The 57,504-nt window shown below is 60.9% G+C and carries 50 protein-coding genes and 1 tRNA gene (2 of these 51 only partly in view); 19 read left to right on the top strand and 32 right to left on the bottom strand.

Annotation, left to right across the window (positions count from 1 at the left end; translation table 11 throughout):
• The 4 genes from BLR69_RS18860 to BLR69_RS18845 all read right to left on the bottom strand — a co-directional run.
• Positions 1–857, bottom strand: the 5' portion of a protein-coding gene (locus BLR69_RS18860; protein ID WP_071494354.1) for a serine/threonine protein kinase. Its footprint begins 118 nt before the window's first position; 857 of the gene's 975 nt are visible here — the first part of the coding sequence; its start codon is at positions 855–857; the stop codon falls past the left edge of the window.
• Positions 858–1,025: 168 nt separating this feature from the next.
• Positions 1,026–2,924 (bottom strand): PhoX family protein, encoded by a 1,899-nt coding sequence (locus tag BLR69_RS18855; protein WP_071494353.1) that lies wholly within the window; start codon positions 2,922–2,924, stop codon positions 1,026–1,028.
• Positions 2,925–3,003: 79 nt separating this feature from the next.
• A complete protein-coding gene (locus BLR69_RS18850; protein ID WP_071494352.1) occupies positions 3,004–3,768 on the bottom strand; it encodes a TOBE domain-containing protein in 765 nt (254 codons plus the stop codon).
• 58 nt (positions 3,769–3,826) lie between these two features.
• Complete coding sequence (locus BLR69_RS18845) at positions 3,827–4,564, bottom strand: ComF family protein (RefSeq protein WP_071494351.1); 738 nt, start codon at positions 4,562–4,564, stop codon at positions 3,827–3,829.
• Positions 4,565–4,656: 92 nt separating this feature from the next.
• Between BLR69_RS18845 and bioB the strand changes: the two genes are divergently transcribed.
• The 10 genes from bioB (at position 4,657) to BLR69_RS18795 (ending at position 17,245) form a co-directional block, all read left to right on the top strand.
• On the top strand, positions 4,657–5,712 hold the full coding sequence (gene bioB / locus BLR69_RS18840) for a biotin synthase BioB (protein ID WP_071494350.1): 1,056 nt from the start codon (positions 4,657–4,659) through the stop codon (positions 5,710–5,712).
• A 156-nt stretch (positions 5,713–5,868) separates the two neighbouring features.
• A complete protein-coding gene (bioF, locus tag BLR69_RS18835; protein WP_071494349.1) occupies positions 5,869–7,050 on the top strand; it encodes an 8-amino-7-oxononanoate synthase in 1,182 nt (393 codons plus the stop codon).
• Positions 7,043–7,774: an alpha/beta fold hydrolase gene (locus BLR69_RS18830; protein ID WP_071494348.1), complete on the top strand. Its 732-nt coding sequence runs from the start codon at positions 7,043–7,045 to the stop codon at positions 7,772–7,774. The genes bioF and BLR69_RS18830 overlap by 8 nt, the downstream gene beginning before the upstream one ends.
• Positions 7,767–8,579 carry a malonyl-ACP O-methyltransferase BioC gene (gene bioC / locus BLR69_RS18825; RefSeq protein ID WP_071494347.1) on the top strand — a complete coding sequence of 271 codons (813 nt, stop codon included), beginning with the start codon at positions 7,767–7,769 and terminating at the stop codon, positions 8,577–8,579. Before BLR69_RS18830 ends, bioC begins: the two co-directional genes overlap by 8 nt.
• On the top strand, positions 8,576–9,256 hold the full coding sequence (gene bioD / locus BLR69_RS18820) for a dethiobiotin synthase (protein ID WP_071494346.1): 681 nt from the start codon (positions 8,576–8,578) through the stop codon (positions 9,254–9,256). Before bioC ends, bioD begins: the two co-directional genes overlap by 4 nt.
• A 106-nt stretch (positions 9,257–9,362) precedes the next feature.
• On the top strand, positions 9,363–9,644 hold the full coding sequence (locus BLR69_RS18815) for a pyrroloquinoline quinone biosynthesis protein PqqE (protein ID WP_071494345.1): 282 nt from the start codon (positions 9,363–9,365) through the stop codon (positions 9,642–9,644).
• A 328-nt stretch (positions 9,645–9,972) separates the two neighbouring features.
• Positions 9,973–11,778: a phenylacyl-CoA dehydrogenase gene (locus tag BLR69_RS18810; RefSeq protein ID WP_071494344.1), complete on the top strand. Its 1,806-nt coding sequence runs from the start codon at positions 9,973–9,975 to the stop codon at positions 11,776–11,778.
• Positions 11,779–12,086: 308 nt separating this feature from the next.
• Positions 12,087–13,376, top strand: coding sequence for a GGDEF domain-containing protein (locus tag BLR69_RS18805; protein WP_071494343.1), 1,290 nt, complete (start codon positions 12,087–12,089; stop codon positions 13,374–13,376).
• Positions 13,377–13,466: 90 nt separating this feature from the next.
• Positions 13,467–15,236 (top strand): acyl-CoA dehydrogenase C-terminal domain-containing protein, encoded by a 1,770-nt coding sequence (locus BLR69_RS18800; protein WP_071494342.1) that lies wholly within the window; start codon positions 13,467–13,469, stop codon positions 15,234–15,236.
• Positions 15,237–15,466: 230 nt separating this feature from the next.
• Positions 15,467–17,245, top strand: coding sequence for an acyl-CoA dehydrogenase C-terminal domain-containing protein (locus BLR69_RS18795; RefSeq protein WP_071494341.1), 1,779 nt, complete (start codon positions 15,467–15,469; stop codon positions 17,243–17,245).
• 226 nt (positions 17,246–17,471) lie between these two features.
• Here BLR69_RS18795 and BLR69_RS18790 read toward each other — a convergent pair whose 3' ends face one another.
• Complete coding sequence (locus BLR69_RS18790) at positions 17,472–18,371, bottom strand: LysR family transcriptional regulator (RefSeq protein ID WP_071494340.1); 900 nt, start codon at positions 18,369–18,371, stop codon at positions 17,472–17,474.
• A gap of 209 nt (positions 18,372–18,580) precedes the next feature.
• Here BLR69_RS18790 and BLR69_RS18785 point away from each other — a divergent pair, with 209 nt between their 5' ends.
• The 4 genes from BLR69_RS18785 (at position 18,581) to BLR69_RS18770 (ending at position 20,993) form a co-directional block, all read left to right on the top strand.
• A complete protein-coding gene (locus BLR69_RS18785) occupies positions 18,581–19,843 on the top strand; it encodes an aspartate aminotransferase family protein (RefSeq protein WP_071494339.1) in 1,263 nt (420 codons plus the stop codon).
• Between the two features lie 226 nt (positions 19,844–20,069).
• Positions 20,070–20,435: a type II toxin-antitoxin system RelE/ParE family toxin gene (locus BLR69_RS18780; protein ID WP_071494338.1), complete on the top strand. Its 366-nt coding sequence runs from the start codon at positions 20,070–20,072 to the stop codon at positions 20,433–20,435.
• Positions 20,419–20,739 (top strand): helix-turn-helix domain-containing protein, encoded by a 321-nt coding sequence (locus BLR69_RS18775; RefSeq protein ID WP_071494337.1) that lies wholly within the window; start codon positions 20,419–20,421, stop codon positions 20,737–20,739. Before BLR69_RS18780 ends, BLR69_RS18775 begins: the two co-directional genes overlap by 17 nt.
• 95 nt (positions 20,740–20,834) lie before the next feature.
• On the top strand, positions 20,835–20,993 hold the full coding sequence (locus tag BLR69_RS18770) for a YqaE/Pmp3 family membrane protein (RefSeq protein WP_003228885.1): 159 nt from the start codon (positions 20,835–20,837) through the stop codon (positions 20,991–20,993).
• Between the two features lie 5 nt (positions 20,994–20,998).
• On the opposite strand, the gene pqqE is transcribed toward BLR69_RS18770, so the two are convergent.
• From pqqE to BLR69_RS18720, 10 genes are all read right to left on the bottom strand, one after another.
• Entirely contained in the window at positions 20,999–22,129 is a 1,131-nt protein-coding gene (gene pqqE, locus BLR69_RS18765; protein WP_071494336.1) for a pyrroloquinoline quinone biosynthesis protein PqqE, read from the bottom strand.
• Entirely contained in the window at positions 22,122–22,397 is a 276-nt protein-coding gene (gene pqqD / locus BLR69_RS18760) for a pyrroloquinoline quinone biosynthesis peptide chaperone PqqD (protein ID WP_071494335.1), read from the bottom strand. Before pqqD ends, pqqE begins: the two co-directional genes overlap by 8 nt.
• A complete protein-coding gene (gene pqqC / locus BLR69_RS18755) occupies positions 22,394–23,146 on the bottom strand; it encodes a pyrroloquinoline-quinone synthase PqqC (protein ID WP_071494334.1) in 753 nt (250 codons plus the stop codon). Before pqqC ends, pqqD begins: the two co-directional genes overlap by 4 nt.
• Positions 23,147–23,157: 11 nt before the next feature.
• Positions 23,158–24,069, bottom strand: a complete 912-nt coding sequence (gene pqqB, locus BLR69_RS18750; RefSeq protein ID WP_071494333.1) for a pyrroloquinoline quinone biosynthesis protein PqqB — start codon at positions 24,067–24,069, stop codon at positions 23,158–23,160.
• 66 nt (positions 24,070–24,135) lie between these two features.
• A complete protein-coding gene (gene pqqA / locus BLR69_RS18745; RefSeq protein WP_003194766.1) occupies positions 24,136–24,210 on the bottom strand; it encodes a pyrroloquinoline quinone precursor peptide PqqA in 75 nt (24 codons plus the stop codon).
• 159 nt (positions 24,211–24,369) lie between these two features.
• A complete protein-coding gene (gene pqqF, locus BLR69_RS18740) occupies positions 24,370–26,718 on the bottom strand; it encodes a pyrroloquinoline quinone biosynthesis protein PqqF (protein WP_071494332.1) in 2,349 nt (782 codons plus the stop codon).
• A 48-nt stretch (positions 26,719–26,766) separates the two neighbouring features.
• Positions 26,767–27,561, bottom strand: a complete 795-nt coding sequence (locus tag BLR69_RS18735; protein ID WP_071494331.1) for a carbon-nitrogen hydrolase family protein — start codon at positions 27,559–27,561, stop codon at positions 26,767–26,769.
• A gap of 10 nt (positions 27,562–27,571) precedes the next feature.
• Entirely contained in the window at positions 27,572–29,263 is a 1,692-nt protein-coding gene (locus tag BLR69_RS18730) for a flavin monoamine oxidase family protein (protein ID WP_071494330.1), read from the bottom strand.
• Between the two features lie 146 nt (positions 29,264–29,409).
• Positions 29,410–29,856 carry an Lrp/AsnC family transcriptional regulator gene (locus tag BLR69_RS18725; RefSeq protein ID WP_010206997.1) on the bottom strand — a complete coding sequence of 149 codons (447 nt, stop codon included), beginning with the start codon at positions 29,854–29,856 and terminating at the stop codon, positions 29,410–29,412.
• A gap of 37 nt (positions 29,857–29,893) precedes the next feature.
• Positions 29,894–30,763 (bottom strand): LysR family transcriptional regulator, encoded by an 870-nt coding sequence (locus tag BLR69_RS18720; RefSeq protein WP_071494329.1) that lies wholly within the window; start codon positions 30,761–30,763, stop codon positions 29,894–29,896.
• 112 nt (positions 30,764–30,875) lie between these two features.
• On the opposite strand from BLR69_RS18720, the gene BLR69_RS18715 reads away from it, so the two are divergent.
• On the top strand, positions 30,876–31,301 hold the full coding sequence (locus BLR69_RS18715; protein ID WP_071494328.1) for a VOC family protein: 426 nt from the start codon (positions 30,876–30,878) through the stop codon (positions 31,299–31,301).
• A gap of 45 nt (positions 31,302–31,346) precedes the next feature.
• Here the strand turns inward: BLR69_RS18715 and BLR69_RS18710 are convergent.
• The 5 genes from BLR69_RS18710 to rpsU form a co-directional block, all read right to left on the bottom strand.
• Positions 31,347–31,423, bottom strand: a tRNA-Ile gene (locus BLR69_RS18710).
• Positions 31,424–31,439: 16 nt separating this feature from the next.
• Positions 31,440–35,183, bottom strand: a complete 3,744-nt coding sequence (locus BLR69_RS18705; RefSeq protein ID WP_071494327.1) for an EAL domain-containing protein — start codon at positions 35,181–35,183, stop codon at positions 31,440–31,442.
• 121 nt (positions 35,184–35,304) lie between these two features.
• A complete protein-coding gene (gene rpoD, locus BLR69_RS18700) occupies positions 35,305–37,155 on the bottom strand; it encodes an RNA polymerase sigma factor RpoD (RefSeq protein ID WP_071494326.1) in 1,851 nt (616 codons plus the stop codon).
• 67 nt (positions 37,156–37,222) lie between these two features.
• Complete coding sequence (gene dnaG, locus BLR69_RS18695) at positions 37,223–39,196, bottom strand: DNA primase (RefSeq protein ID WP_071494325.1); 1,974 nt, start codon at positions 39,194–39,196, stop codon at positions 37,223–37,225.
• Positions 39,197–39,641: 445 nt separating this feature from the next.
• Entirely contained in the window at positions 39,642–39,857 is a 216-nt protein-coding gene (rpsU, locus tag BLR69_RS18690; protein ID WP_002551877.1) for a 30S ribosomal protein S21, read from the bottom strand.
• Between the two features lie 202 nt (positions 39,858–40,059).
• Here rpsU and tsaD point away from each other — a divergent pair, with 202 nt between their 5' ends.
• Positions 40,060–41,085 (top strand): tRNA (adenosine(37)-N6)-threonylcarbamoyltransferase complex transferase subunit TsaD, encoded by a 1,026-nt coding sequence (gene tsaD, locus BLR69_RS18685; RefSeq protein WP_071494323.1) that lies wholly within the window; start codon positions 40,060–40,062, stop codon positions 41,083–41,085.
• A 24-nt stretch (positions 41,086–41,109) separates the two neighbouring features.
• On the opposite strand, the gene plsY is transcribed toward tsaD, so the two are convergent.
• Positions 41,110–41,679, bottom strand: coding sequence for a glycerol-3-phosphate 1-O-acyltransferase PlsY (plsY, locus tag BLR69_RS18680; RefSeq protein ID WP_038843023.1), 570 nt, complete (start codon positions 41,677–41,679; stop codon positions 41,110–41,112).
• Positions 41,680–41,753: 74 nt separating this feature from the next.
• Between plsY and folB the strand changes: the two genes are divergently transcribed.
• Both folB and folK read left to right on the top strand, forming a co-directional pair.
• Positions 41,754–42,107, top strand: coding sequence for a dihydroneopterin aldolase (folB, locus tag BLR69_RS18675; RefSeq protein ID WP_071494322.1), 354 nt, complete (start codon positions 41,754–41,756; stop codon positions 42,105–42,107).
• Positions 42,098–42,616, top strand: coding sequence for a 2-amino-4-hydroxy-6-hydroxymethyldihydropteridine diphosphokinase (folK, locus tag BLR69_RS18670; RefSeq protein WP_071494321.1), 519 nt, complete (start codon positions 42,098–42,100; stop codon positions 42,614–42,616). The genes folB and folK overlap by 10 nt, the downstream gene beginning before the upstream one ends.
• A gap of 71 nt (positions 42,617–42,687) precedes the next feature.
• On the opposite strand, the gene BLR69_RS18665 is transcribed toward folK, so the two are convergent.
• The 11 genes from BLR69_RS18665 to BLR69_RS18615 form a co-directional block, all read right to left on the bottom strand.
• Positions 42,688–43,920, bottom strand: a complete 1,233-nt coding sequence (locus BLR69_RS18665; RefSeq protein ID WP_071494320.1) for a multifunctional CCA addition/repair protein — start codon at positions 43,918–43,920, stop codon at positions 42,688–42,690.
• Positions 43,921–43,983: 63 nt separating this feature from the next.
• On the bottom strand, positions 43,984–45,549 hold the full coding sequence (locus BLR69_RS18660) for a SpoVR family protein (RefSeq protein ID WP_058424761.1): 1,566 nt from the start codon (positions 45,547–45,549) through the stop codon (positions 43,984–43,986).
• Entirely contained in the window at positions 45,546–46,817 is a 1,272-nt protein-coding gene (locus BLR69_RS18655) for a YeaH/YhbH family protein (RefSeq protein ID WP_016977872.1), read from the bottom strand. Before BLR69_RS18655 ends, BLR69_RS18660 begins: the two co-directional genes overlap by 4 nt.
• 113 nt (positions 46,818–46,930) lie before the next feature.
• Complete coding sequence (locus BLR69_RS18650) at positions 46,931–48,853, bottom strand: PrkA family serine protein kinase (protein ID WP_071494319.1); 1,923 nt, start codon at positions 48,851–48,853, stop codon at positions 46,931–46,933.
• A 285-nt stretch (positions 48,854–49,138) separates the two neighbouring features.
• Positions 49,139–49,468: a thiosulfate sulfurtransferase GlpE gene (gene glpE / locus BLR69_RS18645; RefSeq protein WP_071494318.1), complete on the bottom strand. Its 330-nt coding sequence runs from the start codon at positions 49,466–49,468 to the stop codon at positions 49,139–49,141.
• Between the two features lie 9 nt (positions 49,469–49,477).
• Positions 49,478–50,329 (bottom strand): symmetrical bis(5'-nucleosyl)-tetraphosphatase, encoded by an 852-nt coding sequence (locus BLR69_RS18640; protein ID WP_071494317.1) that lies wholly within the window; start codon positions 50,327–50,329, stop codon positions 49,478–49,480.
• Positions 50,329–50,709, bottom strand: coding sequence for a Co2+/Mg2+ efflux protein ApaG (gene apaG / locus BLR69_RS18635; RefSeq protein WP_010206973.1), 381 nt, complete (start codon positions 50,707–50,709; stop codon positions 50,329–50,331). Before apaG ends, BLR69_RS18640 begins: the two co-directional genes overlap by 1 nt.
• A gap of 100 nt (positions 50,710–50,809) precedes the next feature.
• On the bottom strand, positions 50,810–51,622 hold the full coding sequence (gene rsmA / locus BLR69_RS18630) for a 16S rRNA (adenine(1518)-N(6)/adenine(1519)-N(6))-dimethyltransferase RsmA (RefSeq protein ID WP_071490236.1): 813 nt from the start codon (positions 51,620–51,622) through the stop codon (positions 50,810–50,812).
• Positions 51,619–52,608 carry a 4-hydroxythreonine-4-phosphate dehydrogenase PdxA gene (gene pdxA / locus BLR69_RS18625; RefSeq protein WP_071494316.1) on the bottom strand — a complete coding sequence of 330 codons (990 nt, stop codon included), beginning with the start codon at positions 52,606–52,608 and terminating at the stop codon, positions 51,619–51,621. The genes rsmA and pdxA overlap by 4 nt, the downstream gene beginning before the upstream one ends.
• On the bottom strand, positions 52,605–53,942 hold the full coding sequence (locus tag BLR69_RS18620; RefSeq protein ID WP_071494315.1) for a peptidylprolyl isomerase: 1,338 nt from the start codon (positions 53,940–53,942) through the stop codon (positions 52,605–52,607). Before BLR69_RS18620 ends, pdxA begins: the two co-directional genes overlap by 4 nt.
• On the bottom strand, positions 53,917–56,727 hold the full coding sequence (locus BLR69_RS18615; RefSeq protein ID WP_071494314.1) for an LPS-assembly protein LptD: 2,811 nt from the start codon (positions 56,725–56,727) through the stop codon (positions 53,917–53,919). Before BLR69_RS18615 ends, BLR69_RS18620 begins: the two co-directional genes overlap by 26 nt.
• Positions 56,728–56,857: 130 nt before the next feature.
• Between BLR69_RS18615 and BLR69_RS18610 the strand changes: the two genes are divergently transcribed.
• Positions 56,858–57,504, top strand: the 5' portion of a protein-coding gene (locus BLR69_RS18610; protein WP_071494313.1) for an aminoglycoside phosphotransferase family protein. Its footprint extends 379 nt past the window's final position; the window shows 647 of its 1,026 coding nt (coding positions 1–647); the start codon lies at positions 56,858–56,860; its stop codon lies off the right edge, out of view.

The following is a 57,504-nucleotide window of genomic DNA, read 5'->3' as shown; positions in this document are numbered from 1 at the left end:
TCATCCCAGCGCCGTGCCAGCCAGGCGCTGTAATGCATCAGGCGCAAGGCGCGCAGGGGTTCGATCAGCGCCAGTTCGCGCGGGTCGAAGTCGTGGAACTCTTGATAGCCGTCCATCAATTCCGACAGCTGCCCCAGGCATTCCTGGCGGTCGCCGGCGAGCATCATCCACAGGTCCTGCACCGCCGGGCCCATGCGGCAGTCATCCAGGTCAACGATGTGGAACATCTCGTCGCGGCACATCATGTTGCCGGGGTGGCAATCGCCGTGCATGCGGATGTTTTTGTGCGGCGTGGTCTTGTACACCTCTTCCACGCGCTTGAGCAGGTCGCGGGCCACGGACTCGTAGGCCGGCAGCAGGCTTTTGGGGATGAAATTGCCTTCCAACAAGGTGGTGAGGGAATCGTGACCGAAGTTCTTCACGCCCAGTGCTTCACGGTGTTCGAACGGGCGGGTCGAGCCCACCGCATGCAAACGGCCGAGCAGTTGCCCGAGGCGATAGAGTTGATCGAGATTGCCTGGCTCTGGCGCACGGCCGCCACGGCGCGGGAACAGGGTGAAGCGGAAACCGGCATGTTCGAACAGGCTTTCGCCGTTGTGGATCAGTGGCGCGACCACCGGCACTTCGCATTCGGCCAGTTCGAAGGTGAAGCGGTGTTCTTCGAGGATCGCCTCGTTGGTCCAGCGCTGTGGGCGATAGAACTTGGCGATCAGCGGCTCGGAGTCTTCGATGCCCACTTGGTAGACGCGGTTTTCGTAGCTGTTGAGCGCCAATACGCGCGCATCGCTGAGGAAACCGATGCTTTCGACAGCGTCGAGGACCAGGTCGGGGGTGAGTGTTTCAAACGGGTGGGCCATGCGAACTCCTGCGCGCAGCAGGGCGCCGCGTCCGGCCGGGTATGGTAACAGTGATAGGTGGTGACTGTGCGGACGCCTTCGCGAGCAAGCCCGCTCTCACATTCGACCGCATTCTCATGCTGGAACTCGGTCAAGTGTGGGAGCGGGCTTGCTCGCGAAGAGGGCTCATCAGGCGCCGACTATCCCACCATCATCCCTACGAATTGCCATCACTGACGAGCGCGGCTTGCCATTTGGCAGATGTTCCGGCCAGGTCGAACCGCCGGTTTCGCCTGGGTGCTGAATCCCCACAAACAGCGTCTTCTGATCCGGCGAGAAGCTGATGCCTGTCACTTCGCACGCTACCGGTCCGACCATGAAACGGCGGATTTCCCCGGTGGACGGGTCGGCGCAGAGCATCTGGTTATTGCCCATCCCGGCGAAGTCACCCGCGTTGCTGTAGTCGCCATCGGTGAGAATCCACAAGCGCCCGGCCTTGTCGAAACCCAGGCCATCGGGGCTGTTGAACATGTTCTGCGGGTTGATGTTCGACGAGCCGCCCTTCGGCGTGCCGGCATGCACGCCCGGGTTGCCGGCCACCACGAACAGGTCCCAGCTGAATTCGGTGGAACCGTGGTTATCCGCGTCGGCCTTCCAGCGCAGGATCTGGCCGTAGACGTTTTTCTCACGCGGGTTGGGGCCGCCCACCGGCTGGCCGTCTTCACCGCGCTTGGCATTGTTGGTGAGGGTGCAATAGACCTGGCCATCGGTGGGGCTGACCACGATCCATTCCGGGCGGTCCATGCGCGTGGCTTTCACCACACTGGCGGCCAGGCGCGCGTGGATCAGCACTTCGGCCTGGCTGGCGAAACCGCTGCTGGCGTCGATGCCGTTCTTGCCGTGGGTGAGCTCGACCCATTGGCCCTTGCCCTTGGGATGGTCGGCGTTGCCGTCGCCCGCATCGAAGATCGCCACGTACAAGGTGCCGTGGTCGAGCAGGTCTTTGTTGGCCTTGGGGTTGTGGTGGTTGATCGGGTCGCGGCTGACGAACTTGTAGATGAACTCGCCGCGTTCGTCGTCGCCCATGTACACCACGGCGCGGCCGTCACGGGTTTCAGCCAGGGCGGCGTTTTCGTGCTTGAAGCGGCCCAGGGCGGTGCGCTTGACCGGCGTGGACTTGGGGTCGAACGGGTCGATTTCAACCACCCAACCGTGGCGGTTGAGCTCGTTGGGGTTCTTGGCGATGTCGAAGCGCGGGTCGTGCGGGTGCCAGTTGATGTCTTTGCTGGCGGCTACCACCCCGTAGCGTTTCTGCCCGGCGTCGAAGGTTTGTTGTGGGTTGCTGCTGCCAAAACAGTCGGTGAAGTTCTCTTCGCAGGTCAGATAGGTGCCCCACGGTGTCTTGCCGTTGGCGCAGTTCTGGAAAGTGCCGAGGGCCTTCTTGCCGGTTTTGTCGGCGCTGGTTTTCAGCCAGGCGTGGCCGGCGGCGGGGCCGCTGAGGTTGATCGGCGAGTTGCCGTGGATGCGCCGGTTGTAGCGTGAGTCCTGCACGAACTGCCAGGTGTCGCCCTTGCGCCGCACTTCGATCACCGACACGCCTTCGCTGGCCTGGGCCTTGCGCACGTCTTCGGCCGATTGCGGCGCGCCGCCGTGGGCAAAAAGGTAGCGGTAGTTGGTGTATTCGTTGTTGATCGCCATCAGCGCGCGGTTGTCGTCGCCCGGGAAGGCGAACAGGCTCATGCCGTCGTTGTTGTCACCGAACTGCTGTTCCTGGGCCTTGGCCGTGCCGTTGCCGGAAGGGTCGAAGGCCGGTGCGTTCTTGCTCAGCGGTTGGCCCCAACTGATCAGCACCGAGGCGCTGTAGCCCGGCGGCAAGGTGATGGCGTCGCTGGTGGCGGCGGCGATGCTGGTAAAGCCCAGCAGCGGGCTGGCGCTGGCGGCGTTGACGGCCAGGGCGCTGCGGGTCAGCAGGTTGCCGCCGAGGAACATCGCGGCACCGCACAAGGCGCCGGCGCCGATGAAGCGGCGGCGGGTGAGGCCGACCATCTGTTCCAGGTCGGTGGCTTGGTTTTCTTCTAATAGGCTCATCTCAGGCTCCCTGCGGTTTTTGCAGACACCATAAGGAGCGGGCGTGACGAAATTGTTGCAGTTTGAAGGCGGGCTGCGTCTACACCGGCGTACCGAGCAGCACATTGCTGGGCGCGAATTGCACGGTGATGGTTTTACCTTCGGCGGCGCCCACGTCCTTGAGTGCCTCGGGCCGCGCCAGGGCGCACAAAACCTGGCCATTGGGCAGGGCGATGCGCACTTCGCTGGGGCCGTCGTCGGCGTCGAGAATGACGTCGACGCTGCCGCTCATGCAATTGTGTCCAGGTGTTGCAGCTTGCTCGGATGCGAGCACTTCCAGCCAGCCGGCCTTGATCAGCGCCACCACTTCCACGCCGGTTTCCAGTTCCAGGCGTTGCGTGCTGTCGTGGGTGATCTGCGCGTCCAGGCTCAGGCCACCGGCCAGTTGCAGGCGGATCAGGTCGTTACGGCCCTGCTGCTCGATGGCAATGACCTGGCCATGCAGCTGGTTGCGCGCGCTGGTGCGCAGCATCAAGCGGCCGAGCAGGTTGAAGTCGCTGGCGGCTTCATCGGAACCCAGCACTTCGGCTTGCAGCACTTGCAGGCGCTGGTAAAGACGCAGCACTCGCTCACCTTCGGCCGTCAGCTTCGCGCCACCACCGCCTTTGCCGCCCACGCTGCGTTCGACCAACGGCTTTTGTGCCAGGTTGTTCAGCTCGTCGATGGCATCCCACGCCGCCTTGTAACTCAAGCCTGCGCTTTTGGCCGCACGGGTGATGGAGCCCTGCTCGGCGATATGTGCCAGCAAGGCAATGCGCTGGGGGCGGCGGATGATGTGTTGGCTGAGGGAGGTTGGCAGAGACATGTGGATACGCTTCGATGGGATGAGCCGAACGTTGCGGGCAAGGTGGGCTGGAGTCAAGTCAACTGCCCGGTTTGGGCGTGCGGGCCAGGCAATACACATCGACCTGCTTCGCACCGGCATTCATCAATAACCGCGCCAGGCTGTGGGCCGTGGCGCCGGTCGTCAGCACGTCGTCGACCAGGGCGAAGTGACGGCCCTGCACCTGGGCGTCGGGCGCCAGGGCAAAGGCGCCGAGCAGGTTGCGTTTACGGGTCCTGGCGTCGAGTGCCTGCTGGGCCACGGTTTCATGGGGGCGTAACAACAGCTGTTCATCGTGGGGAATGTTCAAGTCGCTGCTGAGCCAGCGTGCCAACATCAATGCCTGGTTGTAGCCACGTTCGCGCAGGCGCTTGCGCGCCATGGGTACCGCTAGCACGCAGTCGGGGCGGGTGAGTCCGGTGTTATCGAAGCGATGGTGCAGGTGTTGCGCCAATAGCCACGCCAGCATCTGCCCGAGGGGCCAGCGTGCCTGATGCTTGAAGCGGCTGATCAGGCTGTCGATGGGAAAGCTGTAGGACCAGGGGACGATGACCTGTTTAAACGCAGGGGGATTTTTTTGGCATTGCCCGCAAATCAAACCCTCCATCGGCAAGGGCAGCGCACACACATCGCAGTGCTCCATGAGCCAGGGCAGCTCGGTTTCGCAGACGTTGCACACACAATGGGTGGATTGTGTCGCTTCATCACAGATTAAACAGGGCTGTATGTTATTTAACCAGATGTAAACCTGGTGTTTGTATCTCGGTTGACAGTGCATGAATCTTCCTTAAATATGCCGAGCATCCGTGTCGTGCCTGTGGGTATTGCCCTTCCCGCAGCGCTTGCCAAAGCATAATCAAGGAATCGCCCATGAGCGCCAGCACCACCGCCACCTTGCGTCACGATTGGTCCCTCGCCGAAGTCAAAGCGCTGTTCGTGCAGCCGTTCAATGACCTGCTGTTCCAGGCGCAGACCGTGCACCGCGCGCATTTCGACGCCAACCGTGTGCAAGTGTCGACGCTGCTCTCGATCAAGACCGGCGCCTGCCCGGAAGATTGCAAATATTGTCCGCAGTCGGGCCACTACAACACCGGCCTGGAAAAAGAGAAGCTGATGGAAGTGCAGAAGGTCCTCGAAGAGGCTGCCCGCGCCAAAGCCATCGGCTCGACGCGCTTCTGCATGGGCGCTGCCTGGAAACACCCGTCGGCCAAAGACATGCCCTACGTGTTGCAGATGGTCAAAGGCGTGAAGGCCATGGGCCTGGAAACCTGCATGACCCTCGGTCGCCTCGACCAGGACCAGACCGAAGCCCTGGCCCAGGCCGGCCTGGACTATTACAACCACAACCTCGACACCTCGCCGGAGTTCTACGGCAGCATCATCACCACCCGCACCTACAGCGAGCGCCTGCAAACCCTGGCCTATGTACGTGATTCGGGGATGAAGATCTGCTCCGGCGGCATCCTCGGCATGGGCGAGTCCCTCGACGACCGCGCCAATTTGCTGATCCAATTGGCCAACCTGCCAGAGCATCCGGAGTCGGTGCCGATCAACATGCTGGTGAAAGTGGCGGGTACGCCGCTGGAAAACGCCGAAGACATCGACCCGTTCGACTTCATCCGCATGCTCGCGGTGGCGCGCATCCTGATGCCGAAGTCCCATGTGCGCCTGTCGGCCGGCCGTGAAGCGATGAACGAGCAGATGCAGGCGTTGGCGTTCTTTGCCGGTGCCAACTCGATCTTCTACGGCGACAAGTTGCTGACCACCGCCAACCCGCAGGCTGACAAGGACATGCAACTGTTTGCACGCCTGGGCATCCTGCCGGAAGCCCGCGAAGAGCACGCCGATGAAGTGCACCAGGCGGCCATCGAGCAGGCGTTGGTGGAGCAGAAGAGCAGCGAGCAGTTCTATAGCGCTGTTGGTTGACCCCAGTCTCACTTTGGAATGCGATCCAACTGTGGGAGCGGGCTTGCTCGCGAAAGCGGTCTTCCAGCTGATGCATATGCTGACTGACAGACTGCATTCGCGAGCAAGCCCGCTCCCACATTTTTGACCGAGTTCACCTGATCTACCGAGGCCAGCATGTCTTTCGATCTCGCCGCGCGCCTCGCTGCCCGCCGTGCCGAACACCTTTATCGTCAACGCCCGCTACTCGACAGCCCCCAAGGCCCGGAAGTGGTGGTGGACGGCCAGCCGCTGCTGGCGTTCTGCAATAACGATTACCTGGGCCTGGCCAATCACCCGCAAGTGATCGAGGCTTGGCGCGCCGGTGCCTCGCGTTGGGGTGTGGGCGGCGGCGCTTCGCACCTGGTGGTCGGGCATGCCACGCCGCACCATGAACTGGAAGAAGCCCTGGCCGACCTTACCGGTCGTCCGCGTGCGCTGCTGTTTACCACCGGCTACATGGCCAACCTCGGTGCGGTCACGGCGTTGGTGGGGCAGGGCGATACGGTGCTGGAAGACCGTCTCAACCATGCTTCGCTGCTGGATGCGGGCTTGCTCTCGGGTGCGCGTTTCAATCGTTACCTGCATAACGATGCGGATAGCCTGGCCAAGCGCCTTGAGAAAGCCAGCGGCAATACCCTGGTGGTCACTGATGGGGTGTTCAGCATGGACGGCGACCTGGCCGACCTGCCCGCGCTGGCCCGCGAAACCAAGGCCAAAGGCGCCTGGTTGATGGTAGATGACGCCCATGGCTTTGGCCCTCTGGGCGCCAACGGCGGCGGGATCGTCGAGCATTTCGGCCTGAGCCAGGAGGACGTGCCGGTGCTGGTCGGCACCCTCGGCAAGGCGTTCGGCACGGCCGGGGCGTTTGTGGCCGGCAGTGAAGAGCTGATCGAAAGCCTGATCCAGTTCGCCCGCCCGTACATCTACACCACCAGCCAACCGCCCGCCCTGGCCTGCGCCACCTTGAAAAGCCTGGAACTGTTGCGCACTGAGCATTGGCGGCGCGAGCACCTCAACCGTCTGATCCGCCAGTTCCGTCAGGGCGCCGAGCAGCTTGGGCTGGAGCTGATGGACAGCTTTACGCCGATCCAACCCATTCTGATCGGCGACAGCGCCAAGGCCGTGCGCCTGTCGCAGATGCTGCGTGAGCGCGGCCTGATGGTGACGGCGATCCGCCCACCCACCGTGCCCGCTGGCAGCGCACGTTTGCGCGTGACTTTGACGGCAGCCCACAGCGTGGCGCAGGTGCAGCTATTGTTAAACGCATTGGAAGCGTGTTTCCGCGTGTTAAGCAGTTCGGAGCAAGGCCATGCGTGATCGACTGATATTGCTGCCCGGCTGGGGCCTCGGCGTATCGCCGCTGGAACCATTGGCCGCTGCATTACAAGGCTTGGACGAGCACCTGCAGGTGCAGATCGAACCGTTGCCCGCCCTGGATTCCAGCGACCTGAACGAGTGGCTCGACGAACTCGACGCCACGCTGCCGGACAACGCCTGGCTGGGCGGCTGGTCCCTGGGCGGCATGCTGGCTTCGGAGCTGGCGGCGCGGCGCGGCGAACGTTGCTGTGGCCTGCTGACCCTGGCGAGTAACCCGTGTTTCGTCGCCCACGCTGGCTGGCCGTGCGCGATGCCCGCCGAGACCTTCGATGCATTCCTCGCCGGCTGCCATGCCGACTCCCAAGTTACCCTCAAGCGCTTCGGCCTGTTGTGCGCCAAAGGTGCCGAAGACCCGCGCGGGCTGTCGCGCCTGCTGGTCAGTGGCGCGCCGAATGCGCCTTCCAATGTGTTGATGCCCGGCCTTGAGCTGCTCGCCCAGTTGGATACCCGTGAAGCCTTGCTGGCCTATCGCGGCCCGCAACTGCACCTGTTCGCCGGCCTGGACGGGTTGGTGCCTGCCGAAGCCGCCAGCGACCTGCTGGCGTTGCTGCCGGATGTTGAAATCGGCCTGATTGAACAGGCCGGCCACGCTTTTCTTCTGGAAGATCCCCACGGTGTCGCGGGGGCCATCCAGGCTTTTTTGCATGAGTGCGTCGATGACTGATTTATCCCACGCCCCGCTGCCGGGCGCGTTGCCGGACAAGCGCCAGGTGGCGGCGTCCTTTTCTCGTGCTGCCGCCAGTTACGACAGCGTCGCCGAGTTGCAGCGGGCGGTGGGCAGCCAATTGCTGGCGCGCTTACCAGCCGATACCGCGCCGCAACGTTGGTTGGACATGGGCTGCGGCACCGGTTATTTCAGCCGTGTGCTGGGGGAGCGCTGGCCCGCCAGCCAAGGCATTGCGTTGGACATCGCCGAAGGCATGCTCAACCACGCACGCCCCTTGGGTGGCGCCGAGCATTTCATCGCCGGCGACGCCGAACGCTTGCCGCTTAAAGCTGACAGCGTGCAGCTGATCTTCTCCTCCCTCGCCGTGCAGTGGTGTGCGAATTTCGAAGCGGTACTCAGCGAGGCCTATCGGGTGTTGCAACCGGGCGGTGTGCTGGCCTTCGCCAGTCTCTGCGTGGGCACCCTGGAAGAACTGCGCGAAAGCTGGCGTGCGGCGGATGGCCTGGTGCACGTCAATCGCTTCCGCACCTTCGAGGCGTATCAACAATTGTGTGCGGCCAGTGGCCTGCGGGTGGTGAGCCTGGAGCGCCGTCCCCATGTATTGCATTACCCGGATGTACGCAGCCTGACCCACGAATTGAAGGCTCTGGGCGCGCATAACCTCAACCCCGGTCGCCCCGGTGGGTTGACGGGGCGCGCGCGGATTGTTGCACTGGTGCACGCGTATGAGCGGTTCCGCCAGGCCCAAGGCCTGCCGGCGACTTACCAAGTGGTGTATGCCGTACTGGAGAAACCTCTATGAGCGCCGCCTACTTCATCACCGGCACCGACACCGATGTCGGCAAGACCACCATCGCCGCCGGCCTGTTGCACGCGGCGCGGCAAGCCGGCAGAAGCACCGCGGCTGGCAAGCCGGTGGCCTCCGGTTGCCAGGTCACGCCCAAGGGCTTGCGCAACGCCGATGCGTTGGCGTTGCTGGCCGAATGCTCGTTGCCGTTGAGTTATGCCGAGGTCAACCCGGTGGCATTCGAACCGGCCATCGCGCCGCATCTGGCGGCGCGGGAGGCGGGCGTGTCGCTGACCGTGCAATCCCTGCTGAAGCCGATGCAGCAGATTCTGGCGCGGCAAGCGGATTTCACCCTGATCGAAGGCGCGGGCGGCTGGCGCGTGCCGTTGGCTGACCAGGCGAATCTGTCGGACCTGGCCATGGCGCTGAAGTTGCCGGTGATCCTGGTGGTGGGCGTGCGCCTGGGCTGCATCAGCCATGCCTTGCTGACCGCCGAGGCGATTGCCAGGGACGGTCTGCAGTTGGCCGGGTGGGTGGCGAATATCATCGAGCCCAAGACCTCCCGACTGGAAGAAAACCTCGCCACCCTGGCCGAGCGCCTGCCTGCGCCATGCCTGGGGCGGGTGCCGAAACTCAAGCACGCTGGGGCCGAAGCGGTTTCCGAGTACTTGCAACTGGACCTGCTTGACTGATTTTGGCTATCGACAAGGCATTATGCCATTAGTGTTTTTGACGGGTGTTTTGCCAGCATCTTTGCTTCAATCACCGTTCATGATTCTCTAAAGGCAGGCTTACGCCATGGAAATCTCTGGAAGCAGCGCGTTTTACTCGGGCCTGAGCAGCATTCAGTCCGGGCAGAACCGTGTCGATCAGGCCGCGGGCAGAATTGCCAGCGCCGCGACTACCCAGCCATCGGACGCGCAAAGCGACCGTCTGCAAGCCAACGACCGTGCCCAGCCGTCCAACTCGGCCAGCAATATGGTTGAAATGGCCCAAGGCAAGGTCCAGGTCGAGCTCGGCGCGAAAGTTGCCAAGGCTTCCGATGAAATGCTCGGCACCCTGATCGATACCTACGTCTGATCTGCTGACGCTAAAAAATGTGGGAGGGGGCTTGCCCCCGATAGTGATGGATCAGCCAATGTGTATATGGCTGACACGGCGCTATCGGGGGCAAGCCCCCTCCCACATTTTTACTGTGCCGTCCTTCTGAACTTCTACACTCCCGCAATCATGTGGCGTCTTGCCGCAAGCGTTGCCGTGCGCGCCGTTGATCCGCGTCATGACAAACGGCCTCTGGACGGCGCTTGACATACCCAGATGGTAAACGTATGTTTCAAACACCTGTTTGACCGCCCCAACACTTCCACGCGGTTGTTCATTCCAGATACATCAGCAGAGGTTTATCGCTATGCCTGACTACAAGGCCCCCTTGCGTGATATTCGCTTCGTTCGTGACGAACTGCTTGGCTATGAAGCGCACTATCAGAGCCTGCCGGCTTGCCAGGACGCTACCCCGGACATGGTTGACGCCATCCTTGAAGAAGGCGCCAAGTTTTGTGAGCAAGTGCTGGCACCGCTGAACCGCGTGGGCGACATCGAAGGCTGCACCTGGAGTGAGTCGGGCGTTAAAACCCCTACCGGTTTCAAAGAAGCCTACAAACAATTCGTCGAGGGTGGCTGGCCAAGCCTGGCCCACGACATGGAGCACGGCGGCCAAGGCCTGCCGGAATCCCTGGGCCTGGCCGTGAGCGAAATGGTCGGCGCCGCCAACTGGTCGTGGGGCATGTACCCAGGCCTGTCCCACGGTGCGATGAACACCATCTCCGAGCACGGCACCCCCGAACAGCAAGAGGCCTACCTGACCAAACTGGTGTCGGGCGAATGGACCGGCACCATGTGCCTGACCGAGCCACACTGCGGCACCGACCTGGGCATGCTGCGCACCAAGGCCGAGCCTCAGGCTGATGGCTCCTACAAAGTCTCCGGCACCAAGATCTTCATCTCGGCCGGTGAACACGACATGGCCGACAACATCGTCCACATCGTACTGGCCCGCCTGCCGGACGCACCGGCCGGCACCAAAGGGATCTCGCTGTTTATCGTGCCGAAGTTCCTGCCGAACGCCGATGGCTCGATTGGCGCGCGCAACGCCGTGAGCTGTGGCTCGCTGGAACACAAGATGGGCATCCACGGCAACGCCACCTGCGTAATGAACTTCGACGCGGCCACCGGTTTCCTGATTGGCCCGGCGAACAAAGGCCTGAACTGCATGTTCACCTTTATGAACACCGCTCGCCTGGGTACCGCACTGCAAGGCCTGTCCCACGCCGAAATCGGCTTCCAGGGCGGCCTGAAATATGCCCGCGATCGCCTGCAAATGCGCTCCCTGACCGGCCCGAAAGCCCCGGACAAAGCCGCCGACCCGATCATCGTGCACCCCGATGTGCGCCGCATGCTGCTGACCATGAAAGCCTTCGCCGAAGGCAACCGTGCGATGGTGTACTTCACCGCCAAGCAAGTGGACATCGTCAAGTACGGCACCGACGACGAAGCCAAGAAACAGGCTGACGGCCTGCTGGCCTTCATGACCCCGATCGCCAAGGCGTTCATGACCGAAGTCGGCTTTGAATCGGCCAACCACGGCGTGCAGATCTACGGCGGCCACGGCTTCATCGCCGAGTGGGGCATGGAGCAGAACGTTCGCGACAGCCGCATTTCGATGCTGTACGAAGGCACTACCGGTATCCAGGCCCTCGACCTGCTGGGCCGTAAAGTGCTGATGACCCAAGGCGAAGCGCTCAAGGGCTTCACCAAGATCGTGCACAAGTTCTGCCAGGCCAACGAAGGCAACGAAGCGGTCAAAGAGTTCGTTGCACCGCTGGCTGCGCTGAACAAAGAGTGGGGCGAGTTGACCATGAAGGTCGGCATGGCCGCGATGAAAGACCGCGAAGAAGTGGGTGCCGCCTCGGTGGACTACCTGATGTACTCCGGTTACGCCTGCCTGGCTTACTTCTGGGCCGACATGGCGCGTCTGGCGGCCGAGAAACTGGCTGCCGGCACCACCGAAGAAGCGTTCTACACCGCCAAGCTGCAGACCGCGCGCTTCTACTTCCAGCGCATCCTGCCGCGTACCCTGGCCCACAAAGCCACCATGCTGTCGGGTGCCAACAACCTGATGGACATGAAAGAAGAAGACTTCGGCCTGGCTTACTAAGCCTTACCGGGTTCACTTCAAGAGCCGCCGCTCCTTTACGGGAGCGGCGGCTTTTTCGTTTCTTTGTAGGAGCGAGCTTGCTCGCGAAGAAACCACAGGCACCGCGTTTATTCAGGCGACCCCCGTCATCGTTGACGACCTTCGCGGGCAAGCCCGCTCCTACAGAAAGCGTTGCAACAAAAAACTCAGGGATTACCGCTGGCTGCCGTTACAGTGATGGCAATGTGATACATGCGTGCCAGGTTGTGCTTAACTGTCCGCATCAAGGCACAGTGCCATCATTTTTTTTGCGGGTCGGAGTTCTACCCTTGTCACGCGTGTCCGCTGTACGTTTCAGTCACTTTCTTCCTTCGTTGCTGCTCTTGCTGGCCGGGCTCTCGGCTGCGTACGTCAAGGACCTCAACGTCTTCTTCACCTCGCTGTTCAATGTGTTGCCGACCCTGGTGCTGTTGCTCGGTGGTTCGTACTGCGCGGTGTACCGCCGCCAGCGTGAACTGTTCCTGATGATCACGGTGTACATCGCCTACTTCCTGCTCGATACCCAGACCGACTTCTACCGCGACAATGGCCGCGTGCGAGAAGACGCTGCCGTGGTGTTCCACCTGTGCTGCCTGCTACTGCCGTTGTTGTTCAGCATCTACGCGCTGTGGCAGGAGAAGACCCACCTGTTCCGTGACTTCGTCGCCCGTGGCGCGGTGTTGCTGGCAGTGGGCAGCGTGGCCCTGGCGCTGGAGCAGAGTTATCCCCAGGCGGTGCTGAACTGGCTGGCGGAGATTCGCTGGCCGGCGCTGCATGGCAGCTGGATGAGCCTGATCCAGCTGTCGTACCCGATGTTTCTGATCGGCTTCCTGACCCTGGCGGCGCAATACTGGTATCAGCCGCGCCCGCTGCATGCGGCGCAACTGGTGGGGTTGCTGGGCCTGTTCTGGATGTTGCCGCAGACGTTCATCCTGCCCTTCACCCTGAATATCATGTGCAGCCAGGTGATGCTGATGATCGCCGCCGGTGTGGCCCACGAGGCTTATCAAATGGCCTTCCGCGATGAGCTGACCGGCTTGCCGGGGCGTCGTGCGCTGAACGAGCGCATGCAACGGCTGGGGCGCAACTATGTGCTGGCGATGAGCGACGTCGACCACTTCAAGCGCTTCAACGACACCCATGGTCATGACGTGGGCGACCAGGTATTGCGGCTGGTGGCGAGCAAGCTGTCCAAGGTCAACGGCGGCGGGCGCGCCTATCGCTACGGCGGTGAAGAGTTCGCCGTGGTGTTCGCCGGCAAGACCCTGGATGAATGCATGCCGCACCTGGAGGAGATCCGCGAGATCATCGCCGACTACGACATCAAGCTGCGTAATTCGGACCGCCCCCAGGACGATCAACAGGGTCGCCAGCGCCGTTCAGGCAGCGGCGCATCCAGTGTCTCGGTGACCATCAGCATCGGCGTGGCCGAACGCCAGGCCGAGCAGCGCTCCCCCGAAGAAGTGCTCAAGTCCGCCGACCAGGCGCTGTACGCCGCCAAGGGCGCCGGGCGTAACTGCGTGGTGGCATCCGGGCAGACCCGGCGTGGCGCGGTGCGCATGGAGAGCGCTGCCGGTTGAGTGATGGCGGTGTATTCAGCGGTTCTACAGTGATTGTTCCGGGCGTTGGCCGGCAGTAGGTTGAAACCATCTGCTGACGGAGACATTGCCATGCCTGAGTACAAAGCTCCCCTTCGCGACATGCGCTTTCTGATCGACAACGTATTTGATTTCCACGGCCACTACGCCGCGTTGGGTGCCACCGACGCCAGCCCGGACATGGTCGGTGCGATCCTCGAAGAAGGCGCGAAATTCTGCGAGAACGTGCTGGCGCCGCTCAACCGCAGCGGCGACGAAGAAGGCTGCCATTTCGACAATGGCGTGGTCACCACGCCCAAGGGTTTCAAGGACGCCTTCGCCCAGTACGTGGAGGGCGGCTGGCACGGCGTGGCGGCGGACCCGGCCTACGGTGGCCAGGGCTTGCCGCAGTCGCTCGGCCTGGTGCTGAGCGAGATGATCGGCTCCAGCAACACCTCCTGGGGCATGTACCCCGGGCTGACCCACGGCGCGATGTCGGCGATTCACGCCCACGGCACTGCCGAGCAAAAAGACACCTATCTGACCAAACTCACGGCGGGCGAATGGACCGGCACCATGTGCCTCACCGAAGCCCATTGCGGCACTGACCTGGGCCTGATCAAGACCCGCGCCGTGCCCCAGGCGGACGGCAGCTATGCGGTCACCGGCAGCAAGATCTTCATCTCCGCCGGCGAACACGACATGAGCGCCAATATCATCCACCTGGTGCTGGCCAAGCTGCCGGATGCGCCAGCAGGCACCAAGGGCATCTCGCTGTTTATCGTGCCCAAGTTCCATGCCGACACCCGCGAGCGCAATGCAGTGCACTGCGGTTCCATCGAACACAAGATGGGCATCAAGGCGTCCGCTACCTGTGTGCTGAACTTCGATGGCGCCAGGGGCTTCCTGATCGGCGAGCCGAACAAGGGCCTCAACTGCATGTTCACCATGATGAACCACGCGCGCCTAGGCACCGGCATGCAGGGCCTGTGCAATGGCGAAGCGAGTTTCCAGGGCGCGATCAAATACGCCAATGACCGCCTGCAAATGCGCGCGCTGACCGGCGCCAAGGCCCCGGACAAAGCGGCCGACCCGATCATCGTGCACCCTGATGTGCGCCGCATGCTGCTGACCATGAAGGCCTTCAACGAAGGCAACCGCGCGCTGACCTACTTCACCGCACAGTTGCTCGACACCGCGCACCTGAGCAGCGACGCCGCTCAGCGCCAGGATGCCGAAGACCTGCTGGCGTTCCTCACGCCCATCTGCAAAGCCTTTATGACTGACACCGGCCTTGAGGTGACCAACCACGGCATGCAGATCTTCGGCGGCCACGGTTACATCCGTGAATGGGGCATGGAGCAGTTGGCGCGCGATGCGCGGATTGCGCCGATCTATGAAGGCACCAACGGCATCCAGGCCCTCGACCTGCTCGGGCGCAAGGTGCTGGGCAGCCAGGGCAAGTTGCTGCGTGGGTTTACCAAAATCGTGCATAAGTTCTGTGCCGCGAATGCCGAGCATCCGCAACTCAAAGGCTATGTGGCGCAACTCAATCAACTGAACGGGGAATGGGGTGAGCTGACCACGCAGGTCGGCATGGCCGCGATGAAGAACCCCGATGAAGTGGGCGCGGCGGCGGTGGATTACTTGATGTACAGCGGTTATGTGGTGCTCGCGTACCTGTGGCTGCGCATGGCGATCGCTGCTCTTGAACAGCCAGAGGGCGATTTTGCCAAGGCCAAGCTGGCCACGTGCGAGTTCTACTTCAAGCGTCTACTGCCGCGTACGGCTACCCATCGCGCTGCCGTGGAAGCGGGCAGCGAATGCCTGATGAGTCTTTCGGCCGAAAGCTTTTCACTGTAGGAGCGAGCTTGCTCGCGAAGAACGTCAACGATGACGTGTGATGCCTGGTTTAACGCGGTGTTCATGCGTTTTTCGCGAGCAAGCTCGCTCCTACAGCTCAGCTTATGTGACTTTAAAATACCTTATGGTCATAACTGGACCCTATGTGTCTGAAAAGTTGTTCGGGTACACTCTGAGCCTGTAAAACCGACTCTTACCGAATTACTTTTCACGTTCTCACGAGGTTTGCCATGGCTGATTACAAAGCGCCGCTGCGTGATATGCGCTTCGTCCTCAACGAAGTCTTTGAGGTCGCCACCACTTGGGCCCAGTTGCCGGCATTGGCAGACACCGTTGACGCCGAAACCGTAGAGGCCATCCTCGAAGAAGCCGGCAAGGTCACCGCCAAATCCATCGCCCCGCTCAGCCGTGGTGGCGATGAACAAGGTTGCCGTTGGGACAACACCGCCGTGTTTACCCCGGACGGTTTCCCACAGGCCTACAAAACCTACGCTGAAGGCGGTTGGGTGGGTGTAGGCGGTGATCCAGCGTTCGGCGGCATGGGCATGCCCAAGGCCGTGTCGGCCCAGGTCGAAGAGATGATCAACTCGTCGAGCCTGGCCTTTGGCCTGTACCCGATGCTGACGTCCGGCGCGTGCGTGTCGATCAACACCCACGCCAGCGAAGCGCTCAAGGCCACTTACCTGCCGAAGATGTATTCCGGTGAGTGGGCCGGTTCCATGTGCCTGACCGAGGCCCACGCCGGGACCGACCTGGGGATGATCCGCACCAAGGCCGAGCCACAGGCGGACGGTTCCTATAAAGTCAGCGGGACCAAGATCTTTATCACCGGTGGTGAACACGACCTCACCGAAAACATCATCCACCTGGTCCTGGCCAAGCTGCCGGATGCACCGGCGGGTCCCAAGGGGATTTCGCTGTTCCTGGTACCGAAGTTCATGGTGAACACCGACGGCAGCCTGGGCACACGCAATGCCGTGAGCTGTGGCTCCATCGAGCACAAGATGGGGATCCAGGCCTCGGCCACCTGCGTGATGAACTTCGACGAGGCCGTGGGTTACCTGGTGGGCGAGCCAAACCGTGGTCTGGCGGCGATGTTCACCATGATGAACTACGAGCGTCTCGGGGTGGGTATCCAGGGCCTGGCGTCCGGCGAGCGTTCCTACCAGAACGCCATCGAGTACGCCCGCGACCGCCTGCAAAGCCGTGCACCGACCGGCGCCCAGGCCAAAGACAAAATGGCCGACCCGATCATCGTGCACCCGGACGTGCGGCGCATGCTGCTCACCATGAAGGCCGCCAACGAAGGTGGCCGGGCGTTCTCCACCTACGTGGCGACGCAACTGGACATCGCCAAGTTCAGCGACGACGCCGCCGCCCGTGAGCGTGCGGATAACCTGGTGGCACTGCTGACGCCGGTGGCCAAGGCGTTCCTGAGCGACCTGGGCCTGGAAACCACTGTGCTGGGCCAACAGGTATTTGGCGGCCACGGTTATATTCGCGAGTGGGGCCAGGAGCAGCTGGTACGTGATGTGCGCATCACCCAGATCTACGAAGGCACCAACGGCATCCAGGCCCTGGACCTGATGGGGCGCAAGATCGTCGGCAGTGGCGGGGCGTTCTACACCCTGTTTGCCGACGAGATCCGCGCGTTCATTGCCTCGGCGGGTGCCGAGCTGGCCGAATTCACCAAGCCGCTGGGCGTGGCGGTGGATAACCTGGATGAGCTGACCGCCTGGGTGCTGGACCGCGCCAAGGCCAACCCGAATGAAATCGGCGCGGCGTCGGTGGAGTACCTGCATGCCTTTGGCTACATGGCGTATGCCTATATGTGGGCGCGCATGGCCAAGGCCGCGTTGGGCAAGGAGTCGGAAGAAGACTTCTACGCCAGCAAACTGGGGACTGCGCGTTTCTACTTTGCGCGCCTGTTGCCGCGCATCCACTCGCTGAGTGCGTCGGTAAAAGCCGGTAGCGAATCACTGTTTTTGCTGGATGAAGCCCTGTTCTAAAGGCTTGGAGGTCGTGTAAGCATTCTCTTACATGACGTGCTGCTATTCGTCCTCTATCGCCATATTGGATCCACGGATAATCTACTTCACATGGACGTCGCGCAGGAAGCGCAAAGCAACAACACGGACACGTAGGATTCTGCCAGGATGGCGGAGTGAAATGGATGTCAGGGAAACAGTCTGCAAAGCCCCGCTTCGGCGGGGTTTTCTTTTGCCCGCGAAAAAGTCAGGCAGGCGCCTGCGGGGCATTCATCACGTCTTCCAGCAAGGTGCGCAGCAACGCCACCGTCGCCTGCTGGCGCTGCACATCGCGGCACACCAAACCGACTTTCAGCGGCACCCTGGGTTCACTCAAGGGTTTCCACAGCAGCGCCTGGCTGTTGTGTTCATCCTGGGAGCGCCCCGGCAGTACCGTCGCCAGCTTGGTATGAGGCAGGCTATCGAGAATCCCCACCATGGTATTGAGCTCTGCCTGCACCTGCGGGCGCCGCCCGAGGTTGGACAGTTGGCCCTGCCAGATCTGCCGGACCTGGAATTCTTCCCCGAGCAGCAGCATCGGCAACTCGGCGGCCTGCTTCAGTGAGACTTTCTTGAATTCGCGCAAGGGATGGTCTTCTGGGATGACCACCTTCAACTCATCTTCGTACAACAACACGCCGTGCAACCCTGGCTGGCGTGGCGGCAAGTAGCTGATGCCGATATCCAGCGAGCCGTTGAGTAGCCGCCGCTCAATCTCAATTCCAGTCAATTCGTAGATCTGCACCACCAAATGTGGCTGGGCCTTGCGCACGCGCTCGAGCATCTGCGGGACCAGGCTGGTGTGCACAGTTTGCAGCACGCCGATGGCCAAGGTGCGCATCGCCTGGCCCTTGAAGTTGCGCAGGGCCTCAACCGCCTGTTGCATGCCATCGATCAACGGCAGGGCGTGGTTGTACAGCGTATGCGCCGCCAATGTCGGTAGCAGGCGCTTGCTGCTGCGTTCGAACAGGCTCACATCCAGGTTCTGCTCCAACTGGCGAATCTGCTGGGACAGCGCCGGCTGGGAGATCGAAAGACGCTCGGCGGCACGGCCTACGTGGCCTTCCTCATACACCGCGACGAAATAACGCAGTTGCTTGAAATCCATAAGACTTACTTATCGAAAAAGCTGGAAAATCGAAATGGCCGCTGGCCCCCGAGCCGCCTAGTCTAGCGCCTATTCGCAGGGCTTACAGGGCCGGATCGGGCAATGAACAGCGTTTATGTTGATAGCGTTTACATAGGCAAGGCAAAAAACCTCAAGGCAATAATGGCGGGTCGCAGCGACCAAGGTCCGGTTGCTATTGGGGGCGAGCTATGAATCTGTTCCGTCGCCCTGCGCCGAGCCTGGACGATTTAGTACTGGAGACGCCCAGCGATAATCCTCCCAACGAGTCCCTGATGCCCTCCGTAGCGCGGCCGCCGCAAGTGTTCGTGCGCGGCCAGGGTTCCTGGCTCTGGGACAGCGATGACCGGGCCTATCTGGATTTCAGCCAGGGCAACGCCGCCAACAGCCTCGGTCACAGCCCGCAGGTGTTGATCAAGGCATTGGCCGACCAGGCTCAGGCGCTGATCAACCCAGGCAACGGCTTGCATAACCGCGCTCAACTCAACCTCGCCGAGCGCCTGTGCCATCGCACCGGCAGTGACCAGGCCTACCTGCTTAACAGCGGCGCGGAAGCCGTTGAAGCCGCGATCAAGTTGGCGCGCAAATGGGGCCAACTGCATCGCGGCGGCGCCTATCGCATCATCAGCGCGAGCGGTGGTTGCCATGGCCGTAGCTTTGCGGCGATGTCGGCGTCGGCAAGTACGCTTGAAAACCGTTTTGAACCACAGTTGCCGGGTTTCAGCCATGTGCCCTTCAACGATCTGCCGGCCCTGCATGCGGCAGTCGACGCACAAACTGTCGCCATCCTGCTGGAGCCGATCCAGGGCGAAGCCGGTGTAATCCCCGCGACGGAGCACTATCTCAAGGGCGTAGAGCGCTTGTGCCGTGAACTGGGGATCCTGCTGATCCTCGACGAAGTGCAAACCGGCATGGGCCGCTGCGGCACCTTGCTCGCCGAGCAGCAATACGGCGTACGTGCCGACATCATCACCCTCGGCAAAGGCTTGGGCGGCGGTGTGCCCCTTGCGGCGCTGCTGGCGCGTGGTAAAGCCTGCTGTTTTGAAGTGGGCGAGCTGGAAGGCACCCATCACGGCAATGCGCTGATGGCATCGGCCGGGCTGGCGGTATGCGATACGCTGCTGGAGCACGGTTTTCTGGAACAGGTGCGTGAGTCCGGCCTTTACCTCGGCGAAGGCCTTGCCCGCCTGGCCTACCGCTACGACCACGGCCAACTGCGCGGCCACGGCCTGATGTGGGGCCTGACGTTGTCGGATGATTCTGCGGATGCTGTTGTAAAAGCGGCGCTGCACGAAGGCCTGATCCTCCAAGCTCCGCAACCCAACTGCCTGCGCTTCACCCCGGCCCTGACCGTGAGCAAAAGCAACATCGACGAAATGCTCCTGCGCCTGGCCCGCGCCTTCTCCCGCGTGCGTACCGCTCAACTGCAATGCCGCAAGGGTATCGCCGTTTAACCCCCTTATTTCTGAACCGTCTCGCGGTCTACGCGGCGCCTCCGGCCTGATTTTTTTGGCTGGGGGCGTTTTTTTGGGCGTGTCATTTTTGGATTGAAAATGTTGATTGAGCGTTTGTGAAAACAATGGCTTTTTAGCGAGCGTCGGCAAGGACTGCCGATGGGGCACAGCGTGCTCTACTTCTAATCTATACCACTGGGTGGTATGTTTGTGGGAAGGGATATCCATGAAGCTCAGGCTGTTCAAGACCCGCGATTTTGCTGATGCTGCCGGTAAAGCTTGGATTTGTGATTCAGAGTTGAGGGAGGCATTTGGCCAGTTACTTACGGGGCAAGCGGATAATCTGGGAGGCGGCGTGTGGAAAAAGCGCCTGAATCAGAATAGACATCGCTCTATCGTCCTGGCCAAGGGCAGGCATTACTGGGTTTATCAACTTTTGTTCGCCAAGCAGGATCAAAGCAATATCAGTCAAAAGGATTTGATTTGGTTTCGGGCGATGGCAAAGACTTATGAAAGTTTAAACGAAGCACAGGTCCAGCGACTTCTGGATCTCAGGGAGTTTGTGGAGATACATCATGATCAAAAAATATGAAAGCGAAGCGTTGGAGTCGGTACACAAATCCGCGGTAGCGCTCTATGCCATCGGCGCCATCAGTAAAACCACGCTTCGTGAATATGACGAGGCCTGCTTATCTGCCGTCCCTGAGCAAATCCCGGCCGACCAAATCAAGCAGCTTCGTGAAAGCAGCCATGTGAGCCAGCCTGTGTTCGCCCGCTACCTGAACACCAGCGCGTCCACCGTGAAAAAGTGGGAGTCCGGCGAGAAGCAACCCAGCGGCATGGCGCTCAAATTGCTGAGCATTGTGCAGAAGCACGGCTTGGAGATTCTAGCCTGACAGTGGCCCAACGCCAGATCCCACTGAACCCTCACGAACGCCCAAGGTCGATTAGCTACACGGCTCACACGAGCCGATTTTCTGGAGCTGATCCCATGGATTTCATTCGTATCATCATCGCCATTCTGTTGCCGCCACTGGGTGTGTTCCTGCAAGTGGGTTTCGGCGGCGCGTTCTGGCTGAATATCCTGCTGACCCTGTGCGGCTACATCCCGGGCATCGTGCACGCGGTGTACATCATCGCCAAGCGCTGAGGCCGTCAGCCTTTTGCGATGAGCCGTGAGTTGCGCTCGTTGCGAAAGGCCAACTGCTGGATGGTCTGGGTGGCGTGTTCGGCTTCTTCCCGCGCTTGCAGGATGATGCCGTGCTGCTCGGACTTGCTGCACACCGGGTCGGCATTGCTCGCGTCCCCCGTGAGCATGAAGGCCTGGCAACGGCAGCCGCCGAAGTCCTTCTCTTTTTCATCGCAGGAACGGCACGGTTCGGGCATCCAGTCGTAGCCCCGAAAGCGGTTGAAGCCGAACGAGTCGTACCAGATGTGCTGCATGCTGTGGTCGCGCACATTGGGAAATTGCACCGGCATCTGTCGGGCACCGTGACACGGCAGGGCGGTGCCGTCCGGCGTCACAGTCAGAAAGATACTGCCCCAGCCGTTCATGCAGGCCTTCGGGCGCTCTTCGTAGTAGTCCGGTGTGACGAAGATCAGCTTGCACGGGTGACCTTCCGCTTCCAGCTTGGCGCGGTATTCGTTGGTGATGCGTTCGGCACGTACCAGCTGTTCTTTGGTCGGCAACAACCCCACACGATTGAGCTGCGCCCAGCCGTAGAACTGGCAGGTGGCGAGCTCCACAAAGTCCGCCTCCAGCGCAATGCACAGCTCGATGATGCGGTCGATCTTGTCGATATTGTGCCGATGGGTGACGAAGTTCAGCACCATCGGGTAGCCGTGGGCTTTCACCGCCCTGGCCATCTCCAGTTTCTGTGCGAAGGCTTTTTTCGAGCCGGCCAGCAGGTTGTTCACCTGTTCGTCGCTGGCCTGGAAACTGATCTGGATATGGTCCAGGCCGGCTTTCTTGAAGTCGCTGATCTTCTGCTCGGTGAGGCCGATACCCGAGGTGATCAGGTTGGTATAGAACCCCAGTTTGCGTGCTTCAGCGATCAACTCGGCCAGATCCTGGCGCACCAGCGGCTCACCGCCGGAAAACCCCAGCTGCGCGGCCCCCATCTCGCGGGCTTCGCGGAATACCTTGAACCACTGCTCGGTCGTCAGCTCCTTGCCCTGCTCGGCAAAGTCCAACGGGTTGGAGCAGTATGGGCACTGCAACGGGCAGCGGTAGGTCAGCTCGGCCAGCAACCACAGCGGCAGGCCGATGGCCGGCTTTTCAGGCAAGGGTGATCCAGTGCTCAGCACGGGCGACCTCCATGAATTGCTCGATGTCTTCACCGAGTTCAGGCACGCCGGGGAATTGCTTCTCCAGCTCGGCGATGATGGCTGCTACGTCGCGCTCACCGTCGATCAAGCCACCGATCAATGCAGCGCTGTCATTGAGCTTGATCATGCCTTCGGGGTAGAGCAACACATGGCCTTTTTGCGCCGGCTCATATTGATAGCGGTAGCCCTGGCGCCAGGTCGGTTTCTTGCTGCGATCAAAGCTCATAGGGTGATCCCTTTGTGCCACACCCGCTGCTCGGTGACGCTGTGGTACGGCGGGCGTTTGAGTTCATAGGCCATGCTCATGGCGTCGAGCATGCTCCACAGGATGTCCAGTTTGAACTGGAGAATTTCCAGCATGCGCTCCTGGCCTTCGCGGGTGGTGTAGTGCTGCAGGGTGATCGCCAACCCGTGTTCCACATCGCGGCGGGCCTGGCCCAGGCGGGTGCGGAAGTATTCATAGCCGGCCGGGTCGATCCACGGGTAATGCTGCGGCCAGCTGTCGAGGCGCGACTGGTGGATCTGCGGCGCGAACAGCTCGGTCAGCGAGCTGCTGGCGGCTTCCTGCCAACTGGCACGGCGGGCGAAGTTGACGTAGGCGTCTACCGCGAATCGTACGCCGGGCAGCACCAATTCCTGCGAGCGCAGTTGGTCGGGGTCGAGGCCTACCGCCTGGCCCAGGCGCAGCCAGGCTTCGATGCCGCCGTCTTCACCGGGGGCGCCATCGTGGTCGAGCAGGCGCTGGATCCACTCGCGACGGACCTCACGGTCCGGGCAGTTGGCCAGGATCGCAGCGTCTTTGAGCGGGATATTCACCTGGTAGTAGAAACGGTTGGCGACCCAGCCCTGGATCTGCTCGCGGGTGGCGCGGCCTTCATACATCGCCACGTGGTACGGGTGGTGGATGTGGTAGAAGGCGCCCTTGGCTCGCAGGGCGGCTTCGAATTCGGCGGTAGTCAATGGCGTGTCAGTCATCTCGTCAGCTCCTACAATTCAATACTCATGCAGTCGTACGCCACTTCGACATTGCGCCGCACCAATTCCGCTCGCTCGGGGGAGTCTTCATCGAGGATCGGGTTGGTGTTGTTGATGTGGATAAGCACCTTGCGCTGCTCGGGCAACTGCTCCAGCACTTCGAGCATGCCGCCGGGGCCGTTCTGTGCCAGGTGGCCCATCTCGCGGCCGGTGCGGGTGCCCACGCCACGGCGCTGCATTTCATCGTCATCCCACATCGTGCCGTCCACCAGCAGGCAGTCGCTGCTGGCCATGATCTCCAGCAACGGCGCGTCAACCTTGCCCAGGCCTGGGGCGTAGAACAGCTTGCCGCCGGTGCGCAGGTCTTCGACGATCAGGCCAATGTTGTCGCCCGGGTGCGGGTCGAAGCGGTGCGGCGAGTAGGGCGGCGCTGCGCTGCGCAGCGGCAGCGGGGTGAAGCGCAGGTTGGGGCAGGCCGGGATGGTGAAACTGGCGTCCAGCTCGATACGGTTCCAGGCCAGGCCACCGTTCCAGTGGGTGAGCATGGTGAACAGCGGGAAACCGGTGCTGAGGTCTTCATGGACCATGTCGGTGCACCACACCTGGTGCGGGCAGCCCTCGCGCAGGCTCAGCAGGCCGGTGGTGTGGTCGATCTGGCTGTCCATCAGGATGATCGCGCTGATACCGGTATCGCGCAGGGCGCGGCCCGGTTGCATCGGTGCAAAGCCCTGGAGTTGCGCGCGGATATCCGGCGAGGCGTTGCACAGCACCCAGTTCACGCCATCGTCGGAGATCGCGATGGACGACTGGGTACGCGCCTGGGCCCGCAGGCTGCCATCACGAAAACCCGCGCAGTTCACGCAGTTGCAGTTCCACTGCGGGAAACCACCGCCAGCGGCGGAACCTAGAATCTGGACAAACATGGCAGCTCCATCAAGCTCAAAACAAAAACGCCCCGGGCGAACCGAGGCGTTGTATTACCCAGCGGATTAACGGCTGGCGAAGTACATGGTGACTTCGAAACCGATGCGCAGATCAGTGTAAGCAGGTTTGGACCAGGTCATATTCTTACTCCTACGAAGGGATGGGACGTTTACTACCAAGTAATACATATAGTCCACCTCCAGTCGGAGATGTTCAGATGTGTGCGTGGGAATATTACTCAATTCTTTTCAAGTTAGCGCTGTCTTGAGGGAGAAAGCCTTTTGCAGGGGCGGCAATGATCACCCTGCCGCTTGCCACGTAGTCGAGATGCGCGGGCCGTTGCCGATGCAGCGCCAGCCGCCTGCGGCGTCGTTCAACTGCTCGGCGGCACGCTGCAATTCTGCGCGGGTACAGGTTCTGATCTGGGTTTGAAGTTGAGCCAGGTACTCTGACGGATGGCCCGCCAGGTGGGCGTGCCACAGCAGTTCGGCGGCTTGGGCGTTGGGCAGCGCTTGTGTGCTGAACTGCTCGGCCAAGGTCTGGTTGTCCAGGTCGTCGCGGCTATCGATCAGCGCCGGCAGTTGCTGCAGGAAGGTCTGCAGGTGATCGGCGATGCCTTCCAGGGATAGGCTGGGGGATTGCACGCCGAACAGCAGGCCGGTCTGGCCGTTTATCTGCCGGATGCCGCAGAACACGGCGTAGCCGATTTGCAGTTCTACCCGCAGGCGCTGGTAGAAGGGCGCCTGGAGCAGATGGCAGAGCAGTCGCCAGGCGGCTTCGTCCGCCAGGGACTGGCTGGGTGCCGGGCAAAACAGCAGCAGGGCGGCTTCGGTTGAGTCGGTTTGCACCGCATGCCAGATGCGTTGGCCGCCTAGGGATGGCGCGACGTGATTGAGGCTAGCGGGTTGCCCCGGCAGGCGGGCCGCAGCGGTTTTGATCGCGGCTTCAAGGGCGGCGGAGAAACCCAGCCCTAGCCCTTGCCAGCGCGCGGTAGCCCATGAGGCCGGTTCGCAGGGGGTGGCAGCGCAGCAAGCGGGCAGCGACTTGAGCAATTCGCGGATGGCGATCATGGGCGGCGAGGCGGCTTGAGCCTCCTGCGGATCGCTCAGGCATTGCGCCAGCACTTCCAGGATTGCGGGGATCGGTTCCTGAAGCCCGACCAGTTTCACCAGCCTATGGCTGCCCAGATCGTCGAATGAAACTTCGACACCCGCCTGGCGGGCATTTTCGCGTAACGACTGCAACGCGCTTTCCTGGCCTGTGGGGGCTGACTGCCATTGCAGATACAGCGCACCTTCATCGCCGTCGTCCGGCAATGCCTGGCTGAAGGCCAGTGCCGATGCATCACGACGCCCTCTGGAGCGATCCTGGGCAAACGTGCGCAAGCCTCGGTGGGCGCTGGTCTGGCCGCGAATCAGGCCGGCGCGTTCTTCCTTGACCGGCGGGCGCAGGAAGGGGTTGTTCGGCGGCAGTTGCCATGGGTGTTCGGAGGGTGGCAAGCGCAGCGATTCAAGCAGGGCCTTGAGGGCGACGACATCCTGTTCCGACAGGTCTTGGCGGTCATTTCGGGCCAATGCCAGGGCGCCTTGGGTTTGCTGTTGGCGAGCGGCCAGCAGAGCAAACTCTTCGCGCAACGCAGCCCAGTCGCTGTGTGCGAAAAAGCTCAGCCAGTCGTACAGCAACGCCTCGACTTGTGTGGCTGATTCAGCGGGACCACTGAGCGTAATGTCGATATCCAGCACTGTTTGCCCGGCGAAGTGATACAGCACCGACGCCTGCAGTGCGCTCGCCAGGTGTCGCGCTTTCAGTTCGGACAGCAATCCGCCGGGTGCCGACGCGTTAAGCCAGGTGCAGAGAAACTCCAGCGCTTCACGGGGCGCATCACAGGTGAAGACCTGATGCAGGTGATCCTTGGCAATGTGCTGATAGTGCTGCGCTTGCCCCGGCATCAAGGCCGGGGGCACGGATTGTGGGCGCAGGGGCCCTGAGGTCAGCTGTTCACTGAACCGCTGTGCCAAGCCTTCCAGTGCCTCCAGCGATAGTGGGCCGGCCAGGCTCAAGGTCATCTGCCCACTCTGATAGTACTGCGTGTGAAATTCCCGCAAGTCTTGCTGAAAGGTCTCACGCTCAACTGGCAGGCTGTCGCGGTTGCCTGCATGAAAGCCGCGCAGCGGGTGGTCAGCTGCAAGTCCTTCCAGCAACGCGACCTGCTGCTGCGCCTGGGTGTCTTGAGACCAGGCGATAAACTCCGCGTGCAGCACCTCGCGTTCGCGCAACTGATCCTCCAACGCCAGGCGCGGATGGGTCAGCATATCGGCCAAGCGCTCCAGACCCCCGGCAAACGTGGCATCCGGCAGTTCGAAGAAGAAGTCCGTGGTGCGTTCACGGGTGCTGGCATTGACTTGGCCCCCATGGCGTTGCACGTAGGCCATCAACCCTTCGCTTGTGGGAAAGCGTGCGGTCCCGAGAAACAGCAAATGCTCCAGAAAATGCGCCAGCCCCGGCCACGCCAACGGCACATCATGGCTGCCGGCCGCCACCCTCAGCACGGCGGCGCAACGCTTCAATCGTGGGGCATGACGCAAGGAAACCCGCAGGCCATTGGCCAGGGTCAGGTGAAGGTGGTGAGGGTGGGCCGGCGCAGGCATGGGCACTTCCGAAACATAGAATGTGCCTATGCTAACAAACCGGCCGGATCAGGGCTTGTGCAGCGCGCCGTACAACTCGGGGCGGCGATCTTGCAGGTAATGATTGGCACTGCGGGCGTCGAGGAGCGATTGGCGCTCCAACTCCCCGACAATCAGCGCTTCGTCCAGGCCGGCCTGGGCAATACGCTGTCCATTCGGCGCGGCAATGCTGCTCTGCCCGCAGTACTGGATCTCGCCTTCGTGCCCGCAGTAATTGGCGTAGGCCACATAGCACTGGTTTTCAAAGGCCCGCGCCCGCACGGTGACATCGGCGACAAAGTCGAACGGCACCATGTTGGCAGTGGGCACCAGGATCAACTCGGCGCCAGCCAGGGCCAGGCGCCGGGTGTTTTCCGGGAATTCCAGGTCATAGCAGATCAGGAAACCGAGCTTCCAGCCGTTGAGTTCTACCAGCGGGAAATCATCCTCGCCAGCGCTGAACATCGAATGGTCCAGGTCGCCGAACAGATGGGTCTTGCGGTAGTTGCACAGGCGCTGGCCGTTAGCGTCGATCAACTGCACGGCGTTGTAGATCTGACCATCCTCGGCCCGCTCCGGGTAACCGTACAGAATCGCCAGCCCGGCGCTTTTGGCCAGTTCGGCAATCGCCTGCGCCGACGGCCCATCCTGCGCCTCGGCCAAGGCGCCAACGGCTTCGGCACCGATGTTGTAGCCGCTGAGGAACATCTCCGGCAGCACCAGCACATCGGCATCGGAGGCCTCATGCGCCAGTTGATGCAAGCGCGTGAGGTTGCCGGCCACATCCAGCGGCAGCGGCGGGCATTGGTACAAGGCGACGCGCATGTTCAACTCCTTAATCTGCCAGGGCGATTGGTCCGATCTCATCGAACACATCACCCGGCCCTGGGTTCTCGGGGTGAGTGCTGCCACCAAAGTGGGTCATGATGCCCCACACCGCGTTCAGCGAGGTTTGCACGGCGCCTTCGACCCAGGCAGGCGTCCAGGACACATCATCACCGGCGATAAATATCCCACGTTGTTCGGCGGGCATGTCCTTCTGCATGAAGTGTGCATACATACGCTGGTTATAGCGATAGTGACCCGGCAACGCGCCCTTGAAGGCCCCGAGGAAATGCGGGTCGGCTTCCCAGGACACGGTGATCGGATCGCCGATAATGCGCGCCTTGATATCGACTTTCGGGTAGATCTTTTTCAGCGCATCGAGGGCCAGCTTCACTCGCTTGTCGATGGGCTGCGGCAGCATTTTCAGGGCGTCGCTCATCCACGAGTACGACAGGCAGATCACCCCCGGCTTATCGTCGCCGTTATCGAACAGGTAGGTGCCACGGGTCAGGCGGTCGGTGAGGGTCATACTCATGAGGTCGCGGCCGGTTTCCGGGTCTTTGTCCTTCCAGAACGGGCGGTCGACCATCACGAAGGTTTTTGATGACTGCATGTAGCGTGTGCGGTCCAGGGCCATCCAGATTTTTTGCGAGAACAGGCTCTCGTCGCATTCGATCTGGGTGGTCAGCAGCCAGCTTTGGCAGGTGGTCAGCACGGCGGCGTATTCGCGGGTGTCGCCATAGTTGTCGGTGACGGCGAAACGGCCATCGGCGGCGTGGGCAATGCGTTTGACGCCCGCGCGTGGGGCGCCGCGATGCAGTGAACTCAGGCTGGTGCCGGCCGGCCAGTGGGCGCAACGCTCCGGTACATGGCGCCAGATGCCCATCGGCACCTGGGCTACGCCGCCGACCACCAGGTGTTGGTGGTCGTCGCAGTTGGTCATCACCACGCGGAAGATTTCCAGCATCGAGTTGGGGAAATCCGAGTCCCAGCCGCCGGTGCCGAAACCCACCTGGCCGAAGACTTCACGGTGCAGGAACGACAGCTTGGCGAACGCCTTGGAGGTGGCGACGAAGTCGTAGAAGGTGCGGTCGTCCCACAGCGGCACCAGCTTGTTCCACAGCTCTTTGAGGCGCGGCACGTCGCGGTCGCGGATAGCCTGTTGGATATCGCCGAACTGTGAACCGGCTTCCAGCGCATCGGCCCAGGCGTCCGCGACTTCCTGGAACAGTACCGGCAGGTCGGAGAGTTTTTGCGCGTAGTGGGTCTGGCCTTCGAGGTCGATGACCGTGCTGCCGGAGGCCGGGGTCAGCGGGTTGGGGAAGGGTTTGGTTTCCAGGCCGAGCTTGTCCACATAGTGGTAGAACGCCGTCGATGACACCGGAAAGCGCATGCCGCCCAACTCGGCGATGATACCTTCGGCACCTTCAAAGGCTTGGGAGCGCAGGCGACCGCCCATTTTCGAGGCTTCGTACACCACCGGCTTGAGGCCCAGTTTCATCAGCTCGTAAGCGGCCACCAGGCCCGCGATGCCGGCCCCGACGATCGCCACTTCGGCACCATGGTTGGCGGCGGGGATGCTGCCCAGGCCGGCGGGGTGTTCGATCCAGTCATCGAAGGCGAACGGGAAGTCCGGGCCAAAGATGGTGATGGGTTTTTTACCGTCTGCAGGGTGGCGATTGTTTTTGTTGGACGTGTTCATGGCTGACCTGGCTGATGACTCGGCGGGGCACGACCCGCTGAGTATAGGAAAAGATGGCAGCCAGTTTAGGGAGTGTAGCGTTCGTTAATAAGACGCAAAGTGTCGTCGGATTGATCTGTTTTTAGTCAGAATGACGAAGCTGTTGGTCAGATTGGTTGGCCGCGATCCAATTTGTTACTGAGGATGATCGACGTGGTGGTTTTCTCCACGCCGTCGACGCTGCCAATCTGGTCCAGTAATTGGTCCAACTGCTCCGGCGAATCCGTGCGCAGCCAGGCCACATAATCAAACTCGCCACTCACCGCGCACAACTGCTGCACCTGGGCCATGGCACTCAACCGGCGCAACACCTCTTTGCCCGAGCGCGCTTGTACGGTGATGCCCACATAAGCCTGCAAACCACCATCGACCACCCGCTGCCCGAGGCGCACGCCATAACCGGTGATCACCTGGGTTTTCTCCAGGCGCGCCAGGCGCGACGTCACCGTGGTGCGCGCGATGCCCAACTGCCGGGCGAGCATGGCCACGCTTTCGCGGGCGTTGATCTGCAGGGCGGCGATCAGTTGGCGGTCGATTTCATCTAGGGCGGGCAAGGCGAGGGCTCCGATAGGCGGGCAATGGGTTGGCATCTTACAGGTTGGCGTCGGCGAACAGGCAGCGGGTGAACAGTTGCGGTACGGGCAGGTGGCGTTGACTGTAGCGGCTCAGCAGGATGATTTCGCGGTAAAAGGTCCGGCTGCCCAATGGGATGATTCGCACGTTGGGCGAGCGCTCCAGCCACAACCCGGCTTGAGGAATCAGCGATACGCCCAGGCCGCATTCGACCATCTTGACGATGGCTTCCAGCTCATCCAACTCCAATGCTACCTGCACGTCGAGTTTATGTTCCTTCAGGAATCGGCTGACCAGGCGACCGCCAAAGGAAGCACGGTCATAGCGCACATGCGGCTGCGTCGCGAGCAACTGCAACGGGTCATCACCCGCCAACGTGTGAGGCACGATCAGCGCGAACGGCTCCTTGCGCAGCACCTGCACGTGCAGTTCCTTGGGCAGGTCGAAGGGCGGGCGGATGATGATCGCCGAGTCCAGTTCACCGGCGTCCACCCGGCTCAACAACTCCAGGGACACGCCGGGTACCAGCTTGCACTCCACCGTTGGCGCCGCCTGACGCAAACGCACCAGTGCCTGAGGCAACAAACCGGTTTGCGCGGTGGTAATGGCGCCCACCTTCAACTCACCCCGATACTCGTTGGCATCCACCGGCACCGCCATGCGGTTGAAGGTCTCCAGGATCTCCCTGGCCAACGGCAAGGCACGCAAACCCGCAGCATTCAACGTGGCCTGGCGCCCGGTACGGTCGAACAACGGCACACCGAGCGCCTGCTCCAATTGACGAATCTGCGCACTCACCGCCGACTGCGTCAGCCCGATATGCATGCCCGCCGCCGCAAATGTGCCGTGACGAGTGACGGCAATAAACGTCTTCAATTCACGCAGCATGGGCGTCTCGATTGATCGAAATAATTTGAGCTCGATGCAAAAACTATCGTCTTTTCATCGTTGCTAGCAAGGCTAAACTCGGGGCACTTAACGCCCATAGAGGTTTGACCTGATGAAACTCGCCCCTTTCCACCTGGCAATCCCGGTATACGACCTGGCCGCTGCGCGGCATTTCTACGGTGAAGTCTTTGGCCTTGAAGAAGGACGCTCAAGCGATCATTGGGTCGACTTCAACTTCTTCGGCCACCAACTGGTGATCCACGAACACCCTAAGACTGCCTCTCAGGAATCGGCGCACACCAACGCAGTCGACGGCCACAACGTCCCCGTGCCGCATTTTGGCGTGGTGCTGAGTTGGGAAGACTGGCATGCCCTGGCGGAACGCTTGCAGGCCCGGCAAACCTGCTTCGTGCTGGAGCCGCATATTCGCTTCAAGGGGCAGGTGGGGGAGCAGGCGACGTTGTTTCTGTTTGATCCGTGCGGGAACGCGCTGGAGTTCAAGGCGTTCAGGGATATTGGGCAGTTGTTTGCGAAATGAGGTTGCCAGACACACAAAAGCCGCGCATTGCGCGGCTTTCTTGTTTGGTGGGCCCACACGGACTTGAACCGTGGACCAAAGGATTATGAGTCCTCTGCTCTGACCAACTGAGCTATAGGCCCTGTAACAGGTCGCGGATTATAACGATGGTTTCCCCACTGTGCCATCCGAAAAATCCTCAATGCTCATACGAAGAAACGTAGCAGCAAAAAGCTCCGGCGGTAGCGGCAGGCTGACGATGTAGCCTTGCATCTGTTCGCAGCCTTCGGCGGCAAGGAAGGCTTGTTGCGCGGGGTTCTCCACGCCTTCGGCGATGATGGTGAATTGCATGCTGTGGCCCAGGGCGATGATGGCGCGCACGATGGCGGCGTCGTGGGGGTCGTCGGGCAGGCCGCGGACAAAGGATTGGTCGATCTTCAGAAAGTCCAACGGTAGGCGCTTGAGGTAGCTGAGGGAGGAGTAGCCGGTGCCGAAGTCATCAATGGCCAGTTGTACACCCAAGTCTTTGAGTTGGTGCAGCACTTCCAGCGCTTCTTCGGCCTGGCTCATGATGAAGTTTTCGGTGATCTCCAGTTGCAGGCAGCCCGGGTCGAGTTGGTAGTCGCGCAATAGCTGTTCGATGCGCGCCAGCAAGCCGGGGTGACGCAATTGGGCGCCGGCCAGGTTCACCGACAGTGGGCCGAACTCCTCGAACGTGCCTTGCCAGGCGTGCAGTTGTCGGCAGGCCTGTTCCAGCACCCAATCACCGATCTGCAGGATCATGCCGTTCTCTTCGGCCAGGGCGATGAAGTGTTCCGGTGGCACGTCGCCAAAGGTGGGGTGATGCCAACGAATCAGCGCTTCGGCGCCGATCAGTTCCTGGGTCATCAAGCTCAGTTTGGGTTGGTAGTAAAGGCTCAGTTCATCGCGCTCGATGGCGCGGCGCAGTTCGTGTTCCAGTGCCACGCGTTCGTTGGCCTGAGCAGTGAGGTCGCGGGTGTAGCGTTCGACCCGGTTGCGCCCCTTGGCCTTGGAGCGGTACATCGCCGCGTCGGCGTTCTTGACCAGCGTGGCGACGTCGGTGCCGTCCTGCGGGTAGAGGCTGGTGCCGATGCTGGCGCTGATAAAGAACTCGTGCTCACCGGCCTGGAACGGCGGTGTAAAGCAGGCCAGCAGTTTATTGGCCAGATTCTGGGCGTCGTTGGCGTGCTGCAGGCCGGGGAGCAGAATGATGAATTCGTCGCCGCCCAGGCGTGCCACGGTGTCGATGTCGCGCAGTTGCTCCTTGAGGCGTACGGCGATGTCTTTGAGCAGCAGGTCGCCGATCGGGTGGCCGAGGCTGTCGTTGATGTGTTTGAAACGGTCCAGGTCAAGAAACAGCACGGCGCCTTGTTTGCCGGTTTCCTGGTGGCCGTTGAGGGCGGCCTGCAGTCGACTTTCGAACAGCGTGCGGTTGGGCAAGCCGGTCAAAGGGTCGTGATGCGCCTGGTAGTCGAGGCGGGCCTGGGCCAGTTTGAGGCTGGAAATGTCGGCGAACACCGCGACGAAATGCGTGATCAACTGGTCGCGGTTGCGCACGGCACTGATGGTCAGCCAGCTGGGGTACAACTCGCCGTTCTTGCGACGATTGGATATCTCGCCTTGCCAGTGCCCTTGGGCGGTCAATTGGTGCCACATCGCCGCATAAAACGCGCTGTCATGCAGCCCGGAAGCGAGCAGGCGCGGGGTGCTGCCGAGGGCTTCAGCCTCGCTGTAACCGGTGATTTCGCTGAAGGCACGGTTGACGGCGCTGATGTTCTGTCGGGTGTCGGTGATCAACACACCTTCGGCCGTGCTCTCGAACACGGTGGCGGCTTGTTGCAGTTTTTCCTGCATCAGTTGGCGTTCGGTGATGTCTCGGGCGATGGTCAGCATGCAGTCGTCGTCGCCAATCGGCAGCGGACGGCTGGATAGCTCACACAGGCGGATCTGGCCATCGCTGCGGCGTATGTGGCAGATAAAGTCACGCACAAACCCATCGCGCTGCATCAGTTCCAGCATGTGTTTGCGTTCGTTGAGGTCTACCCAGATGCCCAGGTCCAAGGTGGATTGATCGAGCGACGCGGCGCTGTTGAAGCCTGTGATCCGGCTGAAACCGTCGTTCACTTCAATCAGCAGGCCATCGCGCTGTCGGCTCAGCAGCAAGCCGTCGGGGGAGGCGTGGAAGGCCTTGGCGAATTTCTCTTCGGAGGTCTGCAGCTGTTGCTGGGTTTCCTTGAGTTGGGTGATGTCCCGCACCACCACCACGATGGCCTCCGTGGTATCGAGTTGAAACGGTTCGGCGGAAATCAGCCCGGTGAAGGCTTGGCCATTACTGCGCAGGAAGGGCATTTCCAGGTTGCGGATGCTGGTGGTCTGCACTCGCTGCAGCAGGTCGGGGCCTACGCCCTGGATGCCCCAGATGTTCAGCTCGGTAGCGGTTTTACCCACGACCTGTTCGGCCGTCAGCCCGACCTGGTCCTCGAACGCTTTGTTCACCTCCAGCAGGCAGCCATCGGACAGCCGCGCGATCACCAGGATGTCCGGGCATTGCTGGAACACCGAGGCAAATTTCTGCTCAGACAGTTGCAAGGCCTCTTCGGTACGCTTGGCCTCGCTGATATCGATCATCAAACCACGCAGTACGGGCTCATGGCCGTGTTCGATCAGGCTGACGATGTCACGCACCCACAAGCAACGGTTGTCGGCGGTGATAACCCGGTAATCAACGCTGTGGTCGCGGTTGGCGCGGGTTTCGCGTTGGCAGTAGGATTCGGCGCGAAGCAGGTCGGCGGGGTGAATGATGTTGCGCCAGAAGCCCGGAATCAGCCAGTGGGCGCGGGGGTAGCCCAGCAGTTCCTCGGCGTGGGGTGATACGTAGCTGTAGGTGAAATCGGTGACGCTGGCTTCCCAGGCGATCGCGGACAAGCTCTCTACCAGGCCACGATAGTGGTACTCGCTGCTGCGCAGCTCCTGTTCGAGGGCTACGCGGCGGGAGATTTCCGAGCTGAGCCGGCGATTGATCCGGATCACCACGGCCAGCACCGTACTCAGCAGCAACACTGTGGGCAGGCCGTAAGTCAGCAAGTCGGTCCAGAAGGTGCGATGGTCGGTAAAGCTGCCGACCCAATGTTGCTGGATCGCGTCGGTTTCCTGCGGGCTGAGGTCGGCCATTACCTTGTCCAGGATGCCCACCAGCATTTTGTTGTCGCGTGGTACGCCCATCGCCAGTTGGTAGCGGTAGGGTGTTTCTCCGCTGACGTACAAGCCGTCGAGCTTGAGTTGGCGCAGGCTCCAGACGCTTGAGGCGAGGTCACCGACGACCGCATCCACTTCGTCCGTGGCCAGGGCTTGCAGCGTTGAGCTGACATTCGGCATGGCCACCAGGTTGAGGTCGGGGTGGTGAGTGCGCAGCAGTTCATGAGGCGCGTAGTTCTCCACCACGGCAATCTTCAGCCCATAGAGGTCCTTCAGGTTGCGCGGTTTGGCCCCGCCTTCGTGGGCCAGGATGACGATGGGGAAGTCCAGGTACGGGCGAGTGAACGCCATGTAACCTTGGCGTTCGGGCGTGGACATGATGCCGGGCAGCAGGTCGAGCTGGTTGTTGCGGGCCAGCTCCAACACCGCGCTCCAGTTCACCGGTTCGATCAGCTTGACCCGTATGCCCAGGCGGTCCTGGATCAGGCGCACGTAATCGGCCGCCAAGCCTTGGTAGCGGCCCTCTTCGTCACGGTATTCAAAGGGCGGCCATGACGCGTCCACCCCCAGGCGCAGCTCCTGATGGTCCGCCAACCAGCCACGCTCATCATCAGTGAGAGTCAACGCGCCAGCCGTTGCGGTCCAGGTCAGCAGCGACAGCAGTAACACAGTCGGCAATCTGGGCATAACGGTCTCGTTATGGCACGGGGAATGTTTCGAGTGTAGACGGGCATTGCGGGGGAGGGGGGTTGTGAGGGATTTTATCTATACAAAACAAAACCCCCGGCCTGGGCCGGGGGTTCTGGTATCACTCGTCGAGGAAGGAGCGCAGATGCTCGCTTCGCGTCGGGTGGCGCAACTTGCGCAGCGCCTTGGCTTCGATCTGACGGATCCGCTCGCGGGTCACGTCAAACTGCTTACCGACTTCCTCAAGGGTGTGGTCGGTATTCATGTCGATGCCGAAACGCATGCGCAGTACCTTGGCTTCACGGGCAGTGAGGCCGGACAGTACGTCGCGAGTCGCTTCCTTAAGGCTCTCAACGGTGGCGACATCGATCGGCGACTGCATGGTCGAGTCTTCGATGAAGTCACCCAGATGAGAGTCTTCGTCATCACCGATCGGCGTTTCCATGGAGATCGGCTCTTTAGCGATCTTCAATACCTTACGGATTTTATCCTCAGGCATTTCCATGCGTTCGCCCAGCTCTTCCGGGGTCGGTTCGCGACCCATTTCCTGCAACATCTGCCGGGAAATACGGTTGAGCTTGTTGATCGTCTCGATCATGTGCACCGGAATACGGATGGTGCGGGCCTGGTCGGCGATCGAGCGAGTGATCGCCTGACGGATCCACCAGGTGGCATAAGTCGAGAACTTGTAGCCGCGACGGTATTCGAACTTGTCCACAGCCTTCATCAAGCCGATGTTGCCTTCCTGGATCAGGTCGAGGAATTGCAGGCCACGGTTGGTGTACTTCTTGGCGATGGAGATCACCAGACGCAGGTTCGCTTCAACCATCTCTTTCTTCGCGCGGCGGGCCTTGGCCTCACCGATCGACATGCGACGGTTGATGTCCTTGATCTCGGCAATTGTCAGGCCGGTCTCGGTTTCAAGCGCAGTCAGCTTCTGCTGGCAACGGATGATGTCCGGCTGCAGGCGACCAATGGCTTCGGCGTATTTCGCCTTGCCTTTGGCCAGTGCGTCGGTCCAGCTCTCGTCGACTTCGTTGCCTGGGAACTGGCGCAGGAAGTCGGCACGCGGCATGCGGGCATCACGCACACACAGTTGCATGATTGCGCGCTCTTGGGCGCGCAGACGCTCAAGGGCACTGCGAACACGCTCAACCAGGCCTTCGAATTGCTTCGGCACCAGCTTGATCGGCATGAACAGCTCAGCCAGGGCCACCAGTTCGGCAATCGCCTGCTTGTTGGCGCGACCGTGCTTTTTCAAGGCCTTGCGGGTGATTTCCATTTGATCGGAAACCGCACCGAAACGCTGGGCAGCGATGATCGGGTCCGGGCCGCTTTCAACTTCGTCTTCATCGTCGCCGCTGGCTTCAGCGTCGTCGTCTTCGGAGTCGTCGTCCGCTTTCGCAGCCTTGGCATCGACAGGTGGCGGTACTTCGGCGGCAGGCGGCGCAATGCCGTCGTCCGGGTCGATATAACCGCTCAGGACGTCGGACAGGCGGCCACCTTCGGTGGTTACGCGAGTGTACTCGGAGAGAATGTGGTCAACCGTGCCGGGGAAGTGCGCGATTGCGCCCATCACTTCACGGATGCCCTCTTCGATACGCTTGGCGATTTCGATTTCGCCTTCGCGTGTCAGCAGCTCGACGGTACCCATTTCGCGCATATACATGCGCACAGGGTCCGTCGTGCGACCGATATCGGTCTCCACAGCAGCCAGCGCGGCAGCCGCTTCTTCAGCGGCTGCCTCGTCGGTATCGGCGTCCGCCAGCATAAGGGAATCCTTATCTGGCGCAATTTCGAATACGTTGATCCCCATGTCGTTAATCATGCGGATGATGTCTTCCACCTGCTCTGGATCTGAAATATCCTCAGGCAGGTGGTCGTTGACCTCCGCGTAAGTCAGGTAACCCTGCTCACGACCGAGAACGATCAACTCTTTGATACGTGACTGCTGTTGCGCTTTTCCGGACATAACACCCTATCCACTGAAGGTCTTGGCGGGCAAAAAACAAGCCGAGGATTATACCCGAGCTATGACCTCACACGCCAGCTGAGGTCGGGTTTGATGCGGAAACATTCTGTTTTAAGAGGTCGCGCATCTGTTTTGCTATCTGAATTTGCTCTTCAGCCGACAATCCCGGCTGCCTTGCTCTCTTGATGAGTTCATCGAGGGTCTGCGTGTGCTGACCCGCGGATAACCTATTAATGGTGTCTAAAAACTGTTGTTCAAGGTTGTCGCCGTCAATTAGCCACTCCTTTTCCGCGAGGGCTTTAAGCAAGCGGCCTTGTTCAGTGCCATGCCAACGAGCCATCAATTGAATTGAGTTTAGCTTAGGATTTTTCTGTACCGCTTCGATCAAGGCGATCAGAACCTGGGCATAGGTGTTGCTTTCGTTGGCAAAGTGATCAGCGCTCTCGACCTTCTCCGCCAATTGCGGGTGGTGGATGAGCGTGCGCAGGGCAATCAGTGTCGGTGCTTCCACGGCAACCGGGGTGCGCGGGGCGTAGGCCTCATCGCCGTCACCACGCTTGCCGTTCTTGCTCCAGGGTTTCTTGTCCCATTTCTTGCCGCCGGCACCGGGTTTCTTCGGCGTCCACTCCTGCTGGGGCGCGTAGGCCTCCTGGGGTTGGTGGAAGTCGGAATAGTCCGGCATGGCGTCGTAATCCATGCCTGGGTCGTAGGTCGGTGGCGCGGCGTCATGCGGTGCGTTGTGCACCAGCTGGCTGACGGCTTCTCCGCTGAGTCCGGTGATTTCCAGCAGGCGCATGCGCATCAGGGACTTCAGGTTGGCGCCTGGTACTTTATCGATCAGCGGTGCCGCGAGGGTGGCCATATGGGCCTTGCCTTCGAGGGAGCGCGGATCTGCTTCTTCGGTCAGTTGCTGGAAGAAATAGTCGGCCAGCGGCTGCGCGTGTTGATTGATGCGCGCGCGGAATGCGTCGGTGCCTTCGGAGCGCACCAGGGTGTCCGGGTCTTCACCTTCGGGCAGGAACAGGAAGCGCGCACGGCGTCCGTCCTGCAGGCTCGACAGCGTAGCTTCGAGCGCGCGCCAGGCGGCGTTGCGACCGGCCTGATCGCCGTCAAAGCAGAACAACACGCTGGGCACCACACGAAACAGGCGTTTCATGTGTTCTTCGCTGGTGGCGGTGCCCAAAGTGGCGACGGCATTGCGCAGGCCTTGTTGGGCAAGCGCGATCACGTCCATGTAGCCTTCGACCACGATGATTTCATCGAGGTTGCGGTTGTTCTTGCGTGCCTCGAACAGCCCGTAGAGTTCCTGGCCTTTGTGGAACACCGGGGTTTCCGGGGAGTTCAGGTACTTGGGCTTGTCGTCTCCCAGTACGCGGCCACCAAATGCGATGATGCGGCCCCGGCTGTCGCGGATCGGGAACATCACGCGGTCGCGGAAGCGGTCATAGCGTTTGCCGGTCTCGGCGTTCTCCACCAGCAGGCCGGCGTCGATCATGGCCTTTTGCTGGAGGGTGTCGCTGCTCAGGTGCTTGTACAGGTTGTCCCAGCCGGGTGGGGCGAACCCCAGGCCGAAGTCGCGGGCGATTTCGCCGGTGAGGCCACGACCCTTGAGGTAATCGACGGCGGCCTTGCGCTGCGGATGGCTTTTAAGGGCTTGACGGTAAAAGTCGGCAGCGGCGGTCAGCAGCGGGTACAGCGGCGAATCGGTGGGTTGCCGTGGTTTGTGCGGGCGACCGCTCTCCTCGCGGGGGATTTCCATGCCCGCGGCTTTTGCCAGTTCCTCGACGGCCTGGGGGAAGTCCAGGTTGTCGTGGTCCATGATGAAGCCGAGGGCATTGCCGCCTGCGCCGCAACCGAAGCAGTAGTAGAACTGCTTGTCGGGGCTGACGCTGAATGACGGAGTCTTTTCCTTGTGGAACGGGCAGCAGGCGATGTAGTTCTTGCCGGCTTTCTTCATTTGCACGCGCGAGCTGACCACATCGACGATGTCGGTGCGGTTCAGAAGGTCGTCAATAAAGCTCTGGGGAATCAGCCCGGCCATGGCGTTCTCGTCATCACTGCGTGTAAATGAGGGCCCGTGAGGTGTTCAAGCGCGCGTATCGAGTGCTCGAGCATCCAGCGACTGCATGGGTTGTACGGAAGTGTATCTGCCGAATATTCACTGACGTTAGTTTCTGATCAGTCTTCGGTGTGGAAATGTTGCCCCGGCGTCCGGTCTTGGCCGTTGATGGGCCTCGGAAACGCCTCGTTGGGCGCAGTCGACACGGTTGGTCGGCTGTTTACAGAATGAGTGTGCTCGTCAGTAGCCTTGATAGGCTCGTCAGAAGAGACGTGCACCGCTGGCAAAAGAGCCAGTCCTGACGTGTGAAGCAGTTGTCTCGGTCGCATGTGCGGCGTCAACGGTGAAGCATCAAGCGATATCCGCAAATGCCATTAGCCCGGCTGAGGGCCGGGCTTGGCAGAAGCTTGCTACGAACGTCTGTGTATTAGTACAGACGAACGGCGCGGCGCTGTTCGCGCTGAACTTTCTTGGCATGACGCTTAACAGCGGCTGCTGCTTTGCGCTTACGCTCAGAAGTTGGCTTCTCGTAAAATTCGCGGCTACGAACTTCAGCCAGTACACCGGCTTTTTCGCAGGAGCGCTTGAAACGACGCAGAGCTACGTCGAAGGGTTCGTTCTCTTTAACTTTGACGGCTGGCATCCAGAGCTACCTTCTTTCATTACCGGGATCAACGTTCTCGTCGCAAAAAATTCGCGGCTGAGGTCGTCGGTTTTTAAGGGTTGCGGATGTTAACCCCTCATTGCCCGGAATGCAAAGCCTCTGATCGAAAACCGCTAGTCGGGAGGGGGAGTGGCGACTATTATGCGCGCCTTCGAATTCAGCCTCTACAAGGCGCAAACCCATGCTAGTACTGGGACTTGAAACCTCCTGCGACGAAACCGGTGTCGCACTTTACGACAGTGAACGCGGGCTCCTGGCCGATGCGCTGTTCAGTCAGATCGACCTGCACCGTGCCTATGGCGGCGTCGTGCCGGAGCTGGCCAGCCGTGATCACGTCAAGCGCATGCTGCCCCTGATCCGCCAGGTGCTGGACGAGGCCGGCTGCGTGCCGACCGAGATCGATGCCATCGCCTACACCGCTGGCCCTGGATTGGTCGGAGCCCTGCTGGTTGGGGCCTCTTGCGCCCAGGCGCTGGCCTTCGCCTGGGGCATTCCGGCGCTCGGCGTGCACCATATGGAAGGCCATTTATTGGCGCCCATGCTGGAGAAAACCCCGCCACAGTTCCCGTTCGTCGCTTTGTTGGTTTCGGGCGGTCATACGCAGCTGGTTCAGGTGGACGGAATCGGCCAATACACCCTTTTGGGTGAATCTTTGGACGATGCTGCCGGTGAAGCCTTCGACAAGACCGCGAAGATGATGGGCCTCAATTATCCCGGCGGCCCGGAAATCGCCCGTCTTGCCGAAAAAGGCGTGGCCGGCCGCTACACCTTCCCGCGCCCGATGTGTGATCGCCCCGGCCTGATGTTCAGCTTCAGCGGCTTGAAGACCTCCGCGTTGAACACTTGGCAGCACAGCGTCAGCGCCGGGGACGACAGTGATCAAGCCCGTTGCGACATCGCGCTGGCGTTCCAGCAGGCCGTGGTGGAGACTTTGACCATCAAGTGCAAGCGCGCCCTCAAGCAGGCGGGCATGAAGCGCCTGGTGATCGCCGGCGGCGTCAGTGCCAACAAGGCCTTGCGCACTTCGCTGGAAAAAATGCTCGGCGACATGAAAGGCGATGTGTTCTACGCGCGGCCAGAATTCTGCACCGACAACGGCGCGATGATCGCCTACGCCGGTTGCCAGCGCCTGCAGGCCGGGCAGCATGAAAGCCTGGCGATCAGCGTGCAGGCACGTTGGCCGATGGAGCAGTTGTCGCCGCTGTAAAGCCTCAACCTGAATTGAAGGTATTTAAAAATGCCGTTCGCGCCCGGCAAACAGGTCGCGTAAATTGCCTCGGTGGCGCCAGACGATCAGCAGTGTCAGTACGCTCATCGGCAGCAGCGCCGCCGGTTCTTGCCAGGCCAGTAGCGGCAGGGTGAGCGGGGTGGCGATCAGTGCGGCGAGTGAGCTGGTGCGGGTCAGGTAGAACGTCAGCAGCCAGGCGAGTACAGCCAGCAATGCTGCCGGTGGGTAAATCCCCAGCAACATGCCGGCTGCTGTAGCGACGCCTTTGCCGCCGCGAAAGCGGAAGTACAGGGGAAACAGATGGCCGAGGACCGCGCAGACGCCGATCCAGGCCTGCTGTTGCAGGGGCAGGCCGGCGAGGCTGGCGATCAGCACGGGCAACAAGCCCTTGCACAGGTCGCCCAGCAGCGTCAGCACGGCGAGTTTCTTGCCGGCCAGGCGCAACATATTGGTGGCGCCGGCATTGCCTGAGCCACTCATTCGCGGATCGGGGTTTCCCGTCAGGCGGCTGAGCAAAATGGCGAAGGACAGCGAGCCGAGCAGGTAGGCGAAGATCGCCAGTGACCAAAACATGCTAACTATTCCGGGCGAGGACGCCCTGATTCTAACGGGGCATCGCGCCCTTGTCGTGCTGCGGAGAAGAGTGCTTGGACAGAGTGTTTATCGAAGGCCTGGAAGTCGACACCGTCATCGGGGCCTACGACTGGGAGCGCGGAATCCGCCAATGCCTGCGCCTGGACCTCAGCTTTGCCTGGGACAATCGCCCGGCCGCCGCCGGTGACGACCTGACCCTGGCACTGGATTACGCCAGCGTGTCCGCGCGTATCCAGGCCTTCGCCGAGCAATCCCAGTACCAACTGGTAGAAACTTTTGCCGAGCGCCTGGCCGAAGTGTTGATGAGTGAATTCCAGATTCCCTGGCTGCACCTCAAGTTGACCAAGCCAGGCGCCGTAACGGCTGCCAAGGGCGTGGGCGTGGAGATCGAGCGCGGATGTCGCTAACTCAGGTTTACCTTGGCCTAGGCAGCAATATCGAGCGCGAGTCTCACCTGTGCGCCGGCTTGGATGCGCTGGCGAGTTTCTTGACCGATATGCGCTGCTCGGCGGTGTTCGAAAGCCAGCCGGTGGGCATAAAAAGTGGGCCGTTCTTCAATCTGGTGGTGTCGGCTTATACCGGTTTGCCGTTGATGGAGTTGGATCGCCGGTTGAAATTCATCGAGGCCGATAATGGTCGCTATGCGCCGGACCGCAAAGGGCTGCCGCTGGATATCGACGTGTTGTTGTTTGGCGACCTGGTAGGCAACTTTGACGGTTTGATCCTGCCTAGGGCCGAGATCCTGAAAAACGCCTTCGTGTTGTGGCCGCTGTCGCTGATGGCGCCGGAGCGCGTGCATCCTGAGGTGGGCAAGACGCTGGCCGAGTTGTGGCGCGATGCACAGATCGACCAGGTGCTGGCGCCCGTCGCGTTCGAATGGCAGGGCCAGCCACTGACACCAAACGCTCTTCTGTAGGAGCGAGCTTGCTCGCGAAGGACCTGAGAGCGCTGCGTTATCGTTGACGTTCTTCGCGAGCAAGCTCGCTCCTACATGAAGGCGTGTTGTTCCTTGTAGATTTTGAGTGCCTTGAGCCGTTCGCGCTTGAGCGCCTCACCCAGCTCCGGGCCTTTGAAGCCTTTCTCCAGCAGTGGTGCAACGGCTACCTCGCGGGCCGCCTTTGCCGCCCCGCGCAAATAATCCGCCTGTGGATAACTTCTTTGCTCCAGGCCCTTGCGACCGCGGGCGTCCATCTCGCAAGCGACCACGAACTCTTCAAAGCGCTGCGGTCGACGGTATACGTCGAAACTTTGCAGCAACTCCAACAATGTCGAGGCCTTCAGCTCAAGTGCCCGATGGCCGTGGGTGTGATATTGGCCCACCAGCAGTGCCAATTCCTGGCAATCCCTCGGCACCTTGAAGCGTTCATTGACCGCCTTGATCAGCTTCAAGCCCCGGTGTTCATGGGCGATGTGCTGCGGCAACTTATCCACAGGCGTCGTGCCCTTGCCCAGGTCGTGCAGCAGGCAGGCCCAGCGCACCGTCAGCGGTTGCTGGTGCACGGCGGCCTGTTGCAGCACGCTCAAGGTGTGCACGCCGGTGTCGATTTCCGGGTGATGGGCTTCGGGTTGTGGCACGCCGAACAGTGCATCGACCTCGGGCATCAGGGTTTTCAGCGCATCGCAGTCACGCAATACCTGGATAAACACCTGGGGTTGATCTTCCATCAGCGCCCGGGAGATTTCCTTCCAGCTGCGCTCGGGCGTCAGGGCTTCCAGTTCGCCGGATTCGCTGAGCTGTCGCATCAGTTCAAGTGTTTCCGGGGCGACGGTAAAACCCAGCTGCGCGTAACGTGCTGCAAAGCGCGCTACGCGCAGTACACGTAAAGGATCTTCGGCGAACGCCGGGGAAACGTGACGCAAAATACGGGCTTCAAGGTCGCGCTGGCCGTGATAGGGGTCGGTCAACTTGCCGTCATCGTCTTCGGCCATGGCGTTGATGGTCAGGTCGCGACGGATCAGGTCTTCTTCCAGCGTCACTTCTGGGCTCGCGTGAAACACAAAACCGCCGTAACCACGGCCGCTTTTGCGTTCAGTGCGGGCGAGGGCGTACTCGTCGCCGTTTTTCGGGTCGAGGAACACCGGGAAGTCAGCGCCAACAGGTTTGAAACCCTTGGCCAGCATCTCTTCGGTAGTTGCGCCTACGACGACGCGGTCGATGTCGGTGACCTTGATGCCCAGCAAGCGGTCACGGACGGCACCGCCGACTTTGTAGATTTTCATGAAAAAGCCTCCATTAGCGGCACAGGATACCGCCTGTGCCTGAGCAATGGAGGCTTTGCTGTTTCAGAGATGAACGACGGCCAGGTCCAGGCGGCCGTAGTCGTTGTCGTTGTGATCACTGCGCGGCGGCACATGATGGGTCTTCATCACCTGGTCGCCTTGCAGGGTTTCCAGATGAATGTCGAAGCCCCACAACCGATGCAGGTGCTTGAGTACTTCCTCGGTGGATTCGCCCAAGGGTTTGCGGTCGTGCTGCTGGTGACGCAACGTCAGCGAACGGTCGCCGCGCACATCGATGCTGTAGATCTGCACGTTGGGCTCGCGGTTACCCAGGTTGTACTGCGCCGCCAGTGTTTCACGGATGGTGCGGTAGCCGGGTTCGTCGTGGATCGCGGGCACTACCAAGTCATCCTTTAGGTCGTCATCGAGGATGCTGAACAACTTGAGGTCGCGGATCACCTGCGGCGACAGGTACTGCAGGATAAAGCTCTCGTCCTTGAAGCTGCTCATGGCGAACTTGATGGTGGACAGCCAGTCGCTGCCGGCGATTTCCGGGAACCAGCGGCGGTCCTCTTCGGTGGGGTGCTCGCACATGCGGCGGATATCGCGGTACATCGCAAAGCCCAGCGCATAGGGGTTGATGCCATTGTAGTAGGGGCTGTCGAAGCCGGGTTGGAAGACCACGCTAGTGTGGGAGGTGAGGAATTCCATCATGAAGCCGTCGGTCACCAGGCCTTCGTCGTACAGGTCATTCATCAGTGTGTAATGCCAGAACGTGGCCCAGCCTTCGTTCATCACCTGGGTCTGGCGCTGTGGATAAAAGTATTGGGCGATCTTGCGCACGATCCGCACGATTTCCCGCTGCCACGGTTCCAGCAGCGGTGCGTGTTTTTCCAGGAAATAGAGGATGTTTTCCTGAGGTTCGGCGGGGAAGCGTGCGTTGTCCTTGTCGCTGTTCTTGCCTGTTTTTTTAGGAATGGTGCGCCACAGGTCATTGATCTGTTTCTGCAGATGCTCCTCGCGCTCCTTCTGGCGCAGGCGTTCTTCCTCGGCGGAAATCGGGTACGGGCGCTTGTAGCGGTCGACGCCGTAGTTCATCAGCGCGTGGCAAGAGTCGAGCAGGTCCTCCACTGCATCGATGCCGTGGCGCTCCTCGCACTGCATGATGTACTGCTTGGCAAACACCAGGTAATCGATGATCGAACTGGCGTCGGTCCAGGTACGGAACAGGTAATTGCCCTTGAAGAAGCTGTTATGCCCGTAGCAGGCATGGGCCACCACCAGTGCCTGCATGCAGATGGTGTTTTCTTCCATCAGGTAGGCGATGCACGGGTCCGAGTTGATCACGATCTCGTAGGCCAGGCCCATTTGGCCGCGGGTGTAGGACTTTTCGGTGCTGAGGAAGTGCTTGCCGTAGGACCAATGGTGATAGCCCAGGGGCATGCCCACCGAGGCGTAGGCATCCATCATCTGCTCGGCGGTGATCACTTCGATCTGGTTGGGGTAGGTGTCCAGGGCATAACCCGCCGCGATGCGGCTGATTTCCCGGTCATAGGCCTGGATCAGTTCAAAGGTCCACTCAGACCCGGTGGAGATGGGTTGGCGCTTATGCTCTTTTTTGGCGGTCATGTCACTAACCTGCGCTGGAAGAGTTCACGGAAGACCGGGTAAATATCGCCGGCCGAGACCAGTTGCTGCTGGGCAAATGTGTCGGCAAAGGCTTCGCCGATGCGCTCGTATTCGAACCACAGGGCCTGGTGCTCACGGGGGGTGATTTCAACGTAAGTGTAGTACTGCACGAACGGCATGATCTGGTTGATCAGGATGTCACGGCAGATGGGCGAGTCGTCGTTCCAGTTATCGCCATCCGAGGCTTGCGCCGCGTAGATGTTCCATTCATTGGCCGGGTAGCGTTCGGCCATGATCTCCTGCATCAGCTTCAAGGCGCTGGAGACGATGGTGCCGCCGGTTTCCCGCGAATAAAAGAACTCCTCTTCGTCCACTTCCCGGGCGCTGGTGTGGTGGCGGATAAACACGACGTCGATCTTGTCGTAGTTCCGTTTCAGGAACAGGTACAGCAGGATGAAGAAGCGCTTGGCAATGTCCTTGGTGGCCTGGGTCATGGAGCCGGACACGTCCATCAGGCAGAACATGACGGCCTTGGAGCTGGGGTTGGGTTGCTTTACCAGCAGGTTGTACTTCAGGTCGAAGGTGTCGAGAAATGGCACACGGTGAATACGCGCGCTGAGTTTCTCGATTTCTGCCTCGATTTCCTGGATATCGCCGAAGTTGTCCGGTTCTTCACGCTTCAAACGCGCCAACTCTTCCTTGGCCTCCTTCAGTTTGGCGCGGCTGCTGCCCGACAGGGCGATACGCCGGGCATGGGCCGAGCGCAGGGTACGGATGATGTTGATGCGCGAGGGGTTGCCCTCGTTGCTGATCCCGGCACGCACGGTCTTGAAGGTGTCGGTGCCGGTCAGGTTGCGCTTGACCAGGTTGGGTAGTTCCAGGTCCTCGAACATGAACTCAAGGAACTCTTCCTGGGTGATCTGGAACACGAACTCGTCCATGCCTTCGCCGGAGTTGCCCGCCTTGCCTGGGCCTTTGCCGCCGCCACCGCCTTGGGGGCGCTGGATATGTTCGCCGGTGGTGAACTCCTTGTTGCCGGGGTGCACGACGGTCTGCTTGCCGCCCCGACCGTGGTGCAGTACGGGTTCGTCTATATCCCGTCCGGGAATGCTGATTTGCTCGCCATGCTCCATGTCCGTGATGGAGCGGCGGCTGACGGCCTCTTCGACGGCCTTTTTGATGTGGTCACGGTAACGCCGCAGGAAACGCTGGCGGTTTACCGTGCTCTTGTTCTTGCCATTGAGGCGTCGGTCGATCACATAGCTCATGGGGAGCCCTCCGGGCAGCTTCACGTTACAAGCTTCGAGCCGCGAGCTGGAAGCTTAGAGACAAGCGGTCGGCTGCCAGGCCAGAAGCCCGGCAGCGCACGCCTGTCGCTGCCTTACTGCGATTTGCGCACCCGCAGGTACCACTCGGAGAGCAGCCGTACCTGTTTGTCGGTGTAGCCGCGCTCGACCATTCGTGTGACGAAGTCGTTGTGTTTTTGCTGGTCCTCCTTGCTTGCCTTGGCATTGAAGCTGATGACCGGCAGCAGGTCCTCGGTGTTGGAGAACATTTTCTTCTCGATGACCACCCGCAGCTTCTCGTAGCTGAGCCAGGTAGGGTTCTTGCCGTTGTTGTTGGCGCGGGCGCGCAGTACGAAGTTGACGATCTCGTTGCGGAAATCCTTCGGATTGCTGATGCCGGCGGGTTTTTCGATCTTTTCCAGTTCCTCGTTGAGGGCTACGCGGTTGAGGATCTCGCCGGTTTCCGGGTCACGGTATTCCTGGTCCTGGATCCAGAAGTCGGCGTACAACACATAGCGGTCGAAGATGTTCTGGCCGTACTCGCTGTAGGATTCCAGGTACGCAGTCTGGATTTCCTTGCCGATGAACTCGATGTAGCGCGGCGCCAGGTATTCCTTGAGGAAACGCAGGTAGCGTTCGCGGGTTTCCGCCTGGAATTGCTCCTGTTCTATCTGCTGCTCCAGCACATAGAGCAAGTGCACCGGGTTGGCGGCAATTTCGTGGGGGTCGAAGTTGAAGACCTTGGACAGGATCTTGAACGCAAAGCGCGTCGAAAGGCCGTTCATGCCCTCATCCACACCGGCGGTGTCGCGGTATTCCTGGATCGACTTGGCCTTGGGGTCGGTGTCCTTGAGGTTTTCGCCGTCGTACACGCGCATCTTCGAATAGATATTCGAATTTTCCGGCTCCTTGAGGCGCGACAGCACAGTGAACTGGGCGAGCATCTTCAACGTATCGGGTGCGCAATGCGCCTTGGCCAAGGAGCTGTTGAACAGCAGCTTGTCGTAGATCTTGATTTCATCGCTGACCCGCAGGCAGTACGGCACCTTGACGATATAGATCCGATCGATGAACGCTTCATTGTTCTTGTTGTTGCGGAAGGTGTGCCACTCCGATTCGTTGGAGTGGGCCAGTAGGATCCCGGTAAACGGGATCGCACCGAGGCCTTCGGTGCTGTTGTAGTTGCCTTCCTGGGTAGCGGTAAGCAGTGGGTGCAGCACCTTGATCGGTGCCTTGAACATCTCCACGAACTCCATCAGGCCCTGGTTGGCCCGGCACAGTGCGCCCGAGTAGCTGTAGGCGTCGGCGTCGTTCTGTGGGAACTCCTCGAGTTTGCGAATATCGACCTTGCCCACCAGGGCCGAGATGTCCTGGTTGTTCTCGTCGCCCGGTTCAGTCTTGGCCACGCCGATCTGGTTGAGGATGGACGGGTAGAGCTTGACCACGCGGAACTGGCTGATGTCGCCGCCGAACTCCGCCAGACGCTTTGTGGCCCAGGGCGACATGATGGTGTTGAGGTAACGACGTGGGATGCCGAAGTCTTCTTCGAGGATCGCGCCATCTTCCGTGGCGTTGAACAGGCCCAGGGGTGACTCGAACACCGGTGAGCCCTTGATGGCGTAGAAGGGCACCCTCTCGATCAGTTGTTTGAGCTTCTCGGCCAGGGACGATTTACCGCCGCCGACGGGGCCGAGCAGGTAGAGGATCTGTTTCTTCTCTTCAAGGCCTTGGGCGGCATGGCGGAAGTAGGAGACGATCTGGTCGATGCATTCTTCCATGCCGTGGAAGTCTTCAAAGGCCGGATAGCGACGGATCACCTTGTTGGAGAATATTCGCGACAGCCGCGAATTGTTCGAGGTGTCGATCAGCTCCGGCTCGCCAATTGCCAGCAGCAGGCGTTCGGCGGCAGACGCGTAGGTGCTGCGATCCTGTTTGCACAGCTCGAGATACTCTTGCAGCGTGAGTTCTTCCTGCTGTGTGGACGCGAAGCGTTGTTGGAAGTGGCTGAAAATACTCATGACGTCGTCACCTCGCTCGATACGTGGAGCCGACGCCGGATCAATCAGTCGATGCTGGCAGACATTGACAGACGCCAATGGCTGTTTTCCCCCCAGAACACCCTGAAACGCTACCGATGACCCGCACGCCGGTGTACCGGCTCTCCCCTGATTCGGATGGCCTGCGCTTAAGGATAGTTCGGAATCTGAGAGGTCAAGGCGCGATGCGCAATTAGTTTGGCTGCGCCGTTCGTCAGAAACGGCGCGAGCCCAAGCGTCACGCGGGGTAGCGGGGTGTGAAAAAAATTATTGCGAATTGCCCGAGGAAATTTCCGCAGGATAGGTCGTACGCCACAGCTCAAAGCCGCCGTCCAGGCTGTAGACGTCCGAGAAGCCTTGGCTGATCAGGTAGGCCGCCGCGCTCTGGCTGGAATTGCCGTGGTAGCAGGCCACGATCACCGGTGCGTCGAGGTCGGCGGCACGGATGAAATCGGCGATGTTGACGTTGTCCAGGTGTTGGGCGCCGGTGATGTGGGCGGCGTTGTACGTCGGTTGGTCACGGATGTCGACCACCACGGCACCTTGCTCGCGCAGGGCCTGGGCTTGTTCGGGAGGGATACGTTTGAATTCGCTCATGGATGGCTCCTAGGGCCTGGCGGCAGCCGGCAGTGTAACGGGCAGGGGGGATTCGCACTGGCAGCTATAACGCTCGCCGGTGTCGAGGTTCATCAGGGTCATGGCGCCGCCCCACACGCAACCGGTGTCGAGGGCGAATACGCCAGGCTCATCGCACTTGCCTTCAAGTGCAGCCCAGTGACCGAAAATGATCTTGGTGTCACGGGTCTTGCGTTCTTTGTGGGCGAACCAAGGCTTATAGCCGGGAAGCGCGGTGTCGGCGCCTTCCTTGCTCTTGAGATCCAGCTTGCCCTCGGCGGTGCAGAAGCGCATGCGCGTGAAGTAGTTGGTGATGACCCGCAGGCGCGCGACGCCGGTGAGGTCGTTGTCCCACTTCACCGGCTCGTTGCCGTACATGCCGTCGAGGTAGGCGGTGTACAGGTTGTCATCGGCCAGGGCGCTTTCGACTTCGGCTGCGCACTTGAGGGCTTTCTTCAATGACCATTGGGGCGGTATGCCAGCATGGACCAGGGCCACGTTACGGCCTTCGTCGTAATGCATGATTTTCTGGCGGCGCAGCCAGTCGAGCAACTCGGCGCGATCGGGTGCTTCGAGGATTTCCCGCAGGGTATCGCCCTTTTTCAGGCGCTCGATGTTGTTGCAAGCCGCCAGCAGGTGCAGGTCGTGGTTGCCCAATACACATACCAGGGAATCGCGCAGGCTATATAAGTAGCGCAGCGTCTCCAAAGACTGTGGACCGCGATTGACCAGGTCGCCGACCAACCACAGGCGGTCACTTGCCGGATCGAAGGCTACGCGCTCAAGCAGGCACTTGAGCGGCTGCAGGCAACCTTGCAGGTCGCCGACCGCATACGTCGTCATCAGTGCAGGGCTCCCGGCACGGCAAGACGGAACGGCGCGATGATGGCGTCGAACAGTTGGCCGTCGGTGGCCTTCATTTGATACGAGCCTTGCATGGTGCCGACCTTGGAGGTCATTACCGTGCCGCTGCTGTAGGTGTGGCTGGCGCCGCTGTCGATCAGCGGTTGCTGGCCGACCACGCCTGCGCCGCGTACTTCTTCAACCTGGCCGTCACCGTCGGTGATCACCCAGTGGCGTGACAGTAACTTGGCCGGTACCAGCCCGTTGTTTTTCACCGTGATGGTGTAGGCAAAGGCGAAGCGGTTCTGTTCAGGTTGCGATTGGTCCGCCAGGAAGCGGGTGACGACGCTGACGTCGATCTGGTAGCGAGGATCGGACATGCAAGAGGCCTTAAAAGCGGAGGACAGCAGATGCGGGTCAGTCTAGGCCAATAGGTGGGCACTAGGCCAGACATGCTGTCTGGCCTATCCCCAGGATGCTCTATTGCGCTGCGGGCGCAGGCTGGATGGCCAACTGGTCGGCCAGGCGTACGAATGCGGCCAGGTCCAGTTGCTCGGGACGCAGGCTGCCATCGACGCCGGCAGCTTCGATCTCGGCATTGCTCAGCAAGGCCTTGAGCGTGTTGCGCAGGGTCTTGCGACGCTGGTTGAACGCTTCGCGTACGACGCGCTCCAGCAGGCGGTGGTCTTTGGCCGGGTGTGGCAGTACGGCGTGGGGCACTAGGCGCACGATGGCCGAGTCGACCTTCGGCGGCGGGTTGAAAGCACCCGGGCCAACGTTGAACAGGTGTTCGACGCGGCAGTGGTACTGAACCATGATCGACAGACGGCCCCAATCACCACCGCCAGGGCCTGCTGCCAGGCGTTCGACCACTTCCTTTTGCAGCATGAAGTGCATGTCGCGGATGATCCCGGCGTTGTTCAGCAGGTGGAAAATCAACGGGGTGGAGATGTTGTACGGCAGGTTACCCACCACGCGCAGGCTGTTGGGCGCGGCGTTGAGGGTGTTGAAGTCGAACTTCAGCGCATCACCCTGATGCAGGTTGAAGTTGGGCTTGCCGGCGAACTGCTGGTTGAGGATCGGGATCAGGTCCTTGTCCAGCTCCACCACATCCAGTTGGCCACCGCTGGCCAGCAGGCCTTGGGTCAGCGCACCCTGGCCCGGGCCGATTTCCAGCAGACGGTCTTCGGGCTTGGCATGGATGGAGCGCAGGATGCGATCGATCACGCCAGCGTCGTGCAGGAAGTTTTGCCCGAAGCGCTTGCGCGCCCGGTGTTGGTAATGCTCAGTCATATACGGGTCTCGGCCATCTGATAGGCGGTTTCCAGGGCCACGTGCAGGCTGCCGGTATCGATCTTGCCGCTGCCCGCCAGGTCCAGGGCGGTGCCATGGTCGACGGAGGTGCGGATGATCGGCAGGCCCAGTGTCACGTTGACGGCGGCGCCGAAGCCTTTGTATTTAAGCACCGGCAGCCCCTGGTCGTGGTACATCGCCAGCACTGCGTCGCAGTGCTCCAGATATTTGGGGGTAAACAGAGTGTCCGCAGGCAGTGGGCCGCGCAGGTCCATGCCTTCTTGGCGCAGACGCTCCAGGGTGGGTTCGATGATGTCGATTTCTTCGTGGCCCAAGTGGCCGCCTTCACCGGCGTGGGGGTTGAGCCCACAGACCAGGATGCGCGGCTGGGCAATGCCGAATTTCTGTTGCAGGTCGGCGTGCAGGATGCGCGTGACGCGCTCCAGTCGCTCGGCGGTGATGGCATCGGCAATGTCACGCAGCGGCAGGTGCGTGGTCACCAGGGCGACCCGCAGGCCGCGCGTGGCCAACATCATCACCACCTGCTTGGTGTGGGTCAGTTCGGCAAGGAATTCGGTATGGCCGGAAAAAGCGATGCCGGATTCGTTGATCACACCCTTGTGCACCGGGGCCGTGATCATGCCGGCGAAGTCGCCGTCGATGCAGCCTTGCCCGGCGCGGGTCAGGGTTTCGAGCACGAACGCTGCGTTGGCCTTGTCCAGTTGCCCGGCAATCACCTTGGCTTGCAGTGGGGTGTCCCACACATACAGGCTGCCGGCGGGGGCGGGCATATCGGGCCAGTTGCCCGGCGTCACGCCCAGCAAAGTGACAGCCACACCCAGCTGCGCGGCCCGCTCAAGGAGCAGGTCACGGCTGGTAATGGCGATCAGGGGGTGTGGCTGGGGTTGCGAGGCGAGCAGCAGGCACAGGTCAGGACCAATGCCGGCCGGCTCGCCGGGTGTCACCGCGAAACGCTGTGGTTTCACTGCGCTGCCTGGTCGGTGCCTGTTTGGGCGCCTGGCAGCTTGTTCTCAACGTAGGCTTCGTCGCGGATCTGACGCAACCAGGTTTGCAGCTCTTCGTCGTATTTGCGGTTACGCAGTACGTTCAGCGCTTGTTGCTCGCGGGCTTGAGTGGTGTTGTCGGTGGCGCGGCGGCCAAGGACTTCCAGCACATGCCAGCCATATTGGGTCTTGAACGGTTTGGACAGCACGCCCTGCGGGGTGTCGGCCATGACCTGCTGGAATTCCGGCACCAGGGCTTTCGGGTCGATCCAGTTCAGGTCGCCGCCGTTGAGCGCGGAACCCGGGTCTTCCGAGAAGCTCTTGGCCAGGGTGCCAAAATCTTCACCGCTTTCGATACGGTCGTAGATCTTCTGGGCCAGCTCCTTGGTTTGCGCTTCGGTGCGGATTTCGCTTGGTTTGACCAGGATGTGACGAACGTGCACCTCATCCTTGAGCGAAGTTTCGCCGCCGCGTTTTTCCAGGAGCTTCAGGATGATGAAACCACCCGGTGTGCGCGCAGGTTGGGTGATGCCACCGACTTCCATTGCGCTCAGCTCGCGGTCGAACGGAGGGGGCAATTGAGCAGCTTTACGCCAGCCCATGTCACCACCTTCCAGGGCGTTGTCGCTGCCAGACTGGGCGATCGCCATTTGGGCAAAGTCGGCCCCCGCCTTCAAGCGATCATAGATAGCCTGGGTCTTGGCGGCGGCGGCATTGAGCTGCTCGGAGTTGGCGCTGTCCGGAGTCGGGATCAGGATGTTGGCCAGGTGCAGTTCTTCGGAGAGCTGCATCTTGCCAAGGTCCGACGCCAGGAAGTTCTTCACTTCCTGCTCCGACACCTGAACTCGCTCGGCAACACGGCGCTGACGCACACGGCTGATGATCATTTCACGGCGGATCTGGTCACGGGCGTCTTCATACGAAAGACCATCGTGGGCCAGGGCCGCGCGGAATTGATCGATGCTCATGTTGTTGCGCTGGGCAATGGTGCCGACGGCCTGGTTCAGTTCTTCGTCCGAGATGCGGATGCCGGAACGATCGCCGATCTGCAGTTGCAGGTTCTCGACGATCAGGCGCTCCAGCACCTGTTGGTCCAGGACGCTGGTCGGCGGCACGCCACCGCCACGCTTGGCGATGGTTTGCTGGACTTCCTTGACGCGCTGGTCCAGTTGGCTCTGCATGATCACGTCGTTATCGACGATGGCCACGACCTTATCCAGTTGCTGAACCGCAGCGTGCGCCGAAGCGGTACCCAGGAACAGCGCGCCCAGTACTAGCGGGCGCAGACAATCAGAAAGCTTGGTCTTCACGTTCACGATAACCTTCAATGCCTTTGTCGAGGAAGCTCTCTACCTTGGCGCCGGTCAGGCCGCCGAGTCCTTTGAGGACGATCTGGAAGAAGAGCCCGTGGTCACCCTTTTCGTTAAGCGGGGCGATCTGGCTGTATTCGTCGTTGGAAACCCAGTAACGGTTGATGACGCGCAGTTTCCAGCAGCAGTTGTCGTACTCGAAACCACCGAAGGCTTCCAGGGTACGGTTGCGGGCGTAGTCATACTGCCAGCGGGTGATCAGGTTCCACTGCGGAACGATCGGCCACATCATCGAGAAGTCGTGCTGCTGGATTTTGTAGTAATCCTTCACGAAATTCGGATCGCCTGGCTGGCCGTAGTCGCCACCGAACTGCCATTTGCCGGTCAGCTGGTTGTAGACGACCTGGTCGTTACGATAGCGATAACCAACGTTGATGATCTTGTTCGGGTTGTCTTCCGGCTGGTAGTGAAGCATCGCGCTGCCGGAACGAGGACTGTGTTCTTCAGTGTCCCAGTTGTAGTCGGCAGTGGCGCGCCAGTCACGGTTGAAGCGGAACTCATAGTCAAGGGCGACTGGCGATACGTCCGATCGTGCATCGGCACGGTCGGCGGCCAGGACACCTGGCAGTTGCACTTCACGATCCTTGAAGTACAGCGCCTGGCCCACGGAGACGCGCTGACGTTCGAAACCGTTGTCTTCGATCCAGCGGCTGGTCAGACCCAGAGACAGCTTGTTCTCGTCGCCGATACGGTCGGAACCGCTGAAGCGGTTGTCGCGGAACAGCGAGGCATAGCTGAAGGAGTACTCGCTGGTGTCGAAGACCGGGATATCAGCCTGGTCCTTGTTCGGTACGTACAGGTAGAACGCACGCGGCTCAAGGGTCTGACGATAATCCTTGCCGAACCAGTTGGTGTTACGGTCGAAGTACAGGCCGCTGTCGATGCTGGCCACCGGAACCGCGCGGTCCTGGGAGCTTTTGAAGACGCCGCCTGCATATGGGTTGGCTGCAGTTGCGTTTGCCTGTGCAACAACAATGTCGTTCTTGCCTTGGTTATCAAGATCAAGATCGTACTTGGTATACACATACTTGAGCTTCGGCGTAATGAAGCCGTAGGTCCAGTTCATCGGGTAGTCGACAGCCGGCGCCACGTTCAGGCGAGTACCGTTGGCACGGGTCAGGCCTGTGACATAGGTATCCAGACGACGCTCAGAGTCACCGTTTTCATTGATAAAGTTACCGTTCTCCAGGCTGCGCTCAAACCGAACGGCTTCGGTTTCATAGCTGAAGTTCAGGCCGCCTGGATGGTACGGAAGCTGACCATTGAAGGTGATCTGCGGCAACCGGTCATAAGGTGTGATCTGGGAAATCGTCGCCAGTTGATACGCCTGTACATTCAAGCGCGCCTGGAACGAATCGCCGCGATAAGTCACGGAGCCCTGCTGGTTGATGTAGTCCCGGCTCTCGACACCTTCCTGGTAGGACTTGAGGTCCTGGAAGTAGTAAGGATCGCTGATCGTGGTGTAGTCGACCTGGGTCAGCACGCGCGAATCCAGCCCGCCCTTGTGTTGCCAGTTGAGCATGTAGCGGGTTTTTTCGTAATCGGTCTGACGCTTGCGCTCGTCGTTGTCGTCGTTCAGGTACGCGCCGCCGAACTGGCCCTCGCTGGACTTGGTGAGGTAGCGGAATTCGCCTTCCATCATCATGCCGCGCTTGGTCATGTATTGCGGGTACAACGTGGCATCGTAGTTCGGTGCCAGGTTGAAGTAGTACGGCGTAACCAGGGTAAAGCCGGTTTCGCTGCCGGTGCTGAAGCTTGGTGGCAGGAAGCCGGACTGACGACGGTCGTCGATCGGGAAATAGATGTAGGGGGTATACAGGATCGGGATGTTCTTGATCCGCAACGTCGCGTTGGTGGCCGTACCGAAGCCGGTGGCCGGGTTCAACGTGATGTTGTTGCCCTTGAGCTGCCAGGCGTTACTGTCCGGCTCGCAGGTGGTGTACGTACCGTCCTTGAGACGGATGATCGCGTTTTCTGCACGCTTGGCATACAACGCGCTGCCGCGGATACGCGACTTGTGCAGCACGTACTCGGCGTTGTCGATCTGGGCTGCGCCGGTGTCGAGTTGCACTTCGGCGTGGTCGCCCACGATCAGTGCACCGTTGTCGCGCAGACGGACCTTGCCGTTCAGCTCGCCACGGTTCTCGGCCTGGTACAGGCTGGCTTCCTCGGATTCCAGCTGCATGCTGCCCTGGCGCATGACCACGTCACCGGCCAGGGTCGCCACTTGTTGTTCCTGCTCGTAACGAGAGGCCTTGGCACCGATGAAGGTGGGCGCATCGCTCTTGTTCGTCTTGTCGTTCATGCCAGGACGAGTCGGCTCGATGTACGCACCGCCGCAGTAAGGGCCGGTTTCGGCCAACTGTGCTGCGGTCAGCTTGTCGCGGGGCACCCAGTCCAGGTGGCTGTAGTCGGCGCTGCGCGAACGCAGGCCACGGCCCTTGGCTTCGGTGACCAGAGCGGTCTGCGGCACGGCCTCGGCTTTGCCGCCAGCATCGGCCTGCGCCGTGCTGTTGGCGGAGCTGACGGCTGCACCGTCATGCACCGGGCGTGGTGGTAGTGGGGCTGCGGCGGTTTTTGGCGCGCAATCCCAGGCACCCGAAGCAGAGACTGAGCAGTCATACTGTTCCGCGGCGACCACGAATGAAGTGGCGAAGGGTTGCAGGGCCAGCAGACTGCCGGTTACCAGCAACGGAAATTTTCTACGAAACGCGGGGGATTTCAATGCCATCTTATTAGTCCGGGCTTCCTGCGTGCCATCTGCCCGCGGTTTGGGCCGCACGCCTCTCGATGGTCTGAAAAAGATGCGTGATAATAAAGCATGCCCCGCTTGACGGCTAGCGCCGTCGGAGACCCTTGTAATGCCCGAGCAAGATCTACGTTTACAACAGCTGGAAGTCTGGCTGGATGAGCAGTTGCCGATCCTTTTCAATGCTCAAGGCTGGGGTGCCGTACCCCCGGCCACATTGACCGCGGCCAGCAGCGACGCGAGTTTCAGGCGCTACTTCCGTTGGCAAGGTGGTGGCCGGACCTTTGTCGTAATGGACGCGCCACCCCCCCAGGAAAACTGCAAACCTTTCGTCGATATCGCTCATTTGCTGGCGAAGTCAGGCATAAATGTTCCAAAAATTTATGCAGAAGATTTGCCGCGCGGCTTTCTTTTGCTCAATGACCTGGGCCAAAAAACCTACCTGGACGTGATTGACGACAAAAATGCCGATCACTTGTTTGCCGATGCCATCGACGCCTTGCTGGCTTTCCAGCAGTTGCCGATGGACGCGCCGCTGCCCAGCTATGACGTCGCCTTGCTGCGCCGCGAGCTGGAATTGTTTCCCGAGTGGTACGTACGCCGGCACTTGGGTATCGAGTTGGATACACAGCAACAAGCGCTTTGGCAGCGCGTCAGTGACCACCTGATCGACAGCGCGCTGGCGCAGCCGAAAGTGCTGGTGCACCGCGACTACATGCCGCGCAACCTGATGATCAGCGAACCCAATCCTGGTGTGCT

It is taken from the genome of Pseudomonas azotoformans (genome assembly GCF_900103345.1).
GTDB classification, from domain to species: Bacteria; Pseudomonadota; Gammaproteobacteria; order Pseudomonadales; family Pseudomonadaceae; genus Aquipseudomonas; species Aquipseudomonas azotoformans.
Note: the sequence above shows the minus strand (reverse complement) of the source record. Positions and strands in the feature narration are given on the sequence as shown.

What these genes read in the sequence shown, in the direction of transcription:
- BLR69_RS18855 (WP_071494353.1), bottom strand. Translation starts at nt 2,924, where the DNA reads ATGAGCCTATTAGAAGAAAACCAAGCCACCGACCTGGAACAGATGGTC.
- BLR69_RS18850 (WP_071494352.1), bottom strand. Translation starts at nt 3,768, where the DNA reads ATGTCTCTGCCAACCTCCCTCAGCCAACACATCATCCGCCGCCCCCAG.
- BLR69_RS18845 (WP_071494351.1), bottom strand. Translation starts at nt 4,564, where the DNA reads ATGCACTGTCAACCGAGATACAAACACCAGGTTTACATCTGGTTAAAT.
- bioB (WP_071494350.1), top strand. Translation starts at nt 4,657, where the DNA reads ATGAGCGCCAGCACCACCGCCACCTTGCGTCACGATTGGTCCCTCGCC.
- bioF (WP_071494349.1), top strand. Translation starts at nt 5,869, where the DNA reads ATGTCTTTCGATCTCGCCGCGCGCCTCGCTGCCCGCCGTGCCGAACAC.
- BLR69_RS18830 (WP_071494348.1), top strand. Translation starts at nt 7,043, where the DNA reads ATGCGTGATCGACTGATATTGCTGCCCGGCTGGGGCCTCGGCGTATCG.
- bioC (WP_071494347.1), top strand. Translation starts at nt 7,767, where the DNA reads ATGACTGATTTATCCCACGCCCCGCTGCCGGGCGCGTTGCCGGACAAG.
- bioD (WP_071494346.1), top strand. Translation starts at nt 8,576, where the DNA reads ATGAGCGCCGCCTACTTCATCACCGGCACCGACACCGATGTCGGCAAG.
- BLR69_RS18815 (WP_071494345.1), top strand. Translation starts at nt 9,363, where the DNA reads ATGGAAATCTCTGGAAGCAGCGCGTTTTACTCGGGCCTGAGCAGCATT.
- BLR69_RS18810 (WP_071494344.1), top strand. Translation starts at nt 9,973, where the DNA reads ATGCCTGACTACAAGGCCCCCTTGCGTGATATTCGCTTCGTTCGTGAC.
- BLR69_RS18800 (WP_071494342.1), top strand. Translation starts at nt 13,467, where the DNA reads ATGCCTGAGTACAAAGCTCCCCTTCGCGACATGCGCTTTCTGATCGAC.
- BLR69_RS18795 (WP_071494341.1), top strand. Translation starts at nt 15,467, where the DNA reads ATGGCTGATTACAAAGCGCCGCTGCGTGATATGCGCTTCGTCCTCAAC.
- BLR69_RS18790 (WP_071494340.1), bottom strand. Translation starts at nt 18,371, where the DNA reads ATGGATTTCAAGCAACTGCGTTATTTCGTCGCGGTGTATGAGGAAGGC.
- BLR69_RS18785 (WP_071494339.1), top strand. Translation starts at nt 18,581, where the DNA reads ATGAATCTGTTCCGTCGCCCTGCGCCGAGCCTGGACGATTTAGTACTG.
- BLR69_RS18780 (WP_071494338.1), top strand. Translation starts at nt 20,070, where the DNA reads ATGAAGCTCAGGCTGTTCAAGACCCGCGATTTTGCTGATGCTGCCGGT.
- BLR69_RS18775 (WP_071494337.1), top strand. Translation starts at nt 20,419, where the DNA reads ATGATCAAAAAATATGAAAGCGAAGCGTTGGAGTCGGTACACAAATCC.
- BLR69_RS18770 (WP_003228885.1), top strand. Translation starts at nt 20,835, where the DNA reads ATGGATTTCATTCGTATCATCATCGCCATTCTGTTGCCGCCACTGGGT.
- pqqD (WP_071494335.1), bottom strand. Translation starts at nt 22,397, where the DNA reads ATGAGCTTTGATCGCAGCAAGAAACCGACCTGGCGCCAGGGCTACCGC.
- pqqC (WP_071494334.1), bottom strand. Translation starts at nt 23,146, where the DNA reads ATGACTGACACGCCATTGACTACCGCCGAATTCGAAGCCGCCCTGCGA.
- pqqB (WP_071494333.1), bottom strand. Translation starts at nt 24,069, where the DNA reads ATGTTTGTCCAGATTCTAGGTTCCGCCGCTGGCGGTGGTTTCCCGCAG.
- pqqF (WP_071494332.1), bottom strand. Translation starts at nt 26,718, where the DNA reads ATGCCTGCGCCGGCCCACCCTCACCACCTTCACCTGACCCTGGCCAAT.
- BLR69_RS18735 (WP_071494331.1), bottom strand. Translation starts at nt 27,561, where the DNA reads ATGCGCGTCGCCTTGTACCAATGCCCGCCGCTGCCGCTGGATGTGGCC.
- BLR69_RS18730 (WP_071494330.1), bottom strand. Translation starts at nt 29,263, where the DNA reads ATGAACACGTCCAACAAAAACAATCGCCACCCTGCAGACGGTAAAAAA.
- BLR69_RS18720 (WP_071494329.1), bottom strand. Translation starts at nt 30,763, where the DNA reads ATGCTGCGTGAATTGAAGACGTTTATTGCCGTCACTCGTCACGGCACA.
- BLR69_RS18715 (WP_071494328.1), top strand. Translation starts at nt 30,876, where the DNA reads ATGAAACTCGCCCCTTTCCACCTGGCAATCCCGGTATACGACCTGGCC.
- BLR69_RS18705 (WP_071494327.1), bottom strand. Translation starts at nt 35,183, where the DNA reads ATGCCCAGATTGCCGACTGTGTTACTGCTGTCGCTGCTGACCTGGACC.
- rpoD (WP_071494326.1), bottom strand. Translation starts at nt 37,155, where the DNA reads ATGTCCGGAAAAGCGCAACAGCAGTCACGTATCAAAGAGTTGATCGTT.
- dnaG (WP_071494325.1), bottom strand. Translation starts at nt 39,196, where the DNA reads ATGGCCGGGCTGATTCCCCAGAGCTTTATTGACGACCTTCTGAACCGC.
- rpsU (WP_002551877.1), bottom strand. Translation starts at nt 39,857, where the DNA reads ATGCCAGCCGTCAAAGTTAAAGAGAACGAACCCTTCGACGTAGCTCTG.
- tsaD (WP_071494323.1), top strand. Translation starts at nt 40,060, where the DNA reads ATGCTAGTACTGGGACTTGAAACCTCCTGCGACGAAACCGGTGTCGCA.
- plsY (WP_038843023.1), bottom strand. Translation starts at nt 41,679, where the DNA reads ATGTTTTGGTCACTGGCGATCTTCGCCTACCTGCTCGGCTCGCTGTCC.
- folK (WP_071494321.1), top strand. Translation starts at nt 42,098, where the DNA reads ATGTCGCTAACTCAGGTTTACCTTGGCCTAGGCAGCAATATCGAGCGC.
- BLR69_RS18665 (WP_071494320.1), bottom strand. Translation starts at nt 43,920, where the DNA reads ATGAAAATCTACAAAGTCGGCGGTGCCGTCCGTGACCGCTTGCTGGGC.
- BLR69_RS18660 (WP_058424761.1), bottom strand. Translation starts at nt 45,549, where the DNA reads ATGACCGCCAAAAAAGAGCATAAGCGCCAACCCATCTCCACCGGGTCT.
- BLR69_RS18655 (WP_016977872.1), bottom strand. Translation starts at nt 46,817, where the DNA reads ATGAGCTATGTGATCGACCGACGCCTCAATGGCAAGAACAAGAGCACG.
- BLR69_RS18650 (WP_071494319.1), bottom strand. Translation starts at nt 48,853, where the DNA reads ATGAGTATTTTCAGCCACTTCCAACAACGCTTCGCGTCCACACAGCAG.
- glpE (WP_071494318.1), bottom strand. Translation starts at nt 49,468, where the DNA reads ATGAGCGAATTCAAACGTATCCCTCCCGAACAAGCCCAGGCCCTGCGC.
- BLR69_RS18640 (WP_071494317.1), bottom strand. Translation starts at nt 50,329, where the DNA reads ATGACGACGTATGCGGTCGGCGACCTGCAAGGTTGCCTGCAGCCGCTC.
- apaG (WP_010206973.1), bottom strand. Translation starts at nt 50,709, where the DNA reads ATGTCCGATCCTCGCTACCAGATCGACGTCAGCGTCGTCACCCGCTTC.
- rsmA (WP_071490236.1), bottom strand. Translation starts at nt 51,622, where the DNA reads ATGACTGAGCATTACCAACACCGGGCGCGCAAGCGCTTCGGGCAAAAC.
- BLR69_RS18615 (WP_071494314.1), bottom strand. Translation starts at nt 56,727, where the DNA reads ATGGCATTGAAATCCCCCGCGTTTCGTAGAAAATTTCCGTTGCTGGTA.